Raw genomic sequence first — 56,310 nt, 5'->3', positions numbered from 1 at the left:
GGGGAGGTGGTCCAGACGGATCGCAGTGTCTTCGATGGTCTCTTCATCCTGGATCAGCTGCCGCCGGGAGGGTATCTGGTGCGCGCTTCGGAGGAGCAGGCAGAGCGCCTGGATGTCCCGCAGACCGCCACGGCGCAGCGCATCAGCGTTGAGGGGGATGGTGATCTGGTGAGTCATCAGGATCTCACGATCCATGACGGTGGTGAGATCGTCCGGGTCGCTTCGCCGGCAGAGGCGGTCGAGCAGATCACCTTCAGCTACGACTCGAGCCACACCCTCCGCGATCACCTGGCGCAACTCCTTGATCGCCTGGGTGCGGAGCAAGTCGAAGGTGGCCTGGAGTCGCTCTACGAGGAGGTGGTGATCCTCAACGGCGAGGTCGAAGACGGTGATCGTGTGATGGTCCCGGCGGATCGTTCGCCGCTGGACGAGATCACCCACTGGCAGCATCAGGAAGAATTGGAACTGGCGGAAGAGGGTGACTGATGTCGGTTGCAGGCTGCTCTTGCAGCGTGTTTTGAGGAGGGCCTTATGGGGGCGGTCAGTTCAGCCAGGGAGTGGGGCACGGATCGCGCGACAGGCGTGCGGCGCAAGGCAGTGGCCTTGGGCGCTGCGCTTCTGGGCGTCTCGGTGATGGCCTTCGCGGAGCCCGAATCGGCTCGGGATACATTTACGACGGAGCTCACCGTGGCCCAACCTATTGATATGCAGGAGAGCTGCGCCAACAGGGTCGTCCATCTGGGCCCCTTCGTGGCTGGGCAGCAGGATCTGTCTATGGGGGAGAGGCAGGATCCGCCCATCTGCCTGGATTTCACCGGTGAGCCAGGGGCAGACTTCAAGGTGAGCTTTGACGGTGCCCATGACGCTGAGGGTGCGTGCAACGACCGAGGACAGGATGATGGTCAATATGAAGTCTACCCGTTGACCTCCGATCAGCATGGTGTCGATTCGATCGACCTCTGCGTGGCGCCGGAGTCCAACTCGAACTCTCACCGGTTCAACATGAATGATGGGGAAAAGCGGGTGCCGGTTGAGGCCTTCCTCAAGAAGGACCATATCCCCGAAGGAGCTTCCGGAGACTACTCTACAACCATCACGGCGACCGCGGAGTACGACCTCTGAATGGGGCGGGCGTCTATGCGCTAGGCCTCAGTAATCGGGGGAGCCGCTTCCCGCGGCTTGGTTTCTAGGCCGCCTCGCCGGTCTCTGTCCGCATCGACTCCGCAGTCAGCAGTCCAGGGGAAGGGCGAGGTCGGGGGCAGTCCACCGACGTGGGGATCACCAGTCGTAGGCTGCCGTGATCGTCACTTCCCACTGGTAGCCGCCGGACGGTGCCTCTTCCTCGGTCTCGGCGGTGACCTCGCCCGTGTCTTTGTGGAGCAGTTTGACGAACTCGTGCCGATCGTCCGGGACCTCTAGATTCGCATGCTCGCTGCCGCCGTCGGGGGCCTCCTGCAGCGTTCCATCGAACGAGATCTCCATGGTGCCGAGCCCCACAACGAGGTACTTGAACGCCCCGGAAGCACTCTCGCCTGCGGTGACGGGCGCGCCACCGTTCAGCTCGAGGTGGGGGTTCGGTTCCTTGATCTCGGCGCTGGCGGCCTCCACTACCTCCACTTCTTGGGTGAAGTCGGCCTGGTCTGACCCAGGGGTTTCGGCGCCCGCCGAGCCGGCGGTAAGGAGCGATACGCCGAGCGTTGAACCGGCGAAGGCTAGCGTCCAGTGCCTGTTCGCGCGCCTCATCATTCCTCCCGAAGCGCAGGGTTTAAATGGAAGATAGCTCGCGCGTGTGTCGAGGGTCAATCGGTTGCGGGCTCGCCTTGCTTGACCTCCAGCCCACCTGCCAGTATTTTCCCGCATTTACTCCGCACGCTGCGGTCCCGGGGGAGAGCTACATGCGGCACATCATCTCGATGCTGGTGGAGAACGAATCCGGAGCGCTGTCGCGCATCTCCGGGATGTTCACGGCCCGTGGCTACAACATCGAGTGCCTGACGGTGGCTCCCACCGACGACCCGAGCATCTCGCGGCTGACCCTGGTCACCATCGGCGACGATCAGATCATCGAGCAGATCATCAAGCAGCTGAACAAGCTGCTCGATGTGATCAAGGTCGTCGACATGACCGAGGGCAAGCACATCGAGCGCGAGATGATGCTGATCAAGGTCACCGCCGGCGTTGCCGAGCAGCGCGAGGAGTTCAAGCGCCTGACGGACATCTTCCGTGGCCGCATCCTCGACGTCACCGAGAAGATCTATACCATCGAGATGACCGGCACGAGTGACAAGCTCGACGCCTTCATCGAGGCCATCGGCCCGAGCAACATCCTGGAGGTGGTCCGCTCCGGTGTCATCGGCATCAGCCGCGGCGAGCGCCATCTGCGCGTCTAGCGCCGTCCCGTCTCATCCCCGCCCGTCCGGTGGCGGGCGGACTCGCGAATCCGTTCAGGGGGAAACATGAAGGTCTATTACGATCAGGACGCCGATCTTTCGCGGATCACCAGCCGTCGCGTGGCGATCATCGGCTACGGCTCCCAGGGCCATGCGCACGCCAACAACCTCAAGGAGTCCGGCGTCAACGTGGTCGTGGGCCTGCGCCCGGGCTCGAGCTCGGCGGCGAAGGCGCAGGAGGCCGGCCTGGAGGTCGCCTCGGTGGAGGAGGCCACCCAGGGCGCCGATGTGGTCATGATGCTCGTCCCCGACGAGGCGGCCCCGGATATCTACAACCAGCAGGTGGCGCCGAACCTCAAGGATGGTGCGGCGATCGCCTTCGCCCACGGCTTCAACATTCACTACGGGCAGATCCAGCCGGCGGCCGATCACGACGTGATCATGATCGCCCCCAAGGGCCCCGGCCACACCGTGCGCTCGACCTACGTCGCCGGCGCCGGCGTGCCCTCGCTGATCGCCATCGAGCAGGACGCCAGCGGTCAGGCCAAGGAGATCGCCCTGGCCTACGCCGTGGCCAACGGCGGCGGCCGCTCCGGGATCATCGAGACCTCCTTCCGCGAGGAGACCGAGACCGACCTCTTCGGGGAGCAGACCGTGCTCTGCGGCGGCATCGCCGCGCTCATCGAGGCCGGCTTCGAGACCCTGGTGGAGGCCGGTTACGCCCCCGAGATGGCGTACTTCGAGTGCCTGCACGAGACCAAGCTGATCGTCGACCTGCTCTACGAGGGCGGCCTGGCGAACATGCGCTACTCGGTCTCCAACACCGCCGAGTACGGCGACTTCACCCGCGGCCCCCGGGTCATCAACGAGGAGTCCCGCGAGGCGATGCGCGAGATCCTCGAGGAGATCCAGAACGGCGACTTCGCCAAGGAGTACGTGCTGGAGAACAAGGCCGGCGCGCCGACCCTGCACGCCCGCCGCCGTCTGGCCGCCGAGCACCCCATCGAGGAGGTGGGCGAGCGTCTGCGCGGCATGATGCCGTGGATCGCCGCCAACAAGCTCGTCGACCGCGACTGAACCAGCGTGCGCCGGCGGTGCGGCCCCCCGGGGTTCGCCCGCCGGCGGCGCCGGGAGCCCCATGACCGAGCTGCTGCACTGGATCGAGGAAGACCCCGTCCGCTTCGTGGCGCTGGCCGCCGTGGCGATTCTCGGCGGGCGTTTGCTCTGGCGCCGGCTGACCCGGCGTTATCGACCGATCCCCGTGACCGAGGCGGTGTGCTGGGTCAACGACGGCGAGACGCTGTTCCTCGATGTGCGGACCACGCCCGAGACCCGCGGCGGTGTCCTCCCTGGTGCCGTGCATATCCCCAAGCACCAGCTGCGCCGGCGCCTGCAGGAGCTGCGCAGCCACTCCGCGGCGGGCGGCCCGGTGGTCGTCTACTGCCACAGCGGCATGCGCTCGGCCGGCGCTGCCCACCTGCTGACCCGCCACGGCTTCGAGCCGGTCTACAACCTCCAGGGTGGGGTCATGGCCTGGCACGCCCAGGGGCTTCCGTTCGAGTCGGGGCCGGGAGCGCGTGATGAATAAGAAGGTCCGTCGCCGCGGCATCTTCCTGCTCCCCAACCTGTTCACCACGGGCTGCCTCTTCTTCGGCTTCCTGGCGGTGATCTCCGCCATCGACGGCGAGTTCGGGCGGGCCGCCGTGGCCATCCTGGTGGCCATGGTCTTCGATGGCCTCGACGGCCGGGTGGCCCGGCTGACCGGCACCCAGAGTGACTTCGGGGTGCAGTACGACTCCCTGGCCGACATGGTCAGCTTCGGCCTCGCCCCGGCGGCGGTGGCGTTCCTCTGGGCGCTGGGCAACACCGGGGCCGGTGCCCCCTGGGACAACGTCGGCTGGCTGGTGGCCTTCCTCTTCGTCGCCGGGGCGGCGCTGCGTCTGGCGCGGTTCAACACCCAGAGTGGCGTGGACGACAAACGCTACTTCCAGGGGCTGCCCAGTCCGGCGGCCGCTGGCGCGGTGGTCGGCCTGGTCTGGTTCGGTGATCGGGTGGGGCTGACCGGGCTTGAGGCCGCCATCCCGGTAGGGGTGGTGGTGGTGCTCGGTGCCGTGCTGATGGTCAGCAACGTCCGCTACGAGAGCTTCAAGGAGCTCGACTTCCGCTACCGGGTGCGCTTCACCTCCGTGGCGGGGGTGGTGCTGGCCATGGCGCTGGTGGCCCTGCACCCGCCCACGGCCATCTGCCTCGGCTTCCTGATCTACATGTTCTCGGGGCCGGTGCTCACGGTGCTGCGGCTGCGCGACCGGCGCCGGCATCGGCGCGCCTGAACGCTTGCCGAGGCGGCGCTGCGGCGATATATTCGAAAGCATCATGAAGACCTGCCCGTCCAACCCCGCGCCCCACGCCCGCTGGCTTCGCTGCAGCGGTGCCGGGGGCGTGCGGCTGCTTAGCAACGCCCGCCTGCGCGGCGGGGGTCGACTGCCGGCCTGAGCGGCCGGCCGAACATCCCACCCCACCGCTTCTGCACGGGCGCCCCGGCGGCGCCGTGGACGACTTCCATTCGGCGGTGCTGACCGCCACGACACAGGGCTGAGCAGCCATGGGTGCAAGCGACCATCTCTACATCTTCGATACCACGCTGCGCGACGGGGAGCAGAGCCCCGGCGCCTCCATGACCCGCGAGGAGAAGGTGCGCATCGCCAAGGGGCTCGAGCGCATGCGCGTCGACGTCCTCGAGGCCGGCTTCCCGGCGGCGAGCACGGGCGACTTCGAGAGCGTCCGCGCCGTCGCCGAGGCCATCAAGGAGAGCCGGGTCTGCGCCCTGGCGCGGGCGCGGGATCCGGATATCCACGCCGCCGGCGAGGCCCTGGCCCAGGCCGAGGCCGGGCGCATCCACACCTTCATCGCCACCTCGCCGATCCACATGCAGAACAAGCTGCACATGACACCGGATCAGGTGGTGGATGCGGCGGTGCATGCGGTGAGTCTGGCGCGGCAGCTCTGCGACGACGTGGAGTTCTCGCCGGAGGACGCCGGGCGCTCCGAGCACGACTTCCTCTGCCGGATCATCGAGGCGGCCATCGACGCCGGGGCGCGGACCATCAACATCCCGGATACGGTGGGCTACAACCTGCCGGAGCAGTTCGGTGGGCTGATCCGCACCCTGCGCGAGCGCATCCCCAACTCGGACAAGGCGGTGTTCTCGGTGCACTGCCACAACGACCTGGGCGTGGCGGTGGCCAACTCCCTGGCCGCGGTCCAGGCCGGGGCGCGGCAGGTGGAGTGCACCATCAACGGCCTAGGCGAGCGGGCCGGTAACGCCGCCCTCGAGGAGGTGGTCATGGCGGTGAAGACCCGCCAGGACGTCTTCTCCTGCTCGACGCGGATCAACGCCCGCGAGATCGTGCCCACCTCCAAGCTGGTGGCCAACATCACCGGCTTCCACGTCCAGCCGAACAAGGCCATCGTCGGCGTCAACGCCTTCGCCCACGAGTCGGGCATCCACCAGGACGGGGTGCTCAAGCACCGCGAGACCTACGAGATCATGCGCGCCGAGGACGTCGGCTGGCACACCAACCGCATGGTCCTGGGCAAGCACTCCGGGCGGAACGCCTTCCGCTCGCGGCTCGAGGAGCTGGATATCCACCTCGACTCCGAGGAGCAGCTCAACGAGGCCTTCGCCCGCTTCAAGACCCTGGCCGACAAGAAGCACGAGATCTTCGACGAGGACCTGCAGGCGCTGGTCACCGAGGCCGGTGCGGCGCTGGAGAACGAGCGCATCCGGCTGCTCGCGCTGCACGTCTGCTCGGAGACCGGGGAGCAGCCGGAGGCCACCGTGTCGCTGCTGATCGACGGCGAGGAACGTCAGGCGGTGGCCCCGGGCAGCGGCGCGGTGGATGCGGCGTTCATGGCGGTGGACTCGCTGGTGCAGTCGGGCACCGAGCTGTTGCTCTACTCGGTGAACAACATCACCTCCGGGACCGACTCCCAGGGCGAGGTCACCGTGCGTCTGGAGCGCGGCGGCCGGGTGGCCAACGGGCAGGGCGCCGATGTGGACATCGTCATCGCCTCGGCGAAGGCGTATATCAACGCCCTGAACAAGATCCTCGCCTCGCCGGATCGGCGCCACCCGCAGGCCGGAGACGTCTAAGGCGTGGATACCCGGCGGCTCAGCTACCTGCGCCAACTGGGGGTGGACTGCTACATCCCCCGCGACGCCGCCGTGCTGGAGCCGGCGGCGCCCCGGCAGGCGCCCTCCGCCGATGCCGCCGGGGCCGTCTCGACGCCGCCTGGGCCTGCGGCGCCCGCCGGTCCCCGGCAGGAGCCGGTAGCCCCGGGGGCGGGGGCCCAGACCGGGTCGGGGCGCGCCGGGATGGAGGCCGGATCGGCGGGCGGTGCGGAGCCGGCGTCGGCGCCGACGACGGCCCCGGAACCGGGCGGGGCCCCGCAAGCGGCGGCCCCGGAGGCGGGCTGCGAGGACCTGGACTGGGACGCCCTCGAGGCCCGGGTGGCCGGCTGTCACGCCTGCAAGCTCTGCGAGGGGCGGACCCAGACGGTCTTCGGCGTCGGCGACCGGCAGGCGGATCTGGTGATCATCGGCGAGGGCCCGGGGGCCGAGGAAGACCGCCAGGGCGAACCCTTCGTCGGGCGGGCCGGGCAACTGCTCGACGCCATGCTCGCCGCCATCGATCGTGGCCGCGACCGCGGCGGGGTCTACATCGGCAACATCGTCAAGTGCCGCCCCCCCGGCAACCGGGACCCGCGGCCCGACGAGGTCGCCGCCTGCACACCGTATCTGCGCCGGCAGCTCGAGCTCCTCGAGCCGAAGGCGATCGTTGCCCTGGGGCGGGTGGCGGCACAGCAGCTGCTGGAGACCAAGTCGCCGCTGGCCAAGCTGCGCGGGCGCGTCCACCACTACGGGGCGCAGTCGATCCCGGTCTGGGTGACCTACCACCCGGCCTACCTTTTGCGCTCGCCCGGCGAGAAGGCCAAGGTGTGGCAGGATCTCAAGCGGATCCGCGGGCTGGTCGAGGAATGACAGCGCGGCGCCCCCGCGTTGCCGTGCTCCCTCGGTGGTGCTAGCGTCGTTCCCATGACTTCCGTTGTCGAACTCTACGAGCAGCTGGCCTCTGCGCCCGACGATAAGACGCGTGCGCGTCTGATCGCGGAGGCGTTCGAGCGCATGGAGGAGCGCTACCCGGAGGTCAAGGACCTGGCGACGCAGACGCACCTGCGCGAGACGGAACTGCGCCTGCAAAAGGAGATTGAGCAGCTACGGGGGGATCTGACGAGAGAGATCAAGCAGCTGCGCTCCGGCGTCGTGCGCTGGGTGGTGGGCCTGCTTGCCGGGCAGACGGCCGTGATCCTGGCCGCGTTCTTTGCGGTCGCCTGGCTGTAGCAGCGCCGGGGCTGAACAACCACAAGAAAGACACAGCCATGGCGGATTCGATCGGCAGAGCCCGGCCGATGACCTACGAAGACCTCCCCACCGTGCTCGCCATCGAGCAGCGCTCGGTGGCCTACCCCTGGAGTGGGCACATCTTCCGTGACTGCATGTCGGCGGGCTACGGCTGCTTCGTCCAGCAGCAGGGGCGGGAGATCCTCGGTTATCTGGTGGTCAGCTGCGCCGCCGGCGAGGGCACCATCCTCAACATCTGCGTCGACCCGGACTGGCGCCGGCACGGTATCGCGAGCCACTTGATCGCCGTGGCCGTCGAGCGGGCCGAGGTCATGCAGGCCGAGAATCTCTTCCTTGAGGTGCGCCCGTCCAATACGGCCGCCATCGCCCTCTACGAGCGCCACGGCTTCCACGAGGTGGGCCGGCGGCCGGACTACTATCCGGCCGCCTCCGGTCGTGAGGATGCGCTGATCATGGCAAGGGTCATTCTGCCTGGCTGGAATACGCCTTGAGGCCTTGCCGGCTTCGGCTCGTGACAGGATGATGGGTCGATGAACCGCTGAGGACGCGGCTATGGATCGAGACGAAGTATTGTTCCTGCTTGGTCGCAGTTTGCCGGAGTTGCGGGAGCGATTTGGTGTCGAGCGGTTAGCGCTGTTCGGCTCCACGGCGAGGGGAACGGCTACTGAGGGGAGCGACGTTGACGTGCTTGTCGCGTTCAACGGACCTGCCACCTCCCGGCGCTACTTCGGGGTGCAATTCTACCTCGAGGATTTGCTGGGATGCCCGGTGGACTTGGTGACTGAGCAGGCTTTGCGCCGGGAGCTGCGCCCTTACATCGAGCAGGAGCGCATCAATGTCTGAACCCGGTGCAAGGCAATGGTCATTTTACTTGGATGACATGATCCGGTTTGCCAATAAGGTGCAGGCTTACACGGATGGCCTAGATTTCGCTAGTTTCGTGGCGAACGAACTGGTCTATGATGCCACCCTCCGTAACCTGGAGCTGATCGGCGAGGCGGCCACGCATATCCCGGAGCAGGTTCGGTCTTCATCGCCAAAGATCCCTTGGCGCATGATCATTGCGACGCGGAACAGGCTGATCCACGGTTACCTTGGCATTGACCAGGAAACGGTCTGGAGCATTGTCCGGGAGGAGATCCCCGAGTTGCTGAGGGAGCTTGAGGCCTTGAGAGAGCAGTGCCGCACCCTGTGATGGCAGGGCACGGCACGGCGATCCGCAATTGATTACTTAGAGCGCCTCCACCCGCCGCTCTTGTTCGGCGACCTTCTCCAGGGCCTGCTGCGCCTCGTTGAGCTTCGCGCGCTCCTTGTCCACCACCTCGGCCGGGGCCTTGGCGACGAAGCTCTCGTTGCCGAGTTTCTTCTCGGCGCGCTCGATCTCGCCCTCGAGCCGCGTCCGCTCCTTGGCCAGGCGGGCGAGCTCGGCCTCCTTGTCGACCAGGCCGGCCATGGGCACCAGGACCTCCATCTCGCCGGCCAGGGCGAGGGCCGACTCCGGCGGCTGCTCGTCGGCCTCCAGCACCCGGATCGACTCCAGCCGGGCGAGGGTGGTGACGAAGCCCTGGTGCTCGGCGAGTCGCGCCCGGTCCTGTTCGCCGGCGTGGCGCAGCAGCACCGGCACCGGCTGGCTCGGCGAGATGTCCATCTCGCCGCGGATGCGCCGCACGCCGAGGATGACCCGCTGGACCCAGTCGATCTCGGCCTCGGCGGTGGCGTCGCGCCGCTGCGCATCCGCCGCCGGGAAGGGCTGGCGCATGATCGTCTCGCCCTGGGCACCGGCGACCGGGGCGACGCGCTGCCAGATCGCCTCGGTGATGAACGGCATCAGCGGGTGGGTCAGGCGCAGCAGCTCCTCGAGGACCTGGATCAGCGTCTGCCGGGTGCCGCGGGCCTGGGCCGCGGTGCCCTCGCGCAGGGCCGGCTTGGAGAGCTCCAGGTACCAGTCGCAGTACTCGTCCCAGGTGAACTCGTAGATGGCCTGCGCCGCCTGGTCCAGGCGGTAGTCGGCGAAGGCCTGGCGGACCTCGGCGACGGTGCGATCCAGTCGCGAGCGGATCCAGCGCTCGGCGGCGCCCAGCTCCACCGGCCCGCCGCTGCCGCAGTCGGCGCCCTCGGTGTTCATCAGCACGTAGCGGGCGGCGTTCCAGAGCTTGTTGCAGAAGTTGCGGTAGCCCTCGACCCGGCCGAGGTCGAAGACCACGTCCCGCCCGGTGGTCGCCAGCGAGGCGAAGGTAAAGCGCAGGGCGTCGGTGCCGTGGGCCTTGATGCCGTCCGGGTAGTGGCGGCGGGTCATGGCCTCGATGCGCTCAGCCAGCTGCGGCTGCATCATATCGGCGGTGCGTTTGGTGACGAGGGATTCCAGATCGATGCCGTCGACGATGTCCAGCGGGTCGAGGACGTTGCCCTTGGATTTGGACATCTTCTGCCCTTCGGGGTCGCGCACCAGGCCGTGGATGTAGATCTCGCGGAACGGTACCTCGCCCATGAAGTGCAGCCCGAACATGATCATCCGGGCGACCCAGAAGAAGATGATGTCGAAGCCGGTGACCAGCACCGAGGTCGGGTAGAAGGTGCGCAGGGCATCGGTCTGCTCGGGCCAGCCCAGGGTGGAGAAGGGCCACAGGGCCGACGAGAACCAGGTGTCGAGGACATCGTCGTCGCGGGTCAGCGGCGCGTCGCCCAGGCCGTGGCGCTCGCGGACCTCGGCCTCGGAGCGGCCCACGTAGACGTGGCCCTGCTCGTCGTACCAGGCCGGGATGCGGTGGCCCCACCAGATCTGCCGCGAGATGCACCAGTCCTCGATGTTGCGCAGCCACTCGTAGTAGGTCTTGTCCCAGTTGCCGGGGATGAAGCGGATGCGCCCGTCCTCGACGGCCTCGATGGCCGGGCGGGCCAGCGGCTCGGCGCGCACGAACCACTGCCAGGTCAGGTACGGCTCAATGACGGCGCCGCTGCGGTCGCCGCGCGGGACCATCAGTTTGTGGTCCTCGACCTGCTGCAGAAGGCCCTCGGTGCGCAGGTCCTCGACGATCTGCTTGCGGGCCTCGTAGCGGTCCAGCCCCTGGTAGCGCTCCGGGGCGTTGGTGTTGATGCGGGCGTCCTCGGTGAGGACGTTGATCCGCGGCAGGTCGTGGCGCTCGCCGACGGCGAAGTCGTTGAAGTCGTGGGCCGGGGTGATCTTCAGGCAGCCGCTGCCGAAGCTCGGGTCGACGTAGTCGTCGCCGATGATCGGGATCTCGCGGCCGACCAGGGGCAGGCGCACGCTCTTGCCGATCAGATGGGTGTAGCGCTCGTCCTCCGGGTTAACGGCCACGGCGGTGTCGCCGAGCATGGTCTCCGGCCGGGTGGTGGCCACCACCACCGAGCCGCTGCCGTCGGCCAGCGGGTAGACCATGTGCCAGATGTGGCCCTGCTCCTCGGCGGAGACCACCTCCAGGTCCGAGACGGCGGTGTGCAGCACCGGATCCCAGTTGACCAGGCGCTCGCCGCGGTAGAGCAGATCCTCCTCGTAGAGGCGTACGAAGACCTCGGTAACCGCCTCGGAGAGGCCCTCGTCCATGGTGAAGCGCTCGCGGCGCCAGTCCACCGAGGCGCCCATGCGCCGCAGCTGGTTCTGGATGGTGCCGCCGGATTCGGCCTTCCACTGCCAGACTCGCTCCAGGAAGCGCTCGCGGCCCAGGTCGTGGCGGCTCAGCCCCTCGGCCTCGAGCTGGCGCTCGACGACCATCTGCGTGGCGATCCCGGCGTGGTCGGTGCCCGGCTGCCAGAGGGTGTTGTGGCCGTCCATGCGGTGGTAGCGCACCAGGGCGTCCATCACCGTGTCCTGGAAGGCGTGCCCCATGTGCAGGGTGCCGGTGACGTTCGGCGGCGGGATCATGATGCAGTACGGGCTGCCCTCGCCGGAGGGGGCGAAGTGGCCGCCCTGCTCCCAGAGCTCGTAGAGTCGGGACTCGATTGCGCTCGGGTCGTACGTCTTCTCCATCAGGGCCTCGTTCTTAACGATTCGGTGCGGGTTGGTTCGTGTGGGTGTCCGCCCCGGGGGCGTTGTCGGGTGTGCCGGGGGTGTCGGTCGTCTCCGGCGTCTGCTGACGGCGGCTGGCCGCCACGGCGTCGATCAGGGCGTCATCCACCGCTTTGCGGATGGGCGCCTCGGCCTCGCGCAAGGCCTCGGGCAGGCGGCGCTCGAGCTCGCTGCGCAGGTGTCGGGCCAGGGCCCGGGTGGCCTCGCGTTCGATCTCGGCGCGCTGGGCCGCGTCGGCGTCTGCGGCGGGGCGGCCTGAACCGGTCTCGCCGGGTTGCGCCGCCGGGCCGGCGGGTGTCGACGCCTCTTTGGTGAAGGGCGGCTGCGGCGGGTCCGGGGCGTCCCCGCCGTCGCCCTCGGGGCGCAGCCACGGGCCGCCGTCGGCGCGCACTTGCTCGCCGGGGATGACGACGTCGTAGAGCAGCGGCGGTTGCGGCTGGTCGTCGGGCGAGTTCATCGGCGCCCCTCCTCGATGCGGTGGGTGTGCGGCTCGCAGCCGGCCTCTTTGTAGATGCGGTAGCGCTGGCGGCTGGCGCGCAGCACCGCCTCGCGCTGGTCGACTACCTCGGCGATCCGCTGGCGGGCCTGCCAGGTGGCCGGGGTGCGGTCGGTGAGGTTGATCAGTACGGCGTCGTCGGCGGCGTGCTCGTCGCCGCCCACCGCCACCGGCTCGCCGTCCCGGGCGGCGAGGGTGGCGTGGGGGACGAAGCTGCCCTGGCGGAAGGTCCAGAGCAGGGCGTCGAGGCGCTCGGTCTGTTCATCGTCCTCGGTCAGAAGCAGCACGCCGTAGCCGTTCTCGTACGCCTTCTCGGCCAGCCGGCAGGCGAAACGCTCCCGTGGCGCCTCGCCGGGGCCGTCGAGGATGTAGAAATCCACCCGGCTCACAGCGTCCAGCCGGCGCGGCCGGCGAGGAAGTGGGTGAGCAGGGGAACCGGCCGCCCGGTGGCGCCCTTGTGCTCGCCGCTCTTCCAGGCGGTGCCGGCGATGTCCAGGTGCGCCCAGCGCAGCCCGCGGGCGAAGCGCTGCAGGAAGCAGCCAGCGGTGATGGTGCCCGCCGGCTGTCCGCCGATATTGGCCACGTCGGCGAAGGGCGAGCGCAGCTGCTCATCGTACTCTTCGTCCAGGGGCAGCTCCCAGCCGCGGTCGGCGGCGCGCTCGCCGGCCTGGAGCAGGTCGCGCACCAGCCCCGGGGCGTTGCCCATCACCGCGTGGCGGTGGTGGCCGAGGCCGATGATGGCCGCGCCGGTCAGGGTGGCTACGTCGACCACCTCGCTCGGCTCCAGGCGGCGGGCGTAGGCGAGGCCGTCGGCCAGCACCAGGCGGCCTTCGGCGTCGGTGTTGAGGACCTCGATGCGCTGCCCGTCGAGGCTGTCGATGATGTCCCCGGGGCGGGTGGCGCGGCCATCGGGCATGTTCTCGGTGGCCGGGATGACGGCCACCAGGTTCAGCGGCAGCTGCGCCTCGGCGGCGGCGTGGACGGCGCCGAAGACCGCGGCGGCGCCGGACATGTCGTACTTCATCTCGTCCATGCTCGCCGACGGCTTGATGGAGATGCCGCCGCTGTCGAAGGTGATGCCCTTGCCCACCAGGGCCACCGGGGCCTGGTCGTCGTCGGCGCCGCGGTAGTGCAGCACCACCAGCCGGGGCGGCGCCTCGGCGCCGCGGGCCACGGCCAGCAGGGCCGCCAGGCCCTGCTCTTCGAGTTCCGCCGGACCGAGGATCTCGGCGCGCACGCCGTCGAAGCGCTGGGCCAGGGCCTCGGCCTGTTCCCCCAGGTAGCCGGGGGTGCAGATGTTGGCCGGGGTGTTGCCCAGGTCGCGGGAGAAGTTGGCGCCGCGGCCGGCGGCCTGGCCCAGGGTGAGCGCCGGCTGGGCGCGGCGCAGGTCGGCACGCCGCGGGACGGCCAGGGTGGCCTGGCGCAGCGGGCGGCGCGGCGGGCGCGGGTCGCTCTTGTAGGTGTCGAAGCGGTAGAGCGTGGTCTCGAGGATCTCGGCGGTGGCGGCCACGCGCCAGGCCACGTCGCGGCCGCGGACGGGTAGCTCGGGCAGGAACAGGATCGCCTCGCCGGTGCCCGCCTGCTCCAGCGCGCGGGCCGCCGCGGTGACGGCCTTGCGGTAGGTGCGCTCGTTGAAGTCGCGCTCGCGCCCGCAGCCGACGAGCAGTACGCGATCGGTGCGCACCCCGGGGCAGTCGGGCAGTAGCAGGGTCTGCCCGGCCTCGCCTTCAAGGTCGCCCCGGCGCAGCAGATGGCTCAGGTAACCGTCACTGGCGGCGTCGACGGCCCGCGCCGCCTCGCTCATCCGTCGGCGCTCGTAGACGCCCACCACGACACAGGCGGTGCGCTGCCGCGCCGGATCCCCGCTTTTGGTCTTGAGCTCCATGGAAGCCTCCCGTGCCCTCGTCACCGCGCGCTGGCTCGGTTATGCTCGGCCGCGCTGCGTCGGTTGTCTTGCGCAGGCGCACAGTCTACGGAAATGCGGCGCTTTTTTGCAGCGCACGCCGGGGATGGGGCCGTCACCCTTGGGTCTGAGCATCATCGATCGCTATCTGGTCCGCGAGGCGGCCGGGGCGGCCCTGGCCGTGCTCGCCGTGCTCTTTGCGGTCCTGTCGGCGAACCAGCTCATCGACTACCTGGCCGATGCCGCCGGCGGGGATCTGCCCGGCGAGGCGGTGGCCGCGCTCATGGGGCTGCAGATCCTGCGCTATCTGGGGGTGGTGATCCCGGCCGCGCTGTTCCTCGGCATCGTCCTGGCCCTGGGGCGGCTCTACCGCGACAGCGAGCTGCCCGTGCTCGCCGCCTGCGGCGTCGGTCCCGCGCGGCAGATGCGCGGTCTGCTGCTGCTGGCGCTGCCGGTGGCGGTGGGCGTGGGGGCGCTGTCCACCGTGGCCGCGCCGTGGGCCTCGCACACCGCCGACGTCTACGCCGAGCAGGCGGCGCGCACCGCCGATCTCGGTGCCCTGCAGGCGGGGCGGTTCATCGGTGGCGGGGACGCCGGCACCGTCTACGCCAGCCGCACCGACGGTGACGGCGTGCTGCGCGAGGTCTTCGCCCACGCCCGCGACGGGGAGCTGGAGACCGTGATCCGCGCCGACCGCGGCCGGCAGCTGATCGATCCGGAGACCGGGCAGCGCTTCTTCGTCTTCGAGGACGGGCACCGCTACGACGGCCATCCGGGGCAGCTGGACTGGCGGGTGACCGACTTCGACCGCCACGGCCTGTTGATCGACACCCGGGAGCCGCGGGAGGTCAGTCGCGACCGCGAGGGCACGCCGACGGCGGAGCTGTGGGCCGCCGGTGGTTTGCAGGATCGGGCCGAGATCGAGTGGCGGCTGTCCATGCCGGTGATGGTGGTGGTGCTGAGCCTGCTGGCGGTGCCGCTGGCCAAGGCCGAGCCCCGGGATGGCCGCTACGGCAAGCTGCTCAGCGCGGTGCTGGTCTTCGTGGCCTACTTCCAGCTGCTGAGCAGCGGTCGTGAGTGGCTGGAGGCGGGCATCGTGCCGGCGCCCCTGGGGCTGTGGTGGGTCCACCTCCTGGCCGGGGTGGCCGTGGTGCTGTGGACCCGCCGGCGCTTCGGGGTGGTGCCGGGGTGGTGGCGGCGGCCTGCCGGCCGGAGGGCCGGCTGATGCGCATCCTCACCGGCTACCTGGCGCGGACGGTCATCGCGGCGTCGCTGGTGGCGCTGGCCGCGATCCTCGCCCTGGATTTCGTCTTCAGCATGGTCGACGGCGTTGCCGACGACGGCCTGGACACCACCACGATGCTGCTCAAGGCGCTGCTCGGCGCCCCGGCGCTGGCCTACGAGGCCTTCCCCTTCGCCACGCTCATCGGCGCGCTGATGGGGCTCGGCGGTCTGGCCGCGCGGCAGGAGCTGACCGCCATGCGCGCCGCCGGGGTGTCGGTGGTGCAGATCGCCGGCGCGGTGCTGGTCGGCGGGGTGATCCTCGCCCTGCTGGCCACGGCGGTGGGCGAGCTGGTGGTGCCCCCGGCAGAGCGCCAGGCCGCCGCGGTGCGCGGCCTGTCCGAGGCCGACGAGCTGCGCACCGGCCCGGATGGCGCCCTGTGGGCCCGCGACGGCCGGGACTTCCTGCGCGCCGAGCGCCCCCGCTCGGCCTCCCATCTGGAGTCGGTGACGCTCTACCGCTTTGTCGAGGGCCAGCTGACCGAGCGCATCGACGCCGACGGGGCCCACTACGAGGATGGCCAGTGGCGGCTCGAGGGGGTGGTCAAGACGGTCTACGCCGATCACCGGCTGGAGCGCCGGGAGCTGGAGGCGTGGGCGTGGCAGGGGGCGCTGAGCCCGGATGTGCTGGCGGTGGTGGTGGCGGATCCATCGACGCTGCCGGTTCCGGAGCTGTGGACGTATATCCAGTATCTCGATGCCAATGAGCTCGACAGCGGGCCGTATCGGTTGGCCCTGTGGGAGAAGGTGGCGACGCCGTTGGCGACGCTGGCGATGCTGTTGGTGACGATCCCGTTGGTGTTCACGGCGGTCCGTTCGTCGGGGGCCGGGCAGCGGATCGTGATCGGGGTGCTGGTGGGGGTGGCGTTTTTCTTGCTCAATCGGGCGCTGGGGCAGGCGGGGGTGGTCTATGGGGTGCCGCCGTCGCTGTCGGCGCTGTTGCCGGTGGTGGCGTTTGCGGCGTTGGGGCTGTGGGGGACGCTGCGCGTTCGGTAGCGGGTTGCTGTCGGGTATTGGCGCCGCTGGGTCTGCCGGCGCCTTTGGGCGGTTGGGGGCCCGGGCGCCGCTGTGCGCGCCGCTTCGCGGTCCCCTGCGCGGCTCGCCGGAGCGGGTCGCTCGCTTAACTCGCTCCGCTGACGCTTCGCTCGGACAAAACCTCGCTAAAAGCGCCGACGCCTGGCGTCGGCGCTTTTCCCCGCTCGGGCTGCGCCGCTCGGCGCGCCCAGAAGGGCGCCCGGACCCCCACCCGCCCAAAGGCGCGGGCACCAACCGAGGGTCGTCAGCCCCAGCTCCGCCTCAACCCTCGTCGGGCTCGCGGATCAGCCAGGTCCCTGCCAGGCGGTCGTGCAGCGCCCGATGCTCGGCATCGAACAGCGCCCACACAAACCCCAGGCCCAACAACGCCCAGGAGAGCCCCGCCGCCGCAAAACGCACACTGGCCTGCCCGAGTGTCGGTGGCGTACCCCCGGCATTGACCACCCGCAGCCGCCACGCCAGCATCCCCAATGTCCGGCCGCCGCGCGTCCAGAAGAGCACAAAAAAGAGATAGACCAGCGCCAGCAGATAGAGCTGATAGGCCACCGAGGTCCACGTCCCCGGCGCCGGCGCCTCACCGCCGGAAACCGGCAGAAAGACCGCGCTGCCAATGAAGACGATGGACACCACCAGCAGCAGATCGTAGAGGATCGCCCCGATCCGCAGGGCAAAGCTCGAGAAGACACGGCCGCCGCGAAGGACTCGGCTCAGGGCATCGGGGGGCGTTTGGCTCACGTCGGGATCCCAGGTAGCATCTCGGCGCGTGCGGTCCGGAGGCGGCCGCTGCGCGGCTCGGAGGAGGAAGAGGAAAGGTGGCGCTCCCAAGGGGATTCGAACCCCTGTTTCCGCCTTGAGAGGGCGGCGTCCTAACCGCTAGACGATGGGAGCGCTGTGTCGTCCTGGACGGCTCAACCGTCAGCAACGAGGGTGGTATTATAACGATCTTCGTCACTCAGACAAGGGTGGTTAGCCATTACGTCCGACAATGGTCTCCAACTTCAACGGCTGGCCGAAGCCGAGCCAACCATCATCCCCCGGGATGCTCACAGCATCTCGCGCGCGGACATCAGCGATAACGCCCTGAAGGTCCTCTACCGTCTGCGCAACGCCGGCTACCAGGCCTACATGGTGGGCGGCGGGGTGCGCGACCTCTCGCTCGGGCGGGAGCCGAAGGACTTCGACGTGGCCACGGATGCCCGGCCCGAGGAGGTGCGTAAGCTCTTTCGCAACTGCCGGCTCATTGGCCGGCGCTTCCGCCTCGCCCACGTCCACTTCGGGGCCGAGATCATCGAGGTGGCCACCTTCCGTGCGCTGCATCCGCCGGAAGACAGCGAGGGCGACGACGCCGACGGCGAGCGGGTGATCGAGAACGGCCGCATCGTCCGCGACAACGTCTACGGCACGCTGGCCGAGGACGCCCTGCGCCGCGATTTCACCGTCAACGCTCTGTACTACAACATCGATGATTTCTCCGTGGTCGACCACGCCGGCGGCATGGACGACCTGGAGGACGGCATCATCCGTCTGATCGGTGATCCGCACGAACGCTACCAGGAAGACCCGGTGCGCATGCTGCGCGCCGTGCGCTTCGCCCTGAAGCTCGGCTTCCGCATCCATCCGCAGACGGCGGCGCCGATGCACGATATGGCCGACAGCGTCGCCGACATGCCCCCGGCGCGGCTCTTCGATGAGGCCCTGAAGCTGTTCATGTCCGGCGATGCGCTGGACGCCTTCGAGATGCTGCGCCACTACGGGCTGTTCGAGTCGCTGCTGCCGCTGACCGCCGAAGCGCTGGAGGAAGAGGGCAGTGAGCAGTGGGTGCCCTTCATCGCCGCAGCGCTGCGTAATACCGACGAGCGCATCGGCGCCGACAAGCCGGTGACCCCGGCCTTCCTCTTCGCCGCGCTGCTCTGGCCGGCGGTCCGTCAGCGCGAGGCCGAGCTGGTCGAGGACGGCGAGGCGCCGATCCCGGCGCTGCAGCAGGCGGCTGCCGAGGTGCAGACCCTGCAGCAGTCCCGCATCGCACTGCCCAAGCGCTTCAGTATCCCCATGCGCGAGATCTGGACCCTGCAGCCGCGCTTCGCGCGCCGCGGGGGCAAGCGGGCGCAGCGGCTGCTCGGGCATCCGCGCTTCCGCGCCGCCTACGACTTCCTCGAGCTGCGCGCCGGGGCCGGTGACGCCCCCGCCGAGCTGGCGCAGTGGTGGCGCGAGTTCCAGGAGCAGCCCGAGCGGCCGCCGTCCCAGAAGAAGAGCAGCCGTGGCGGCCGGCGCCGGCGCGGTGGTCGGGGGCGTGGCAAAGGGAGCGAAGATGGCGATCGCGCCGATACGGCGGCGTCGAGCCCGGAGTCCTCGGCGGAATGAGCACGGCGATCACCGCCTATGTGGGACTCGGCAGCAACCTCGATCAGCCGCGGCGGCAGATCGAGCGGGCCGTGGTGCGCCTGGATCTGCTCCCCGGTTGCCGGGTGCGGGCCGTCTCCAGCCTCTACCGCAACCCGGCCCTGCAGGCGCCGGGCGTGCCGCCGCAGCCGGATTTCATCAACGCGGTGGCGGCGGTGGAGACCCGGCAGGGGCCGTTGGCCCTGCTCGACGCCCTGCTCGGCATCGAGGCCGAACACCAGCGCCGGCGCGACGGCGTGCGCTGGGGGCCGCGGACCCTGGATCTGGACCTGCTGCTCTACGGCCAGATGCAGGTCGAGGAGCCGCGCCTGCAGGTCCCGCACCCGGAGCTGAGCCAGCGGCCGTTCGTCGTCCATCCGCTGCTGGAGATCGCCCCGGGGGTGCGCCTGCCCGGGGCCGGGGCCCTGGCCGATGCCGCCGCGGCGGTGGCCGCTGATACCCTCGAACGGATCGGGGCGGTGGCCGGTTTTGAGCACGTGTCGGTGCAGGAGCTGGCCTGAGGACTGGACGCGGCGCGGCCATGGGTACTTCAATCGGACGCCAGTGGCGCTGTACTCTGTCCCACCTTTCTCAAGCCGAGGTTGACCCCCATGTCGAGCGGTGATCGCAAGCACGCCTCCGGCGGGGCCGTGACGGTCTCCCGCATGCGCGCGATGAAGCGCGAGGGCCGGCCCCTGGCCTGCCTGACGGCCTACGACTACGGCTTTGCCGCGGCCTGTGAGCGCGCCGGCGTCGACCTGCTGCTCATCGGCGACTCTCTCGGTATGGTGGTCCAGGGTCATGAGACCACCCTGCCGGTGACGGTGGACGACATGGTCTACCACACCCGCTGCGTGGCCCGGGCCTGTCGCCGGGCACTGGTGGTGGCTGATCTGCCGTTCATGAGCCACACCGGTGTGGAGCAGGGCCTGCACAACGCCGGGCGGTTGATGAAGGAGGGCGGGGCGCAGATGGTCAAGCTCGAGGGCGGCGCCGAGCAGGCGGCGCTGGTCGAGCGCCTGGCCCAGAACGGCATCCCGGTCTGCGGCCACCTCGGGCTGAAGCCACAGCAGGTGCACAAGATCGGCGGCTACCGGGTGCAGGGCCGCGAGCAGGCCGACGCCGAGCGCATGGAGGCAGACGCGTTGGCGCTGGAGGCGGCCGGGGCCGATCTGCTCATCCTCGAGTGCGTGCCCGCCGTCCTGGCGCAACAGCTGAGTGAGCGGCTGACTGTCCCGGTGGTGGGCATCGGCGCCGGCGGCGGTTGCGACGGACAGATCCTGGTACTCCACGACGTGCTCGGGGTGACCGAGCAGCCGCCGCGCTTTGCGCGGGCCTTCGGGGCCGAGGGCGGCGGTGTGCACGCGGCGCTGGAGGCCTACGTGGCGGCGGTACGGGCCGGAACCTTCCCAGGACCAGAGCACGGGTTCGAGGCTTGAGGCAGGTCACCGAGCGCAACGCCATGCGGGAGCTGTCGCGCGCCTGGCGGGCGCGCGGCGAGCGCATCGGGCTGGTGCCGACGATGGGCAACCTCCACCGCGGCCACCTGGAACTGGTCGAGCGTCTGGCCCGGCGGGTGGATCGGCTGGTGGTGTCGATCTTCGTCAACCCGCTGCAGTTCGGCCCGGGGGAGGACTACGACGCCTATCCGCGCACGCTGGAGGCCGATCTGAACGCCCTGGAGGGGCGCGGTGTCGATGCGGTCTTCGCCCCCAACGCCCGCGAGATGTACCCCGGCGTCGAGCCGCCCTGGACCGGGGTGGACGTGCCGGCGCTGACCCAGACCCTGTGCGGTGCGGCGCGGCCGGGCCACTTCGCCGGGGTGGCGGTGGTGGTGATCAAGCTGCTCAATATCGTCGAGCCGGATGTCGCGGCGTTCGGGCGCAAGGATTACCAGCAGCTGCAGGTGATCCGCCGGGTGGTGGGCGACCTTGACCTGTCGGTGGAGATCGTCGAGGTGCCCATCGTGCGTGAGGCCGACGGCCTGGCGCTGAGTTCGCGCAACGGCTACATGGACGGCGAGCAGCGCCGGCGGGCCCCGGCGCTCTACGCCACCCTCTGCGAAGTGGCCGCGGCGCTGGAGGCCGGGCGGCGGGATTGGTCGCAGCTCGAGGCCCAGGCCTGCCGGCGCTTGGAGGCGGCCGGGTTCGACGCCGCGGAGTACGTGGCGGTACGCCGTTGCGACGATCTCGCCGAACCGCAGGGCGACGAGCCGCGGCTAGTGTGCCTGGGCGCGGCGCGGCTCGGCGCCGCGCGGCTGATCGACAATGTCGAGGCGCGATTGAAGCGCTGAGCAAGGGTGTGCATAATCGCTGAGCTGCCGATTGTGCAGGTGCACATGGCCGGTTCTTCAATAATCGGATCGGCATGTGATTTCGCGGCATAGAGGTTTGAGCCATGCAACTGAACATGCTCAAGGGCAAGCTGCACCAGGCCCGCGTGACGCAGACGGAACTCGAGTACGAGGGCTCCTGCGCCATCGATCTGGACCTGTTGGAAGCAGTCGGCATCCACGAGTACGAGCAGATCCACGTCTACAACATCGAGAACGGCGAGCGCTTCGTGACCTACGCCATCATCGGCGAGCGGGGCTCGCGCATGATCTCGATGAACGGGGCGGCGGCGCACAAGTGCAATGAAGGCGATCGGGTGATCATCTGCGCCTACGCCGGTGTCCCGGAGTCGGAGCTGGGCGAATTCCAGCCGCGGCTCGCCTACCTCGATGCGGACAACCGCATCACCCAGCGGCGCGGCAGCATCCCGCTGCAGGTCGCCTAGTCGCCGGTCCGCTCTGGTGCGGCGCCGTGCCGTGCCAGGGCCCAGCGGACGTGTTCCCGGACCAGGGCCGAAGGGTGGTCGAGTCGCTCCCCGAGTGCGGCGACCACCTCCCGCGTGGACGCGGCATTGCCCAGCGCCACCGCCAGGTTGCGCAGCCACCGTTCATGACCGATACGCCGGATGGCGGAGCCCGCCGTGCGCTCCAGATAGGTGGCCTCATCCCAGCCGAATAACGCCACCAGTGCCGCGTCGTCCAGACCGTGGCGGGGCTGGAAGTCGGCCTCGGCGGTGGGGTGGGCGTAGCGGTTCCAGGGGCAGACCAGTTGGCAGTCGTCGCAGCCGAAGATGCGGTTGCCCATGGCCGGACGCAGCGCTTCGGGGATCGGCCCCGGGTGCTCGATGGTGAGATAAGAGATGCAGCGGCGCGCATCGAGCTGGTAGGGGCCGACGAAGGCGTCCGTGGGGCAGGCGTGCAGGCAACGCCGGCAGCTGCCGCAGTGGGTGCGCACCGGGGTGTCGGTGGGCAGCGGCAGGTCGGTGAACAGCTCGCCGAGGAAGAAGTAGGACCCGGCGTGGCGGTTGAGCAGCATGGTGTTCTTGCCGATCCAGCCCAGCCCGGCGTCCCGGGCCAGGGCGCGCTCGAGCACCGGGGCGCTGTCGACGAAGGCGCGGTAGCCGAAGGGGCCGATGGCGGCCTGGATGCGCTCGGCGAGCTTCTGCAGGCGGCGGCGGACCAGCTTGTGGTAGTCCCGGCCCAGGCTGTAACGGGTGATGAAGGCGCGCTGCGGGTCGTCGAGGACCGCGCGGGGGTCGGCGGCCTGGTCCGGGGTGTAGTCCATGCGCACCACCACCACCGAGCGGGTTCCGGGGACGAGTTGCCGGGGGCGCGCCCGCTTGCGCCCGTGGCGGCCCATGAAGCCCATCGCCCCCTGGTGGCCGGCCTGCAGCCAGCGGATCAGGTGCGCCTCGTCGCCGGGCAGCTCGGTGCTGGCGATGCCGCAGGCCGAGAAGCCGAGTTCGGCCGCCCAGGTGCGGATGGATGGGGTGAGGTCGGAAGGGTCCATGCGACTCAGGCTTCGGTGGCTGGTGGTCGGGTTGTGCGGTGGTGCGCTCGGTGTCGGGGTTCAGGGTGGGCGTTTTAAGATGCAGACTGATCCCTCCATACGGAACCCTGAACCCGCTCCCATGACGGAACTCTACACCCCCGATCAAGTGGCGCGCCTCGATCAGGCGGCCATCCGTGCCGGCCTCCCCGGCGAGGTGCTCATGGACCGCGCCGGGCGGCGGCTGTGGCGGGAGATCCGTCGGCGCTGGCCCGAGGCGCGGCGGCTGGTGGTCGTCTGTGGCGGCGGCAACAACGGCGGCGACGGCTACGTGGTGGCGCGCCTGGCGGCGCGGGCCGGGCTGGCGGTGGAGGTGCTCCACCGGGTCCCGCCCGAGCGCCTGGGCGGGGATGCGGCCCGTCACGCCCAGCGGTATCTCGAGGGCGGCGGCGTCTGCCGCCCCTTCGACGCGGCCGCCCTGGCCGAGGCGGATGTGATCGTCGATGCCCTGCTCGGCACCGGGCTGGATCGGCCGGTGAGCGGGGCCTTCGCCGAGGCGGTGGCGGCCATCAATGCCGCGCCGGCGCCGGTGGCCGCCGTGGATATCCCCTCGGGGATCCACGGGCGGACCGGTGCCGAGATGGGGGTGGCCGTGCGCGCGCAGGTAACCGCGACCTTCGTCGCCCGCAAGAGCGGGCTGTTCACCGGCCGCGGTCCAGCGTGCAGCGGGGCGGTGGTCTTCGACGATCTGGGCACCGGGGCGCTGGTCGCCGGCAGCGAGTCGCCCCATACACGGCAGGTGACGGCGGCGGATCGGGCCGCGCTGCTGCCGCCGCGGCCGCGGGATGCCCACAAGGGGCACTATGGGCACGTGCTGGTGGTCGGCGGCGATGCCGGCATGGCCGGTGCGGTGCGCCTGGCCGCGGAGGCGGCGGCGCGCTGCGGCGCCGGTCTGGTCAGCGTGGCGACCCGCCCGGAGCACGTCCCCGTGGTGGTGGGGGCCTGTCCGGCGGTCATGGCCCACGGCGTGACCGACGCCCAGGAGCTGGCGCCGCTGCTGGAGCGGGCCAGTGTGGTGGCCATCGGCCCCGGCCTGGGGCAGGACCCCTGGGGGCAGGCGATGTGGGCGGCCTGCCGGGACGTGGTGCGCCCCCGGGTGGTGGACGCCGACGGCCTCAACCTGCTTGCTGTCGACGGGCAGCCGGTGACCGACGCCGTGCTCACCCCGCACCCTGGCGAGGCGGTGCGGCTCCTGGGTCCGGGTTGGGACACGGCGGCGATCGCCGCGGATCGCTTCGCAGCCGTGCGGGCGCTGGCCACGCAGTGGCAGGCGGTGGCCCTGCTCAAGGGGGCGGGCAGCCTGGTGGATGACGGCGCCTCTCGCTACCTGGCCGGCACCGGTACGCCGGGGATGGCCAGCGGCGGTATGGGCGATGTGCTCACCGGGGTGGTGGCGGGCCTGCGCGCCCAGCGACCGGACGCGGACCCGGCCTGGCTGGCGGCGGTGGCCGCCGAGGTCCACGGCCGCGCGGGGGAGCGGGCCGCCGAGGCCCTGGGCGGCGAGCGCGGGCTGCTCGCCAGCGATCTGCTCGGCTGGTTGCCGGCGGTGCTGGCGGAGGAGCCGGCGTGACCGAGTGGCAGCGGAACCTCGCCGACGCCGCGGCCACCGAGGCCTTCGGGGCGGCCCTGGCCGAGGCCCTCCCGGAGGGGGTGGTCTACCTGCACGGCGACCTGGGGGCGGGCAAGACCACCCTGGCCCGGGGGTTGTTGCGCGCCCGCGGTGTCGCCGGCCCGGTGCGCAGCCCGACCTATACGCTGCTCGAGCCCTACGCCACGGCGGCGGGGACGATCCTGCACCTGGACCTCTACCGCCTGTCCGATCCCGAGGAGCTCTACTTCCTGGGCATCGAGGAGATCGAGGCGCCGGGGACGCTGGCGCTGGTGGAGTGGCCGGAGCGCGGCACCGGTGTCCTGCCTCCTGCCGACCTGACCGTGAGCCTGGGATATGCGGGTGCCGCTCGGCGCGCGGCGGTGGGCGCAGGCACCGAGCGGGGGCGAAAGGCCCTGGCGGCGCTAGGTTCAGGTGCTGCTTGAGTTTTGCTGCTTATCTCCCCGTTGAGTGGGCAAAAACTCTTGCAGCGGGTCGTGCGCCCGACATAGCCTTGAGGGTGCGTAGAAGCCACCGCACGGTGGGAGGAGGATCTTTGAGGTGGGGCTATGGCCTGGCTTGGATCGGGGTGCTGATCGGCCTGTTGGTGGCCGGCGTGGCGTCGGCCGCGTCCCTCGATGATGTGCGCCTTTCCGACGCGGACGACCGCACACGGGTGGTCTTCGACCTGGACCGGGTGCCCGAGCACCGGGTCTTCAGCCTGCCGGATCCGCACCGGGTGGTCATCGATTTCGAGGGGGTGGAGCTCAACGCTGCAGACCTCCCCCGAGGCGGCGTTCTCCAGGAGATCCGCACTGGCCGGCAGGAAGACGGCGGGCTGCGGGTCGTCCTCGATGTCAGCCGCGAGGTGGAGGCGCGCAGCTTCGTCATCGGCGGCGAGGACGGCGGTCAGCGTCTGGTGGTGGATCTCGGCGGCCAGCAGGGGGGGCGCCGTCAGGCGGTGCGCTCGGCCTCTGAGCGCGAGGCGCGGGATGTGATCGTGGCCATCGACGCCGGCCACGGCGGAGTCGATCCCGGCGCCATCGGTCCCGAGGGGACCTTCGAGAAAGACGTGGCGTTGAGTGTTGCGCGCAAGCTCTACGACCTGATGACCGAGGCGCCTGGGCTGAAGCCGCTGTTGGTGCGCGAGGGTGACTACTACATGAACCTGCGCGATCGCACCCGGGTGGCCCGCGAAGGCAATGCCGATATCTTCCTGTCCATCCATGCCGATGGCGCCGAAAATCCCAATGTTAAAGGCGCATCGGTCTACGCCCTGTCGGTGGACGGTGCCACCTCGGAGCAGGCGCGGGTGCTGGCGCGCCGGGAGAACGCGGCCGACTTTATCGGCGGGGTGTCGCTGGAGGACAAGGACGACACGGTGGCCTCGGTATTGGTGGACCTCTCCCGGGGGCATACCATCGAGGCAAGCCTGGAGATGGGCGAACACCTCCTGCCCAAGCTCGATCGCCACGCCGATCTGCTGCGCAACCGCGTCGATCAGGCCGGCTTTGCCGTGCTCAAGTCCCTGGACATGCCCTCGCTGTTGATCGAGCTGGGCTTTCTCACCAACCCCGAGGAGGAGCGCCGGCTCAATACCCTCAGCTACCAGCGCGACCTCGCCGAGGGCATCGTCGCTGGTGTGCGCGAGTACGCCGAGCGCAACATCCTCCCCGAGCTGCGGATGGCCGACGCCGGCCAGAACGGGCAGCGCGAGCACGAGGTTCAGCGGGGCGAGAATCTCTCGGTGATCGCCCAGCAGTACCAGGTCAGCACCGAGCGTCTGCGCGAGGTCAATGACCTCTCCGGGGATGGCATCCGTGCTGGCAGCACCCTGATCATCCCTTAGAATGCGCGCATGACGACGCGCGGTATTCGTCCCCTGCCGGATAACCTGATCGACCAGATCGCCGCTGGCGAGGTGGTCGAGCGCCCCGGTTCGGTGGTCAAGGAACTGGTGGAGAATAGCCTCGACGCTGGCGCCGGGCGTGTCGAGGTGCAGATTGAGCGCGGCGGCAAGCAGCGTATCCGCATCGCCGATGACGGCGACGGCATCCCGCCCGAGGAGCTGGAGTTGGCGCTGCGCCGGCACGCCACCAGCAAGCTCACCGGCCTCGAGGAGCTGGAGCGCATCGCCAGTCTGGGGTTCCGGGGGGAGGCCCTGCCGAGCATCGCTGCCGTTTCGCGGCTGACGCTGGCCTCGCGCACCGCCGAGGCGGAGCTGGGCCATCAGCTGCGCTGTGACGGCGGCGCACTGGGTGCGCCGGAACCGGTGGCTCACCCCCCGGGGACCACGGTCACCGTCGACGACCTGTTCTACAACACGCCAGGGCGTCGCAAGTTCCTGCGCACCGAGCGCACCGAGCTCTACCACGTCCAGGAGGCGTTGCGCCGGCTGGCGCTGAGCCGCTTCGACGTCGGTTTCTCGCTCGTCCATCAGGGGCGGCGGCTCTGGTCGGTGCCCCGGGCGGAGAGCGAGACGGAGCGGCACGAGCGTCTGGCGGAGCTGCTCGGTCGTGCCTTTGCCGATCACGCCCTGGCGGTGGAGTTGGAGGGGGCCGGGCTGCAGCTGCGGGGCTGGCTGGGGCTGCCTACGGCGGCGCGGCGCCAGGGGGATCTTCAGTACTTGTTCGTCAACGGCCGGCTGGTGCGCGACCGGGGGGCGGCCCACGGCATCCGCCAGGCTTACAGCGACTGCCTCTACCGCGATCACTACCCGGCCTACGTCCTCTTTCTGGAGATGGATCCGGCTCGGGTGGATGTCAACGTCCACCCCATGAAGCATGAGGTGCGTTTTCGCGACGGGCGGACGGTGCACGACTTCCTCGCCCGGCGCATCGCCGACGCCCTGGCCACCGCCGAGCCGGCCGGTGCCGCGGCACCGCCTGCGGCGGAGCGGCCGCCGTCGGGCGCGCCGACCGGCCCCGGGCAACCGGCGGCGGCCGAGCGGACGGGGCCGGCCTCCGAAGGGCTCGGCGGCACGGCGGAGCTGGGGCTGCCGCTGGCCGAGGCGCGGCAGCTCTATGGGGGCGCCGACGCCGCTGCCGAGGGCCCTGGCGGCGCGGCTGAAGGGGCGTCGTCGGCCATTGCCGGATCCCCCGGGCCGTCGCAGACCCGGGACCGGGAGAGTGAGGCGACCCCGGAGCTCGGCTACGCCGTCGGGCAGATCCGCGACGCCTATATTCTGGCCGAGTCGCAGCGGGGGCTGGTGGTGGTGGACATGCACGCCGCCCACGAGCGGGTGGTCTACGAGCGGATGAAGGCGCAGCTGGTGGCGTCGGGGATCGCCACGCAGTCGTTGCTGGTGCCGGTGAGTGTGCCGGTGACCCCGGCGGAGGCCGAGCGGGTGGAGCTGCACGCGGCTACGCTGGCCCGGGCGGGTCTGGAGGTGGACCGCGCCGGCCCCGAGTCGGTGCGTGTTCACCGAGTACCGGCGCTGCTCGCCGAGGCCGACGCCGCGGCCCTGGTCCGCGACGCGGTGGCGGCGCTGGAGTCCGAGGGGACCGGTGGGCGGGTCGAGGACCGGGTCCACGCGCTGCTGGCGCAGATGGCCTGCCACGGGTCGGTCCGCGCCGGACGGCGTCTGGAGCGCGCCGAGATGGACGCCCTGCTGCGGGATATCGAGCGCACCCCGCGGGCGGCGCAGTGCAACCACGGGCGGCCGACCTACACCGTGCTCGACGACGAGGCGCTGGCCCGGCTGTTCATGCGGGGGCGGTGATGACGGCGCCGGTGCTCTGCATCATGGGGCCCACCGCGGTGGGCAAGAGCGAACTGGCCCTGTCCCTGGCCGAGCGGCTGGGCGGTGAGATCGTCAGCGTCGACTCGGCGCAGATCTATCGCGGCCTGGATATCGGCACCGCCAAGCCGTCCCCGGCGGTGCGTGCCCGCTGTCCCCACCACCTGATCGATATCCGCGATCCGGCCGAGCGCTACTCAGCAGCCGAGTTTGCCCGGGACGCCCAGGCGGCCATCGCCGCCATCCGCAGCCGGGGGCGGCTGCCGGTGCTCGTCGGTGGCACCGGGCTCTACTTCCAGGCGCTGCAGCACGGCCTCTCGCCGATGCCGGCGGCGGACGCGCAGGTCCGTGCCGAGTTGGAGGCGGAGGAGGCGGCCTACGGCGTTCAGGCGCTGCACCGCCGGCTGCAGGCGGTGGACCCGGAGAGTGCTGCGCGGCTGCATCCCAACGACAGTCAGCGCATTCAGCGGGCGCTGGAGGTGCACCGGCTGACCGGGCGGCCACTGAGCCAGGTCCAGCGTGAGCCCGGGCAGCCGGGACTGACCGAGATGCCGTTGAAGATCATCCTCGAGCCGCCGGAGCGTGCCTGGCTGCACCGGCGTATCGAGGCGCGCTTTCGGGCCATGCTGGCCGCCGGCCTGGTGGGCGAGGTGGTGGCGCTGCACCGCCGAGGCGATCTCAGCGAGGAACTCCCGGCGGTGCGAGCGGTCGGATACAGACAGATCTGGCACTACCTCGAAGGCGCCTGCGATTACCGCACCATGATCCGTCGCGGCCTGCGCGCCACGCGGCAGTACGCCAAGCGGCAGATCACCTGGCTGCGCGGGCAGACCGACGGGGTCCGGTTCACGGCGGACGACCGGCTGGAGGCGCAGGTTCACAGTTACGTCACCGGGGCCCTCGGGGGCGTGTGATACACTCGTAGGCGTCGAGTAGCGCCCCTCCGGCGGGGTTCGCGGGTCCATAACAACAACAATCTTGGGGGCGATGCGCCATGGCGAAGGGGCAGTCACTGCAGGAACCCTTTCTCAATACGTTGCGCAAAGAGAAGGTCCCGGTCTCGATCTACCTGGTCAACGGCATCAAGCTCCAGGGACAGATCGAATCCTTCGACCAGTTCGTGGTGCTGCTGCGCAACAACGTGAACCAGATGGTGTACAAGCACGCCATCTCGACCATCGTCCCGGCACGGCGCGTGCGCCTGCCGCAGCAGGGCGAAGAGGCATCCGCCGAATCGATTGTCGGCGAGGAGGAGAGCAATAACTGAACAGCGCATCGGTAGCGGTCCGGCGGACCTGTTCGCCCGGCCATCCGGCGGTGAGCGGGCCGTGGTTCTGCATGTCCGGCTTCCCGGCGACGCCCTCGACGCCGCGGAAGAGTTTGAGGCGCTGGGTGACTCGGCCGGGGCCGAGGTGGTGGGCCGCTTCCGGCATCGTCGCGACACCCCGGACCCGCGCACCTTCATCGGCCGCGGCAAGGTGGCCGAACTGGCCGATTGGGTGCGCGAGCTGGAGGCTGCCCTGGTGCTGGTGGATCAGCCCCTGTCCGCCGCTCAGGAGCGCAACCTGGAGACCGACCTGGGCTGCCGGGTCCTCGACCGCACCGGTCTGATCTTGGATATCTTCGCCCAGCGGGCGCGGACCTTCGAAGGCCGGCTCCAGGTGGAACTGGCCCAGCTCAAGCACGTTGCCAGCCGCCTGGTGCGTGGCTGGTCCCACCTGGAGCGGCAGAAGGGCGGCATCGGTCTGCGCGGCCCGGGCGAGAAGCAGCTGGAGATGGACCGCCGGCTGATCGGCGGACGCATCCAGCAGATTGAGCGGCGCCTGGCCAAGGTGCGCCGCACGCGCGAACAGGGCCGCAAGGCGCGGCGCAAGCGCGAGCTGCCCGTGGTCTCGCTGGTCGGCTACACCAACGCCGGCAAGTCCACGTTGTTCAACCACGTCACCGGCTCGCAGCGCCGGGCCGAGGATCGGCTGTTCGCCACCCTCGACCCGTCCTGGCGCCGCGTGGATCTGGCCCGCGGCTCAGCGGCGGTGGTCTCGGATACCGTGGGCTTCATCAGCCGGTTGCCCCACGACCTCGTGGCCGCCTTTCGTTCCACCCTCGAAGAGGTGACCGACGCCGATCTGCTCCTGCACGTCATCGATGCCGGGGCCGAGGAGCGTGAGCACCAGATCGAGCAGGTGGAGGCGGTCCTCGCCGAACTCGGCGCTGACGCAGTGCCCACCCTGCGCGTCTACAACAAGGTGGATACCTGCGCCCTTGCGCCGGGACGGATCGAGGATGACGAGGGCCTGGTGACCGGCGTCCGGATCTCCGCGGCGACCGGCGAAGGGGTCGAGACCCTGCTGGAGGCCGTGGCCGAGCGACTCGGCCCGGAGCGCATCCGTCGCCGAGTGCACCTGCGGCCGGACCAGGGGCGCTTGCGCGCCCAGCTGTTCCGGCTGGGGTGTGTCATCGAAGAGCACTGCGCCGAGGATGGCCAGCTTGCCCTGGAGGTGGAGCTCCCCGTACACGAGCTGGAACGGCTCCATGTACGCGAGGGGCTCCCGCGTGGAGAGGTTGTCCCGGCCTGACTTCGGTTGCGGTTGGCGGGGCAGCTCCCTAGAATCGGACCGTTCGATCGACGGCAGATCGTCTTAGTCACATACGGAGTCCTGAATGGCGTGGAATGAGCCCGGCGGCGGCAGCCGCGACCCCTGGGGCGGTGGCCCCAAAGGAGGCGGCAGTGGGGGGCCGCCCGATCTGGATGAGGTCTTCCGTAAGCTGCGTGCGCAGGTGCAGGGCCTGTTCGGTGGGCGCATGCCCAGTGGGCCCTCCCGCGGCCCCGGGGCGACCGGCATCAGCCTCTTGGCCCTGGGTGCCTTCGTGGTCTGGATGCTCTCCGGGATCTACATCGTCGACCAGGGCTGGCGCGGGGTGGAGCTGACCTTCGGTCGCCACTCGGATACCACGGAGCCCGGGCCGCACTGGCACTGGCCGCGGCCCATCGGCCAGGTCGAGCGGGTCAACGTCGAGCAGCGGCGCATCGCCGAGGTCGGCTACGAGTCGATGCAGAATCGTGCCCGGCCGGTTTCTGCCGAGGCGTTGATGATTACCCGCGACGAGAACATCGTCGATGTGCGGATCGCGGCGCAGTACGAGGTCAGCGATCCGTTCCTCTACCTGTTCAACTTCCGCATGCCGGAGCAGACCCTCAAGCAGGTCACCGAGAGCGCGGTGCGCGAGATCATCGGCAAGCGCGAGCTTCAGTACGTGCTGACCGAGGGGCGGACCGAGGTGGCCCAGGAAACCGGACGGCTGCTCCAGGAAGTGATGGATGACTACCGCACGGGTCTGTCGGTGGTGCAGGTGGCGGTCCAGGATATCCAGCCCCCGGAGCCGGTACAGCCGGCCTTCGAGGATGCCATCCGCGCCCGCGAGGACGAGCAGCGCACCATCAACCGGGCCCAGGCCTACGCCAACGAGTTGATCCCGCGGGCCCAGGGCCAGGCGGCGCGCATTCTCGAGGAAGCAGACGGTTACCGCGAGCAGGTCATCGCCCAGGCCGAGGGTGACGCCGCCCGCTTCGAGGCGCTGGTGCCGCAGTACCGGGCCGACCCGCAGCTGATGCGTCAGCGCATCTACCTGGAGACTATGGAGGAGATCCTGGGCCGGGTGCCCAAGGTGATGCTCGACTCGGAGTCCAGCCAGTCGCTGATGTACCTGCCGCTCGACAAGCTCATGGATCGTCGGGGGAGCACCACGGCGCTCTCTGGCGAGACCAATATCGATGTACCGCAGGAACGGGACGCCATCTCGCCGACCCAGCGAGCACGAGAGGCGCTCCGTGATAGGGGGACGCGCTGATGCGAATCCTGAAGAACGTCGTGTTGCCCCTGCTGGTGGTGGCCGCGATTCTCGGCTACTTCTCGGTGTTCACCGTCTCCGAAAAGGAGGTGGCACTGAAGTTCCGGCTCGGTGAGATCATTAAGGCGGATTTCGATCCGGGGCTGCACTTCAAGACGCCGTTCGTCAACAACGTCCGCAAGTTCGACGCTCGGGTGCAGAACCTGGACGAGGAGCCGGAGCGTTTCCTGACGGTCGAGCAGAAGAACCTCATCGTCGACTCCTTCGTAAAGTGGCGGGTGGACGACGCCGAGCGTTACTACACCACGGTCCGCGGTGAGCCGGAGCGGGCTAACCAGCGTCTGCGCGAGATCATCCGCGACGCCCTGCGCGCCGAGTTCGGTAAGCGTACGGTGCAGGACATCATCTCCGGTGAGCGCGTGCAGATCATGGACATCCTGCGGGTGACCACCGCCGAGGCGGCGCAGAGCCTGGGCCTGGAGGTGCTCGATGTGCGCCTCAAGCGCATCGATCTGCCCGAAGACGTCACCGACTCCATCTTCGATCGCATGGTGGCGGATCGTGAGCGGGTCGCCCGCGAGATCCGTGCCCGCGGTGAGGAGGCCGGTGAGCGCATCCGCGCCGATGCCGACCGTCAGCGCACGGTCCTCCTCGCCGAGGCGTACCGGGACGGTGAGTCCCTGCGTGGTGAGGGTGATGCCACGGCGGCGGAGATCTACGCCAGCGCCTACGGGCAGGAGTCGGACTTCTTCGCCTTCCAGCGCAGCCTGAGGGCCTACCGCGAGTCCTTCCAGGGTGACGACGACCTGTTCGTCCTGTCGCCGGATTCGCAGTTCTTCCGCTTCTTCGACGGCGGTGAGCAGCTGCCGGGGCTCAACGGCGAGGTCGGTTCCCCCGATCAGGACTAACCGACAGAGGGGGGGGGGATCCTCGTGGAGATGGGTGACCTGCTCACCGCGATCGCCCTCCTGCTGGTGATCGAGGGTGTACTACCTGCAGCGAACCCCGGCGCTCTGCGCCGGGTTTTCCTGCAGGCCGCCGAGATGGATGATCGAAGCCTGCGGACCGTCGGTCTCCTGTCCATGGGGATCGGCGTTCTGCTGCTCTATTGGGTGCGAGGTTAATGGATCGCAAGGCACGGTGGATGCTGCCCGACGGCGTCGACGAGTTGTTGCCGCCGGAGGCTGCACAGGCCGAGGCGTTGCGCCGTCGGCTGCTGGATCTGTTCGATTCCTGGGGGTATGAGCTGATCATGCCCCCTTTCATTGAGTATCTGGAGGCTCTGCTGACCGGCACCGGCCGGGATCTGGATGTGCAGACCTTCAAGGTCACCGATCAGCTCTCCGGGCGGACCCTGGGGGTGCGCCCGGACATCACCCCGCAGGCGGCGCGCGTCGACGCCCATCAGCTGCGTCGCAAGGGCATTACCCGGTTGTGTTACATCGGCAGCACGCTGCAGGCCCGGGCCGAGGGGCCGGCCGGCAGCCGCAACGCCGTGCAGCTGGGCGCGGAACTCTACGGCCACGCCGGGGTGGAGAGTGATCTCGAGGTCATCTCGCTGATGCTCGCCACCCTGCGTGCCGCCGGGGTGGAGCGGCTGCACCTGGATGTGGGCCACGTGGGGATCTTCGAGGCGCTGCTCGAGGACCTCGGCCTGGGGCCCGCAGCGGAAGAGGCGCTACTCGACGCCCTGCAGCGCAAGGCGGGTGATGAGATCGCCGCGGTGCTGGCCGAGGCCGGCGTGGAGACCGCGCAGGCCGAGCGGCTCTCGGCGTTGGCCGGACTGCACGGCGGGGTGGAGATCCTCGACCGGGCGCAGACCGTCCTCGGCTGGGCCGGGCCAGCGGTGGCCGAGGCGCTGGAGCAGCTTCGGACGGTGGCCGACAGCCTGGCCCGTCGCGAGCCGGAGCTGCCGCTGCACCTGGATCTGGGCGAGCTGCGCGGCTACCGCTACCACACCGGCCTGGTGTTCGCGGCCTACACCCCGGGCTACGGGCAGGAGCTGGCCCGCGGCGGGCGCTACGACGGCATCGGCCAGGCGTTCGGGCGCCCGCGGCCGGCCACCGGCTATAGCGCTGACCTCAAGGCGCTGCTGACCCTTGGGCACGGCGTCGAGGGCCCGGCGGCCGGCGGGGTGCTGGCCCCGTGGCGTGACGACCCGGCGCTGCATGCGCGCGTGGCCGAGCTGCGCCGCGCCGGCGAGCGGGTGGTCTGGCAGCTGCCGGGGGATGAGCAGGACAACCACGGTTGCGATCGGCGCCTGGTCGAGCGCAACGGCACCTGGGAACTGGATACGGAGTGAGTATGGGCACCAATGTGGTCGTAGTCGGTACGCAGTGGGGCGACGAAGGCAAGGGCAAGATCGTCGACTGGCTGACCGAGAACGCCGGGGTGGTGGCGCGCTTTCAGGGCGGGCACAACGCGGGGCATACCCTGGTCATCGACGGCGAGCAGACGGTGCTGCACCTGATCCCGTCCGGCATCCTGCGCGAGGACGCCACCTGCGTGATCGGCAACGGCGTGGTCCTCTCCGCCGAGGCGCTGCTCGAGGAGATCCGTGAGCTGGAGGCCCGCGGCGTTCCGGCCCGGGAGCGGCTGCGCATCAGTCCCTCCTGCCCGCTGATCCTGCCCTGCCACGTGGCGCTGGATCACGCCCGGGAAAAGGCCAAGGGCAAGGCGGCCATCGGCACCACCGGTCGCGGCATCGGCCCGGCCTATGAGGACAAGGTGGCCCGGCGCGGCGTCCGGCTCTCGGACCTGTTCCACCGTGAGCGTCTGGCGCAGAAGCTCGGCGAGCTGCTCGACTACCACAACTTCGTGCTCAAGCACTACTTCGGTGCCCCGACCATGGACTTCCAGGAAGTCCTCGATCAGGCGCTGGCCCACGGCGAGGAACTGCGGCCGCTGACCGCCGACGTCGGCGCGCTGCTGACCGCCGAGATGCGCACCGGGCGCAACATCCTCTTCGAGGGGGCGCAGGGGACGCTGCTCGACATCGATCACGGCACCTATCCGTTCGTGACCTCTTCGAACACCTGCGCCGGGGCGGCGGCCGCCGGTACCGGGGTTGGGCCGCGCACTCTGGACTACATCCTGGGGATCACCAAGGCGTACACCACGCGGGTGGGGCAGGGGCCGTTCCCGACCGAGCTCGATTTCGACGACGAGATGGGCATGCACTTGGGCGAGCGGGGCCACGAGTTCGGGGCCACCACCGGCCGGCAGCGGCGCTGCGGGTGGTTCGACGCCGTGGCCACGCGCCGGGCGGCGCAGATCAACAGCCTCAGCGGGCTGTGCATCACCAAGCTGGACGTGCTCGACGGCCTGGAGACCCTGCGCCTGTGCGTCGGCTACCGCTGCCAGGGCGAGCTCTGCGAGACCCTGCCGTCGGAGGTCGAGACCCTGTCCGAGTGCGAGCCGGTCTACGAGGACATGCCTGGCTGGGCAGAGAGCACCTCGGGCATCGAGCGCTACGAGGATCTGCCGGAGAACGCCCGCGCCTATTTGGGTCGTATCGAGGAGTTGGTGGGCGTGCCGGTCGCCATGATCTCTACTGGGCCCGACCGCAACGAGACCATCGTCCGCCAGAGCCCCTTTTAAAAGGAAGGCGGCGTCCGCCGCTGCCGGCTCCCGCCCCGCCGGCTGGCCCCGCGCCGGTCGGCGGTGGCGGGGTGTCTTGATCCGTATCCAAAAGAGAGAGGCGAACCGTCGCCCATAAAAAAACCCCCGAGAGGAGGCCTCCCGGGGGTTTTCGCTTCCGAGCCGTAGGCCCAGAAGACTGGGGAAATTGGTGCCGAGGAGAGGACTCGAACCTCCACGGGGTTTCCCCCACTAGCACCTGAAGCTAGCGCGTCTACCAATTTCGCCACCTCGGCATGCCCGCTGAATGCCTCGTCAGCGAGTGCGCGAAACTCTAACGGGGCCCCGGGGCAGGTGTCAACAGGGGGGTGGCATCGCCAAGCGTCCGGAATCCTTTGTGGAGGCCCTCTCCGCTGGCGTATCCTCTGGGCACGAATCTAAGGAAGTCACAATGGCGAAGCAAACCAAGAAAAGTCCCCCGAAACGCGATCCTTATCAGGAGCGCGAACAAGCGAAGTACGACAACCCCATCCCCAGCCGGGAGTATCTGCTGGAACTCCTCGCTGCCCATCGGCGCCCGCTGGGCCGGCGCGAGATCGCCGACGCCCTGGGGCTGGAGAGCCCGGAGCATCACGAGGCGCTGCGTCGCCGGCTGCGCGCCATGGAGCGCGACGGGCAGCTGGTGCGCAACCGCCGCCGCGGGTACCTGGTCGTCGATCACAGCGAACTGGTCCGCGGTCGAGTCATGGGCCGCCCGGACGGCTCCGGCTTCCTTCTGCCCGATGGCACGGGCGACCGGTTGGCCCTGTCGCCGCGTCAGATGCGCTGCCTGCTCCACGGCGATCGCGCTGTAGCACGCATCACCGGCCGCGACGAGCACGGTACCCCGCAGGGTGAGCTGGTCGAGATCCTCGAGCGCGGCAACCGGCAGATCACCGGGCGGTTCTTTGAGGAGCACGGGGTCGGGTTCCTGGTGCCGGAGAACAAGCGGCTGCAGCAGGACGTCCTGCTTGCGCCGGACGGGCGCGGCGGTGCCGAGGACGGTGAGCTGGCGGTGGCCGAGATCCTCGCCCAGCCCAACGAGCGTCGCCAGCCCATCGGCCGGATCATCCAGGTGCTCGGGCGCACGATCCATGTCGGCGAAGAGGACATGGTGGCGGCGCGGATCCACGGCATCCCCATGGATTGGCCCGCTGAGGTGGAGAAAGAGGTTGCGGCCTTCGGTGAGGAGGTCCCGGAGGCCGACAAGGAAGGGCGCACCGATCTGCGCCGGCTGCCGCTGGTGACCATCGACGGTGCCGACGCCAAGGACTTCGACGACGCGCTCTATTGCGAGCCCACCGCCAAGGGCTGGCGCCTGGTGGTGGCCATCGCCGACGTCTCGCACTACGTGCGCCCCGGCACGGCGCTGGATCAGGAGGCGCGCCTGCGGGGCAACTCGGTCTACTTCCCGCGTTCGGTGGTGCCGATGCTGCCCGAGGCCCTGTCCAACGGGCTGTGCTCGCTGAACCCCAAGGTCGATCGACTGGCCATGGTCTGCGACATGCTCTTGCAGGGCAACGGCAAGGTGCTGCGCTCGCGCTTCTACCGCGCGGTGATCCAGTCGGCGGCGCGGCTGACCTACGAACAGGCCGCGGCGGCCGTGGTCGACGGCGACCGCAAGGTGCGATCGGCCATCGGCGACGAGGTGGTGCGCCACCTGGAGAACCTGCACGGCCTCTACAAGACGCTGCGCAAGGCCCGCGACGAGCGGGGGGCCATCGACTTCGACACCACCGAGACCGAGATGCGCTTCGATGACGAGGGGCGTGTGGTGGCCGTCGAGCCCACCGAGCGCAACGACTTCCACAAGGTCGTGGAAGAATGCATGATCGCTGCCAACGTCTGCACGGCCAAGTTCCTGCTCAAGAACAAGGTGCCGTCGCTCTATCGGGTCCACGAGCGCCCCGGTGAGCAGAAGCTCGAGCAGCTCAAGGAGTTCCTCGCCCAGGCCGGGCTGGAACTCGGCGGCGGTGATGAGCCCACCGGCAAGGATTATGGCCGGATCATGGAGCAGGCCCGCGAGCGCCCGGATCGCCACCTGATTGAGACGGTGCTGCTGCGCTCGATGCAGGCGGCCGAGTATCGCCCCGATAATGCGGGTCACTTCGGGCTGGCGCTGGAGGCGTATACCCACTTCACCTCGCCCATCCGTCGTTATCCGGATCTGGTGATCCACCGAGGGATCGGCCACGTGATTGATGGCCACCGGGGGCGTAGCTTCCCGATGACCCACAACGACCTGGTCACCCTCGGCGAGCACTGCTCGATGGCGGAGCGCCGGGCCGACGAGGCGACTCGCGATGCCGAGATGACGCTCAAGTGCGAGTACCTCTCGGACCACCTGGGGGATGAGTTCACCGGGGTGATCGCGGCGGTGACCTCCTTCGGGCTGTTCGTCTCGCTGGAGGGGGTCTACGTGGACGGCCTGGTGCACATCACTAACCTGGAGAGTGACTTCTTCCACTTCGATTCGGTGGGGCATCGGCTGGTCGGCGACCGCACCGGCAAGGAGTACCGGCTCAGTGACCGGGTCCGGGTCCGCGTGGGGCGCGTCGACAAGGACGATCGCAAGATCGACCTCGAGGTGGTCGCCCATCCGGTGGATGCCGACGGTGAACCGCTGGACGGCAGCCGCAAGCGTGGCAAGGGTGGCAAGAGCGGTCAGGGCGGCAAGGCCCGTTCGGAGCGCTCCGGCGGCAAGCAGTCTGCGGCGCGCCAAGGGGCCTCCGGGGGGCGCGCGAAAAGCGGCCGGGGCAAGGCCGCTCCATCCGGATCCGGCCCCTCCGGTGACGGCAAGGGCAAGCCGGCCGAAGCAGCCGAGGAGTCGGCGGAGCCGACGGCCGAAGCGCAGGATGGCGGCGCCAGCAAGGGGCGGCGCCGAAGCCGGCGCTCCGGTCGTCGGCGCAGCAGCAGTAGCGCCGGCGGCGACAGCAGCTAACGACCATGGCGCAGAACAAGCGACGCCGGGGGCGGGGCGCCAGGCCGGCTCCCGCCGACCCCGCGGATCCCGCCGCGCTGGTCTACGGTCAGCACGCTGCGCGTGAGGCCGCCGCCTACGACCCGGCCGGCGTGGAGGCGGTCTGGGTGGAGCACGGCCGGCGGGACGCCCGGCTGGAGCGCCTGCTCGACAAACTCGGTCGTCAGGGCGTGACCGTCGAACGGGTCCATCGGCGGGTTCTCGATCAGATGGCCGAGGGCGGTAACCACCAGGGCATCGTCCTGCGCTACAGCGGGACCCCGGCCCGCGGCGAGGGCGAGCTGGCGGACCTGGTGGACGCTGAGCCCGAACCGCTGCTGCTGGTCCTGGATCGGGTGCAGGATCCGCACAACCTCGGTGCGTGCATGCGCAGTGCCGCCGCGGCCGGTGCCCACGGGGTGGTGGCCCCCCGGGATCGGGCGGCAGCGCTGAGTCCGGCGGTTCACAAGACAGCTGCCGGGGCGGTGCAACGCATCCCGTTCTTCCAGGTGACGAATCTCGCCCGCACCCTGCAGCAGCTGCGCGACGCCGGGGTCCACGTGGTGGGCGCCGCCGGCGAGGCCGAGAAGAGCTGCTACGAGGTGGATCTGCGCGGGCCGCTGGCCCTGGTCCTCGGCGGCGAGGGTGAGGGCCTGCGGCGGTTGACCCGGGAGCGCTGCGACGAACGGGTCGCGATCCCGATGCCGGGGTCGATGGAGAGCCTCAATGTCTCCGTGGCGGCCGGCGTTCTGCTGTTCGAGGCGGTCCGCCAGCGCTTTCCACAGGGTGGCGATCTCGGGTAGACTTGCCCGCTTAACCCAAGGTGCAACCTTGCCTCACATCCGTGGGGGTGGAGGCTGTTTGAGCCTGTGGCTCGAATAACCGTAAGGAGTAACGGATGCGACACTACGAGATTGTCTTCATGGTCCACCCGGACCAGAGCGACCAGGTTCCCGCCATGGTCGAGCGCTACCGCAGCATCGTCGAGTCCAGCGGCGGCACCGTGCACCGCCTCGAGGACTGGGGTCGTCGGCAGCTGGCCTACCCGATCAACAAGCTGATCAAGGCCCACTACGTGCTGATGAACGTCGAGTGCGGCAAGGACGAGCTGGACGAGCTCACCTCGGCCTTCCGCTTCAATGACGCGGTCATCCGCAACATGGTGCTGAGCCGCGACGAGGCGGTCACTGAGCCGTCGCCGCTGGCCAAGGGCAACGAGAAGCGCGAGGACCGCAAGGAGTCCGAAGACGCGGAGTAACCCGCGCCGCGCGTCTACCGACATCGACGATCAACGAGGAGCTTGACCATGGGACGTTTCTTCCGGCGCCGTAAGTACTGCAAGTTCACCGCCGAGGGCGTGAAGGAGATCGATTACAAGGATCTCAACACGCTGAAGAACTACATCACCGATACCGGCAAGATCGTGCCGAGCCGGATCACCGGCACGAGTGCGCGCTACCAGCGGCAGCTGGCGCGGGCGATCAAGCGCGCCCGCTACCTGGCGCTCCTGCCGTACACGGACCGCCACTAAGTCGGGGCCGTGAAGGCGTTCGCCGCCTTCATCCTGCGCGGGCCGTTCCAGGCCGCGACGGTCATGGTGGCGGCGGCCCTGCTGCCGCTGCTCTCCGTGCTGGCCGCCGGCGCCCTGGCGCTGGTGACCCTGCGCGACGGGCTTCGGCAGGGCGTGGTGGTCGGCGCCATGGCGGGGGCGGCGCTGTTCGCCCTGATGTTCGCGGCGCTGGGCACCGGTGAGCCGGCGTTGCGGCTCATCCTCGAGCAGTGGGTGCCGGTGCTTCTGCTGGCCGAGGTGCTGCGCCGCAGTGTCTCGCTGCCGTTGACGCTGCTGCTGTGGATGGCCCTGGGCGCAGCGACAGTGGTGGGGTTCCACCTGGTGGTGCCCGATCCGGCGGCCTACTGGCAGTCGGTGGTCGAGGCCTTCCTGGCCGTGACCGGGGCCGAGGGCGAACTCGGCGCCGAGGGCGGCACGCTCCTGCAGGAGGAGCTGCTGCCGGTGATGACCGGGCTGTGGGCGATGAACCTGATGCTCGTCGTCCTCGCCGGGCTGCTGATCGGCCGGGGGCTGCAGGCGCTGATGTACAATCCGGGCGGTCTGCGCGCGGAGTTTCACAGCCTGGACCTGGGGCGCGAGGCGGCGCTGGTCGCCCTGGTGCTCTGGCTCGGTGGGCTGTTCGCCGGTCCGGGCCTGATCACCGATCTGGCGCTGGTGACCGGCGTGGCCTTCGTGGTCCAGGCCATCGCCTTTAGCCACGCCATGGTCGCGGCGCGGGGGCTGAGCGTTGGCTGGCTGGTGCCGGTGTACCTGCTGGCACCGCTGCTGTTCCGCCCCCTGGCGCTGGTGGGCATCGGCGATGCGCTGTTTCAGTGGCGGCGACGACTTGGCGGCGGGGCGTCCTCGCAGTAGCGCCGCCGCAACCGTATACGAAAGATCGAGGTGCAAGGCATGGAACTGATTCTGTTGGAAAAGGTGTCGAACCTGGGGAACCTGGGTGATCGCGTCCGGGTGCGTCCGGGCTACGGCCGCAACTACCTGCTGCCCTACGGCAAGGCCAAGATGGCCACCGAGGAGAACATCCGCTACTTCGAAGAGCGTCGTGCCGAGCTCGAGAAGGCCGCCCGCGAGGCCGAGCAGGCCGCCCAGGCCCGCCTGGAGCAGCTGCAGGAGCTGACCCTGACCATCAAGGCGAAGGTCGGCGAGCAGGGCAAGCTGTTCGGCTCGGTGGGGCCGGCGGACATCGCCGAGGCCGCCGAGCAGGCCGGTGTCGAGCTGGCCCGCCGCGAGGTGCGCATGCCCGAGGGGCCGATCCGGGTGGCCGGCGAGTACGACGTGCAGGTGTCCCTCTACACCGATGTCGAGGGCACGGTGAAGGTCGTGGTCGAGGGCGACGCGTCCTGATCACTAGCCGGGGCTGACCCGGGGAGGAGACGGTGCAGGGTGACGGATCCGCCTCGGACTCCGAGGCCCTGAAGGTCCCGCCGCACGACCTGGAGGCCGAACAGGCGGTGCTGGGCGGGCTGATGCTCGACAACGCCGCCTGGGACCAGGTTGCCGACCGTCTCCATGAGGAGGATTTCTACCGCCGCGAGCATCGCCTGGTCTATCGGGCCATGGGCGAGCTCGCGGAGGGGAATCACCCGATGGATGTGGTCACCCTCTCCGGGTGGCTGCGCCAGCAGGGCAAGCTTGAGGAGGCCGGTGGCCTCAGTTACCTCGGCGGGATCGCCCGCGAGACCCCATCGGCGGCTAACATCCGCGCCTATGCGGACATCGTCCGCGAGCGCTCGGTTCTCCGGCAGCTGATCCGGGCCGGCTCGGATGTCGCCGAGGCGGCTTTCCGACCCCAGGGCCGTAACAGCGAGGACCTGCTCGACTACGCCGAGCAGACCATCTTCCAGATCGCCGAGCAGACCGGCCGGAATCGGCAGGGCTTTGTCGGCATGCGGCAGCTCATGCCGCAGGTCATCGACCGCATCGACACCCTCTACCACACCCAGGAGGCCGTCACCGGGCTGGCGACCGGTTTCGACGACCTCGACCACATGACCTCCGGCCTGCAGGACGGCGATCTCGTCATCGTCGCCGGGCGTCCGTCCATGGGGAAGTGCCTCGCGTACGACGCCGAGATTGTCCAGGCCGATGGTGGCGTGAAGACCATCGAGCAGATTGTCCGTGAGCGGCGAGCCCACCTGGCGACGGTGGGGGCCGACTGGCGACTGACCTGGACCGAGCCCTGTGATTATGTCGATGACGGCCACAAGCCGGTGTTCGAGGTGACGACACGGCTCGGGCGGCGGATCGAGACCACCCTGACCCACCCGTTTCTGACGGTCCACGGCTGGCAGCGGCTCGAGGATCTTGCCGAGGGCGACGCCATCGGTGTGCCCCGTCAACTGCCCGTCTTTGGGCAGGAGCCGATACGCGACTGCGAGGTCCGGCTGCTTGGGCACCTGATTGGCGATGGCGGGTTGACCGGTTCTCCGCCCCGGTTGACCAGTGGTCAAGAGGCGATGACCGCCGACTTCCTGGAAGCCGTGGACGCCTTTGGCGGCGTTGAGGCGAAGCCGATCCGGGCCAGTCGCCGGACGCAGAGTTGGGTCGTGGTCGGTGCCGCGCAGGCACGCGCAGCGGCCCGGTCCAGCTTTGCGTCGCTTGTCGACGCCCTGATTCGACGGTCGCCGCTCACGGGTCGGGCTATCGCCCGAAACCTCGGGGTCGCCCCGGCAACACTGACGTACTGGCGGCAGGGCGTGAATGTGCCGGATGCCGCGATGGTCGGGCTGCTTGCTGGAGAACTCGGCGTCGATGTCGGGGAACTGCGGCCAGAGCCCGTGGCCCGGCGCAACGATCGGAATCCGCTTCAGGCCTGGCTTGATCGGCTTGGGTTGGCGGGCAAGTCGGCTCATGAAAAGACCGTCCCGGACTGCGTATTCCGGTTGCCGCGTGAGCAGCTGGCCCGTTTCCTCAATCGGCTGTTTTCATCGGATGGGTGGGTTACGCACCTAGCCAGCGGCCAGGGGCAGATCGGATACACCACCGTTAGTGAGGCGCTGGCGCGACAGATCCAGCATCTGCTGCTGCGCTTCGGGGTGCTGGCCAAACTGCGGCATCGCTCCGTGCGCTACCAAGACGGCCGACGGCCAGCCTGGCAACTGGATATTACCCACGCCGAATCGATCCTCACGTTCGCGGAGCAGATCGGCATCCTGGGTAAGGAACAGCGCCTGGCTTCTGTGGCGGCCTCGGTGCGCGGCCGGCGCCGGCAGAGTCATACCGATCATATCCCGTGCGAGATCTGGCAGTTCATTGATCGAGCCCGGGGCGAATGGACCTGGGCTGAATTGGCCCGGCGAGCCGGGGTGGCGTCGTCGAATATCCATGCGTATCGGCGCGGCATGAGTCGCCAGCGTCTGGCAGCGTTCGCCGATGCACTGGGTTCTCGTGAGTTGAGGCAACTGGCTAGCAGCGATCTCTACTGGGATCGCATTGCTTCTATTCGGCCGCTGGGTCACAAACAGGTCTACGACCTGACCATTCCCGAGACCCACAACTTCATCGCCAATGACGTGTGCGTGCACAACACGACCGTGGCGATGAACATGGTCGAGCACGTGGCGATGCAGCTGAAGAAGCCGGTGGCCGTGTTCTCCATGGAGATGCCAGCGGACGCCTTGGCGATGCGCATGCTGGCCTCGCTTGGGCGCGTGCACCTGCAGCGGGTGCGCTCGGGCAAGCTGCAGGACGACGACTGGCCCCGGTTGACCTCGACCATGAGCCTGCTCGCCGAGGCACCACTTTTTATCGACGATTCACCGGGGCTGACCCCGACGGAGATCCGTGCACGTGCGCGGCGCCTGCAGCGCGAGCACGACGAGCTCGGGTTGATTGTCATCGACTACCTGCAGCTCATGCAGATCCCCGGCTTCCGCGAGAACCGCGCCGGCGAGCTCTCGGAGATCTCCCGCGGGCTCAAGGCGCTGGCCAAGGAGCTGAACACGCCGGTGATCGCCCTTTCGCAGCTCAACCGCTCGCTGGAACAGCGGCCGAACAAGCGGCCGATTATGTCGGATCTGCGTGAGTGCGTGACCGGGGACACGCTGGTACTCCTCGCTGATGGACAGCGGAGACCCATTTCAGAGTTGGTCGGGAGCGCGCCAGAAGTTATCGCTATTGATGATCGCCACCGCTTGGTGCCCGCGCAGGCCGAGCGGGTCTGGCGAGTCGGTCGGCGCCCGGTGTATCGCGTACAACTGGCGAGCGGCAGGTTGCTGCGTGCAACGGCGCGGCACCGTCTTCTAACGGGGAGTGGCTGGAAACGCGTTGATGAGCTCCGTGATGAAGACCGCATCGCGATTGCTCGGACGGTGCCCGAGCCCGGAAGTGTAATGGAGTCCGAAAGCGATGTATTTTGGGACCATCTAGTCGCTGTCGAACCAGATGGGGAAGAGGACGTCTACGACCTGACGGTTCCGGGGCCTGCATCTTGGGTGGCAGACAGTATTATCAGTCACAACTCTGGCGCCATCGAACAGGACGCGGACCTGATCGCGTTCATCTACCGCGATGAGGTCTACAACGAGGACACCCCCGACAAGGGCGTGGCCGAGCTGATCATCGCCAAGCAGCGGCAGGGGCCGATCGGGACGGTCAAGCTCACCTTCCTGGGTGAATACACCCGGTTCGAGAACTACATCGAAGACGTCTACGGCGGAGGGATCCCGGGGTGAGTCGGGCGGCGCGGGCCACGGTGAACCTCAGCGCGCTGCGTGCCAATCTCCGGACCGCCCGTGCGGCGGCCCCGCAGCAGCGGATCATGGCGGTCATCAAGTCCGACGGCTACGGCCACGGCCTGGCCGTCGTGGCCGGGGCGTTGACCGGCCACGCCGAGGCCTTCGCCGTCACCGACGCCGATGAGGCCGAAGCCCTCCGGGCCGCCGGGTTCCGGGAGCGGATCGTCTTGCTCCAGGGACCGTTCGCGGTCGACGACCTGGCCCGGGCGGCAGCCGCGGATCTGGAACTGGTCATTCATGCCCACTGGCAGGTGGAGGCGCTGGCACAGGCGCAGCTGGCCTCGCCGGTGACGGTCTGGCTGAAGGTCGATAGCGGCATGCACCGGCTCGGCTTTCCGCCGGAGGAGGTTCAGGATGCCTGGCGTCGCCTCACGGAGGCCTCCTGCGTTCGGGCCGATATCGGCTTCCTGACCCACCTGGCCTGCGCTGATGATCGCGACGATCCCGCCACCGAGCGCCAGCTGGAGACCTTCCAGGCGGCCTGTGACGGTTTGCCGGGGCCGCGGTCGGCGGCCAACTCGGCCGGTGTGCTCGGTTGGCCGGCGAGCCATTACGACTGGGTGCGCCCAGGGATCATGCTCTACGGGGCCTCGCCCTTCGTGGACGGTCGCGACGAGCAGCCGGCGCTCCAGCCGGCCATGGCCTTCCAGGGGCGAGTGGTGGCGGTGCGCCATCTGCGCGCCGGGGATCCGGTCGGCTACGGGGCGACCTGGTCGTGTCCGGAGGCGATGCCGGTTGGGGTGGTGTCCATCGGCTACGGAGACGGGTACCCCCGCCACGCGCCGAGCGGCACGCCGGTGGAGGTGGCCGGCCAGCGGACCCGGCTGGTCGGGCGGATCTCCATGGATATGTTGGCGGTGGATCTGCGTGGCCTCGATCCGGTGGCGGAGGGGGACCCGGCCATCCTCTGGGGAGGAGCAGTGCGCGCCGAAGAGGTGGCGGGTGCCTGCGGGACCATCGCCTACGAGCTGTTCTGTCGGATGCCGCCGCGGGTCCGGCGGGAGCCGGTGGACGGGGAGACGCTCTGATGGCCCGGGCCCGGCGACGGTTTGTCTGCTCGGCCTGTGGCGCAGAGCAACCGCAGTGGGCTGGGCAGTGCCCGGAGTGCGGCGCCTGGAACACGCTGGAAGAGATCGCCCAGCCGGCTGCGGCGGCCAGCACGACCACGGGTCGGGGCGCCGAGGTGACCACGCTCGCCGAGGTCTCGACGGCGCCGGAGCCGCGGCTGGCGACCGGCGTCGCGGAGCTGGATCGGGTGCTCGGCGGCGGACTTGTCCCCGGGTCTGTGGTGCTCATCGGGGGCGAGCCGGGGATCGGTAAGTCCACCCTGCTGTTGCAGACGCTGGCGACGCTGTCGCGGGATCACGCGGCGCTCTACGCCACCGGCGAGGAGTCGCTGCAGCAGGTGGCGCTGCGGGGCCACCGGCTGGGGGTGGCGGACGATGCCATGAAGCTGATGGCGGAGACGGCGGTCGAGGAGGTCGTCGCTGCTGCCGAGCGGATCCGGCCGCGGGCGCTGGTGCTCGATTCGGTGCAGACCTTCCACACCTCGGCCCTCGGCTCGGCGCCGGGGTCGGTCTCCCAGGTGCGGGAGAGTGCGGCGCAGCTGGTGCGCCTGGCCAAGACCACCGGGACCGCCGTGATCCTGGTCGGACACGTCACCAAGGAGGGCCACCTGGCCGGGCCACGGGTGCTCGAACACATGGTGGACACGGTGCTCTATTTCGAGAGCGATCAGGGCAGCCGTTACCGCGTGGTGCGGGCGGTCAAGAACCGTTTCGGTGCCGCCAACGAGCTCGGTGTCTTTGCCATGGCCGAGGACGGCCTGCGCCAGGTGCGCAACCCGTCCTCGATCTTCCTGTCACGCCACGATCAGGACGTGCCGGGCAGCGCGGTGTTGGTGACCCGAGAGGGGAGTCGGCCCCTGCTCCTGGAGGTGCAGGCGCTGGTGGCCGACTCGGCCGGGAGTCAGCCGCGCCGCGTGGCGGTGGGCCTGGACGGCAGTCGGTTGGCGCTGCTGCTGGCGGTGCTGCAGCGCCACGGCGGAATCAGCACGGCCGGCGAGGATGTCTTCCTCAATGTGGTTGGCGGTGTGCGGGTCCAGGAGACGGCCGGTGATCTGCCGGCGCTGGCCGCGGTGCTCTCGAGCCTGCGCAACCGGCCGCTGCCGCGGGATTCGGTGGTCTTCGGGGAGCTCGGCTTGGCCGGCGAGGTGCGTCCCGTGCCCGGCGGCGAGGAGCGCCTGGCCGAGGCGGCGAAGCACGGATTCACGCGGGCCGTGGTCCCGGCCAAGAACGCCCCGCGCCACGGGGTGGCGGGCATGGAGATCCACCCGGTGCGCCGTCTGGAGGAGGCGATCACGGCGTTGATGGGCTAGAGGCCTAGGCGCCCGCTCACGCGCCGTCGGCCTTTGCGCGCTCCTCGACCGCGACTGCGCGACCGGGCCCGGACGGGGCCCGCACCCAGATCCACCCCTCCTGCCTGAGCTGTTCGTCCACGGTGGGCGGAGGCATGGCCTCACCGTTCAGGAAGTCCCGGGCCGCGAGCAGGCAGAGCACGGCATCGAGGCCGTCGGAGCGGGTTGCGAGCTGCGGGACCTCGAAGCCTCCGCCCAGGACCTCGGCGACCGCCGTAGCCACCCGCTCGCGCGCCGCGGCCCCCTCGGCGTCACGCCCCTTGTAACCCTTGGCGGGGATGGCGTGGGCCTGCAGGGTCGCGGCGGGGTAGACCTCGACGAGGCCGCCCGCATCGGCGTCGCTTCGCTGCAGCTCTCCCGGGCTCCAGCGCATCGGCAGAGACCAGCCGCGCTGGTGCCTGAGCGCGTCGACGAATGTCAGAGCGGCGTGGGCGGTTCGCGCGATGCGATCGGCGCCGACGTCCAAGGGTTTCTTGCCGATGTGCTGGTGGACGAAGCGGTCCGTCGTCCGGTTGAAGAGTTCGCTGGCGTCCGCGCTCAGCGCGTCGCCGGCCCGGTGCTGCGTCAGCTGCTGACCGAGGGCATGCGGCCACCCGAGGGGTGCATCCAGAGCGAGCAGCGGTGCGTCCGCGCAATCGGCGAGCCACTCCTGTGCGATCTCCGCGGCACTGCGCGACCCGCTACCCAGGGTGACCCGGTCGACGCACAGCCGTGCGCCGTCCCAGCGCCCCAGGGCCATTCCGACGTGTTTCGCCTGCACGGCGCAGTCCACGCCGAGGACAGTCAGGGGGCGCTGCGCTGCCTGGTCGTGTGTCATCGGACGGTGGCTCTCCTGCGGAGCGTCAGGGCAGCGTCAGCACCAACTTGCCGGTCAGGCCGCCCACCGTGTCGAGCACCACGTCCACGCCGGCGGCCGTCGCAGCCGAGGATTGCCGGCGGTTGCGCGTCGGGGTTGAAGAGGCCGTTGGCCCGCACCTTGGCGTCGACCGGGTTGATCCTGGCGGCGGCCAGGCGTACCCGCACCTGTCCGGGGCCCGGCTCCGGGGTGGGTACCTCGGCGGGTTGCAGTACGTCCGCGTCGCCAACGGCGGTCATCTGGATGCAGCGCATGGTCCCATCCGCTTCCTGAACCCGTGAGTGCTTGGTTGGTGCCGGTGCGTGCTCATGGCCGCCACCACCGGCACCGGTCATGTCATGATGCCGGATGGCCGGGCGGTGGGGCTAATCCCGCCTGAGTATGCTGCGTGTCCGTTCGAGTTGTTGAGGTGGAAAGACCCTGTGATCTCAAGCTCGCGCTACTGGTCTTGTTGGGGTGGGCCGATGCACTACCTAAAGATGCTGGTCCTGGCCGCCTTGTTGCCCCTGGCCTGTGCTGTGGGGGTGGAGGGGTTTCCGCAGGCATCGATCCTCGTCGATGGAGAACCCGTCGACGTTCGGCTCGCTGCAACCCCCGAGACCCGGGCTCAGGGGTTCCAGTCCGCGACCCCGGAGCAGATCCGATCGGAGCGGATCCTGTTCACATGGCCGGATGAGCTCGAGCCGGTCTTCCACATGAACAATGTGGCCGCACCGCTGGTGATCGCTTGGATTGCCGAGCAGGAGGTGGTGGCGGTTGAGCGCATGACTCCGGGGCAGGGCGGGTATCGACCGCCCGAGCCAGTGGATGCTGCTCTGGAACTCGCCCCCGAGGAGGCCGAGGCCCTCGGCATCGTGCCCGGAGCGACGATTCGGATGCCGGAGTGACGGTGCGCCGGGGCTCGGATCGAGGCCTCTACGGGGGCGCCTCGATGGTCAGGCAGCCGCAGCGACTTCCTCGAGGGCTTGGTCGGCGTCCCGGAGGGCCTGCTCGAGCGCATCGATCAGCGCCTCATCGACTCCTTCGCCCCGCCGCAGGGTGCTTTCGATCTGCTCGGCCAGGGCACCAATCTCCTCGGCGCATACACTTACGGCGCCGCCTTTGAGAGTGTGGGCGGTGCGTCGCAGTTCCTCCCCATCAGCGACGGTACCGCTGCGCAGCGGCTGGATGAGAGATGTGTGGTAGTCGGGCAGCTCGCTCTTGAAAAGCGCCAGGATGTCGGCGTAGTTGCGTTCATCACCGCCAAATTTCTGAAGCCCGCGTGCAAGATCAAAGCCGGGCAGATCGGCGGGCAGGGTGCTCGCACCGGTGGCGGCGCCGGGCTGCGTTTGCGTCGATGCCGCCCGGGGCTCGGCGGGCTGCCGCAGGACCGCTGCGGAGGGCCTCAACTCGGCTGCCAGGGCGCCGTAGAGCACCTCCTGCTGGATCGGTTTTTTGATCAAGCCACGCATCCCAGCGGCCTCGGCGCGGTGGCGGTCTTCTTCCAGGACCGCCGCCGACAGGGCGATGATCGGTCCGGAATAGCCGGTCTCGAGCAGCCGTCGGGTGGTTTCGAAGCCGTCCATCACCGGCATCTGCAGATCCATCAGGATGAGGTCGGGTTCCCGGGCATCGACCGCTTCCAGGGCCGCGTGCCCGTTTTCCGCCGCCTGCACCTGAGCCCCGGTCTTCTCAAGCAGCTGTAGGGCAACCTCCTGATTGATCCGGTTGTCCTCCACCAGGAGGATCCGCGCGCCGGATAGATCGGGCGCGATCACCCTGAAAAGGGTCTGGTCATGGGCCCGCTCTTCGCTCGGTTCGGCAGGCAAGGACCCTCGGTTCGAAACCGGGGCCGCGATCGATCCCGGCCCACGGCCCTGCGGCTCCTCGGACCCGGTGTGCGGACTCGGGTGGTAGGCGCCGACGTAGTGCCCCGGATCATCGATGGGCAGCCGAAGGGTGAAGAAGAAGCGACTGCCCTGTCCGGGCCGTGATGTGACCTCCAGGCGTCCTCCCATGTTTGTGACCAGGCGGCGGCCGATCTCGAGCCCCAGACCGGTGCCCCCATACTGGCGGGTCGTCGAGGCGTCGGCCTGCTCAAAGGGCTGGAAGATCCGTTTGAGCTGCTCTGCATCCATGCCGATACCGCTATCACGGACCTGGAAGCGGACATGCGCGGCGTCATCGTCTGCCTCCCCCACCTCATGGAGGTTCAGTTCGACGGTGCCGCCGCGGGGCGTGAACTTGATGGCGTTGCTGAGCAGGTTGCTCAGGACCTGAGTCAGGCGCAGCGAATCACCGATCAGCATCCGCGGTAGGTCCGGCTGAATGTCGTAGGTCACATCCAGCCCTTTCTCAGAGGCTGCGGCCGAGAATAATGTGTCAACCTGGTCGATCACTTCGCGAAGGTCGAAGCGGTGGGGCTCGATCTCCAGCTTGCCCGACTCGATCTTCGAGATGTCGAGGATGTCGTTGATGATGCCGAGCAGCATCTTGGAAGAATTGTGGATCTTTCCCAGGTGATCGAGCTGTTGGGCGTCCAGGTCGGTGTCGAGCAGGAGCTGCGTTCGGCCGAGCACCGCATTCATCGGCGTGCGGATCTCGTGGTTCATGTTGGCCAGGAACTCGCTCTTGGCGCGGTTGGCCCGCTCCGCTTCTGCCCGCGCCCGCTCCGATTCCTGCTGCGCTCGCAAATTGGCGGCCATGGCCAGGCCGTAGGTCCAACCCAACGTCCAGGGGATGCTAGCGAGGATGATCGGTCCGGTCGCCGGGTTCACCCGATCGTCGACCCCGATAACACCCGTTGCCGCTAGCCCCCAGCGGTAGGCGAGGACCGCTGCCATCATCACGAAGACCACCGCTGTGGCGCCGTAGATGAAACGTTCAAGCCCCTCGGAGCTGCGCCAGACCAGGAAGAACGCGGTGAGTGCGAGCACGCCAAACAGGTTGGCATCCAGGATCAGGTAGCGCAGCTGATGGTGATCGAGAGCGAAGAAGATGAGGTTGAGCACCACCGCTAGGTACAGCCCGTGCCAGGGCAGTCTGCGGTGCTGATCGCCGATCCCCTTGAACCGCAGGACCCCTTCGAGCAGGAGCAGGCCGGCGATGAATGCACCGGTGTTGTTGATGAAGACCACTGCACTGCCCAGGCCCTCGGTGAACCACAGTGGGGTCCAGCAGGCCGCCAGAACGACGCTACTTCCGGCCCACAGCCCCGGGCCCGACTCGTGGCGATTGATTCGCCAGACAATGACCATCACCGCAGCGGCGATGAGGCTGACGATCCACAGGGCGATGCCCATGGTTGGGTAGTCGATGATCGTTTCCATCTCGAATCGGTTCCGGCCGTTTTCCGGGGTATTGTCGTGGTGGCCGGCGTGTCTTGGCTAGCCGACGTGCGGGGCTGGGGCGGAGAGGGGCCTCTCCGCTGAACGGGGCGTATACGCGGGCGGTGTCGAGCGGGGATCCTTCCTTCAGCGGGTAAGGCGGGCTACTGCACGGGCAACCCCTGCGCCTTCCACTCCGGGAAGCCCCGAGCAAGGCGGTAGGCCTGACGGCCCCGGGTGCGCAGCTGACGGACGGCGTCGATGGAGAGGGCGCAGTAGGGGCCCCGGCAATAGGCGACGATCTCCCGTCCGGCGGGTAGCTCGTCGAGGTGGGCCTCGAGTTCCTCGGCCGGGATATTGATGGCCCCGGGCAGGTGACCAGCGGCGAACTCCTCCGGCGGGCGGACGTCGATCAGGGTGACCATGCCGGCGCGCAGCCGCTCGAGCAGTTCCTCGGAGCCAATGGCATCCAGCGCCTCGCTGTCGTGGGAGTACTGCTCGGTCATGCGTCGCACCTCGGCGATGTTGCGCTCAGCGACCTCGCGCAGCATCCCGAGCAGGGCGGTGACCTGCTCGTCGGCCAGCGTGTAGTAGACCCGCGTCCCCTCTTTGCGTGCCGAGATCATCCCCGTGCGCCGGAGCTGCTGCAGGTGCTGGGAGACACTGGCCAACGGGATGCCGGTTAGGCGCGTGAGCTCATCCACATTGCGCTCGCGTTGGGCCAGCAACTCCAGGAGTTCGAGCCGGTAGGCGTGGCCCAGGGCCTTGCCGATCCCGGCGAGTTGCTCGAGCAGCTTGCGTTGATTGATGGGTTCGGCCATGGCGATCACGCTCTCATCTTGTGCTTCAGGTCGTGGAGGGCGTTGCGGATGCCCGTCTCCAGGACCGGGTGGTAGTAGGGCAGGTCGAGCATGCGGTCAACGGTCATGGCGGCATCGGTGGCCCAGGCGAGTAGGTGTCCGAGGTGCTCGGCGCGCGGGCCCAGGACCTCGCCGCCGAGGAAGGTGCCGTCCGACGGCCGGCCGTAGAGGCGTATGAGACCGTGGTTCTCGCGCATCACGATGGCCCGGGGCTGCCCGGAGAAGTCGAATTCCCCGATAGCGTAATCATCCTTGGGCAGATCGGCGTAGCGGGTCCCGACCAGGGCCATCTGCGGTTCGGTGAACACAATGCTCATGGAGCAGTGGCGCCGCCCGGGCTGGACGTCCGGGTAGCGGCCGGCGTTGGTGCCGGCGATCTCCCCCTCATCGAAGGCGTCCGGCATGACCGGGGATTCGTTGTTGGCGTCCCCGGCGATGAAGATCGGCTGATCGCCGCACTGCATGGTGGAGTGGTCGAAGACGGGCACCCCAGTGTCGTCGATGGTGATCCCCGTGGTCTCCAGGCCGAGGTTATCGACGTTGGGCCGCCGGCCGGTGGCGGCGAGCAGGTACTCGAAGCGCTCCTCTACAAGCGCGCCGCTCTGATCGCGGAAGCGGACCACCACCTCATTGCCCTCGCGCTCCAGGGATTCGACCTGGGCGTCGGTGTCGAGAGCCAGCTCGTCGCCGAAGATCTCCTCCGCGGCGTCCTTGACGCGCGGGTCGGTGAGCGGTCCAAGGAAGCCGCCGATGCCGAAAATGCGCACCCGGACACCGAGCCGGTGGAGGGCCTGGCCGAGCTCCATGCCGATCACCCCGGGGCCGAAGACGACCACCGATTCGGGCAGATCCGTCCAGCGGAAGAGGTCGTCGTTGACCACCGCGCGGTCCCCGAGGCCGTCGAACATCGGCAGGACGTTGGGGCGGGAGCCGGTGGCAATCACGGTACGCTGGGCGCGGATCCGGCGGCCGTCGTCGAGGCGGAGGGTCCGGGCATCCTCGAATCGGGCGTAGCCGTGGATCCGTCGCTCGGCGGGGATCTTCTCGGTGTTGGCGACGACACCGCTGACGAACTTATCGCGCAGGCTTCGGACCCGCTCCATGACCTCGGCGCCGTTGACCTCGACCGAGCCGGCGTGGATGCCGAAGCCAGCGGCGTCATGGGCCCTGTGGGCGGCGTCGGCGGCGGCAATGAGCAGCTTGCTGGGCATGCAACCGACGCTGGCGCAGGTGGTCCCGTACTGACCGCCTTCAATCAGCAGCACGCGGTTGGTATGGGCGGCGGCGCTGCGGTAGGCGCGCAATCCGGCGCTCCCCGCGCCGATGATGGCAACATCGGTGTCGAGATCGGTCATGGGTTACCCCTTTGAGTCGCTCCAATATAACAAGATTCAAATCAATAGATATGTTGAGCATAGTCGCGCTGGCTCGCGGTGTCAAAAGGCGGTAGGTTGGCCGCCCTGGTTGCGCAGCTGACAGACGGCGTCGACGGATTGGGCGCATTAGCGGCCCCGGCAGTAGGCGACGGTCTCCTGTCCGGCGGGCAGCTCGTCGAGTTGGGCAAAGTGCCTGTCACGCAAGGAACAAGTCACCAATCGATGGGTGGAGGGAGCGTGGTGAGGCCGATTCACGGCGTCAAAATGGGCGGATTCTGTTGCTGGACCCACCGCTCGGGCTGACGCACCCGGGTACCCTTCGTATAATCCGCAGCCTATCCGTGGGCTTCGATGTCGGCGTGCGCCGGGGTACGCACGCCCTTACGGTCCTTGGTGGCGATAGAGATGGAGCGGGTTCCATGACCAACAATGCAGAGCAGGCCCACCTCGACGCGGTCCAGGATCGACTTCAGCGGGCCCTGCAGGTCATTGAGGCCCGGCTGTCTTCCTACGCCCGAGAGATCCAGCAGCAGAAGAGCTATCTCTGGGAAAGCCGCGCCGAGATGGACCACGCCGAAAAGGTCTCGACCCGCCAGGCGATTAATCAGTCGGCCATGGTTGGCGAGGCGACACTGGAGCGCCGGGACAATCTGCTCAAGGTACAGCGGTCCCCCGGTCCCCCTATTTCGGCCGTATCGATTTCCATCCGGCGAGCGCCGAAGCGCCGGAAGCCATCTACATCGGTATCCGCAATTTCTACGACGATCACGCCCAGGAGCAGGTCGTCCACGACTGGCGCGCGCCGATCGCCGGATTGTTCTACGACTATGAAACCGGGGCGGCGCGCTACGAGGCGCCCGAGGGTGAGATTACAGGCGAGATTGCCCTCAAGCGCCAGTTCCGGATCCGCTACCGCTCGATCGAGCTGATGATCGACAGCTCGGTCAATATCGTCGACGACGTCCTCCAGGAAGAACTCGCTCGTTCGGCCGATGAGGGCATGCGCAATATCGTTGCCACAATCCAGCGGGATCAGAACGCGGTCATCCGCAACGACGACGCGCATATCCTGGTGATTCAGGGTGTGGCCGGCTCCGGGAAGACGTCTATCGCCCTGCACCGGATCGCCTACCTGCTCTATCGCTACCGCGATAGCCTCTCGTCCGACGATATCCTGATCCTCTCGCCGAACCGGGTCTTCTCGGACTATATCGCCGACGTCCTCCCGGAACTCGGCGAGGAGGCGGTGCACCAGATCGGCATGGAGAGCCTCGCCGACGAGCTCCTAGAGGGGAAGTATCGCTTCCAGAGTTTCCTTGAGCAGACCACGGAACTCCTGGAGCGGGGCGACGAGGCGATGCGAGAGCGGTTGGCCTTCAAGGCCTCGGATGCGTTCCTCGAACAGCTCGACACCTATGCGGCTGAACTAGAGCGTGCCTAGTTCCAGCCCGAGGCGATCCGGATCGGGGGGTGCTGGGTGCGAGCTGAAGAGTTAGAGCGGGCCTACCGCAAACACCCCGATAAGGGTACGACGGAGCGGGTGCGCCAAGTGGCCCGCGAAATGGAGCAGCGCCTCGGCATCGATTACAACTACGATCTGCGCCCCGATGAGCGCCGCGAGCTGCGCGAGCGCATCAAGGGCATGGTTCATCGCTCCACGCCCCGGCAGGCTTACCAGGCGTTCTTTGACTGGCTGGGTCGGCCGGAACTCTTCCGCACGGCCAAGCGCGGACGGCTGGAGTACGCCGACGTCTTTCCGCTGATCTACCTCAAGATGCGGCTTGAGGGCGTGCCCCGGTACTATCGAGGCATCAAGCACCTGCTCATCGACGAGATGCAGGACTACACCCCGGTGCAGTATGCCGTGCTCGCCCGCTTGTTCCGCTGCCCGAAAACGGTCCTCGGGGACGTCAACCAGATGGTCAACCCGTACAACAGCTCAAGCGCTGCGGAGATCCAGGCGACGCTCCGCCAGGCCCTGCGGGTGACGCTGACCAAGAGCTACCGTTCCACCTACGAGATCATGCAGTTCGCCCAGCGGATCCAGCCCGATCCGGATCTCGAGGCCATGGAGCGCCACGGAGAACCCCCGCAGACCATCCGTTGCCGCAGCCATAAGGAAGAGGTGGCGAAAGTCGCCGAATTCATAGAGGCGTTCCGAGTTTCGGAGCACAACGCGTTGGCCATCCTGACCAAGACTCCGAAGCAGGCGCGCGCCATTTTCCGGGCCTTGCCCGAGTCGATGACCGACGTACGCCTCCTCGATGAGGCCAGCGAGGTCTTCTCCACGGGCATCGTGGTCTGCACGGTCCCCTTGTCCAAGGGGCTGGAGTTCGACCGTGTGATTGTCCCGCACGCCAGCGCGCAGAACTACGCCAGCGAGATGGATCGCAAGCTCCTCTATGTGGCGTGCACGCGGGCTATGCACCGCCTGGCGTTGACGTATCGGGGCGAGCCGAGTCCGTTCATCGACGGCTAAAGGGCGAACGCACCTTCGAATCAAGACGCGAGCGCAGGATCAGCAGCGCTGTGCTCGAACGTATGATCATGTGCGTCGTGGTACGGCCGCCGACAAAGAACCGGCGCAGCCAGGAGCTGGGGGGCGAGGAGGTGCTATATCGGCGAGT

At 69.1% G+C, this 56,310-nt stretch carries 57 protein-coding genes and 2 tRNA genes (2 of these 59 cut by a window edge); 45 read left to right on the top strand and 14 right to left on the bottom strand.

Annotation, left to right across the window (positions count from 1 at the left end):
• Positions 1–486, top strand: the final stretch of a protein-coding gene (locus HHAL_RS03585) for a fimbria/pilus outer membrane usher protein (protein ID WP_041595037.1). 2,340 nt of this gene lie to the left of the window's left edge; the window shows 486 of its 2,826 coding nt (coding positions 2,341–2,826); its start codon lies beyond the left edge, outside the window; it ends in the stop codon at positions 484–486.
• Positions 487–531: 45 nt separating this feature from the next.
• Entirely contained in the window at positions 532–1,122 is a 591-nt protein-coding gene (locus HHAL_RS03580) for a hypothetical protein (RefSeq protein ID WP_011813501.1), read from the top strand.
• A 156-nt stretch (positions 1,123–1,278) separates the two neighbouring features.
• Here HHAL_RS03580 and HHAL_RS03575 read toward each other — a convergent pair whose 3' ends face one another.
• A complete protein-coding gene (locus HHAL_RS03575; RefSeq protein WP_144446080.1) occupies positions 1,279–1,746 on the bottom strand; it encodes a hypothetical protein in 468 nt (155 codons plus the stop codon).
• A gap of 149 nt (positions 1,747–1,895) precedes the next feature.
• Between HHAL_RS03575 and ilvN the strand changes: the two genes are divergently transcribed.
• From ilvN to HHAL_RS03525, 10 genes are all read left to right on the top strand, one after another.
• Entirely contained in the window at positions 1,896–2,390 is a 495-nt protein-coding gene (ilvN, locus tag HHAL_RS03570; RefSeq protein WP_011813499.1) for an acetolactate synthase small subunit, read from the top strand.
• A gap of 66 nt (positions 2,391–2,456) precedes the next feature.
• Positions 2,457–3,467 (top strand): ketol-acid reductoisomerase, encoded by a 1,011-nt coding sequence (gene ilvC / locus HHAL_RS03565; protein WP_011813498.1) that lies wholly within the window; start codon positions 2,457–2,459, stop codon positions 3,465–3,467.
• 61 nt (positions 3,468–3,528) lie between these two features.
• Positions 3,529–3,978, top strand: a complete 450-nt coding sequence (locus HHAL_RS03560; protein ID WP_011813497.1) for a rhodanese-like domain-containing protein — start codon at positions 3,529–3,531, stop codon at positions 3,976–3,978.
• A complete protein-coding gene (gene pssA, locus HHAL_RS03555) occupies positions 3,971–4,720 on the top strand; it encodes a CDP-diacylglycerol--serine O-phosphatidyltransferase (protein WP_011813496.1) in 750 nt (249 codons plus the stop codon). Before HHAL_RS03560 ends, pssA begins: the two co-directional genes overlap by 8 nt.
• A gap of 272 nt (positions 4,721–4,992) precedes the next feature.
• The gene (locus HHAL_RS03550) at positions 4,993–6,543 is read left to right on the top strand and encodes a 2-isopropylmalate synthase (RefSeq protein WP_011813495.1); all 1,551 of its coding nucleotides are present in this window, start codon (positions 4,993–4,995) and stop codon (positions 6,541–6,543) included.
• 3 nt (positions 6,544–6,546) lie between these two features.
• Positions 6,547–7,431 (top strand): uracil-DNA glycosylase, encoded by an 885-nt coding sequence (locus tag HHAL_RS03545; protein WP_011813494.1) that lies wholly within the window; start codon positions 6,547–6,549, stop codon positions 7,429–7,431.
• 54 nt (positions 7,432–7,485) lie between these two features.
• Positions 7,486–7,791 (top strand): hypothetical protein, encoded by a 306-nt coding sequence (locus HHAL_RS03540; RefSeq protein ID WP_011813493.1) that lies wholly within the window; start codon positions 7,486–7,488, stop codon positions 7,789–7,791.
• A gap of 38 nt (positions 7,792–7,829) precedes the next feature.
• Positions 7,830–8,303 (top strand): ribosomal protein S18-alanine N-acetyltransferase, encoded by a 474-nt coding sequence (gene rimI, locus HHAL_RS03535; protein WP_011813492.1) that lies wholly within the window; start codon positions 7,830–7,832, stop codon positions 8,301–8,303.
• 61 nt (positions 8,304–8,364) lie between these two features.
• Positions 8,365–8,655, top strand: coding sequence for a nucleotidyltransferase family protein (locus HHAL_RS03530; protein WP_011813491.1), 291 nt, complete (start codon positions 8,365–8,367; stop codon positions 8,653–8,655).
• The gene (locus HHAL_RS03525; RefSeq protein WP_011813490.1) at positions 8,648–9,007 is read left to right on the top strand and encodes a HepT-like ribonuclease domain-containing protein; all 360 of its coding nucleotides are present in this window, start codon (positions 8,648–8,650) and stop codon (positions 9,005–9,007) included. Before HHAL_RS03530 ends, HHAL_RS03525 begins: the two co-directional genes overlap by 8 nt.
• 36 nt (positions 9,008–9,043) lie before the next feature.
• On the opposite strand, the gene HHAL_RS03520 is transcribed toward HHAL_RS03525, so the two are convergent.
• The 4 genes from HHAL_RS03520 to HHAL_RS03505 are packed head-to-tail and all read right to left on the bottom strand — an operon-like array spanning position 9,044 to position 14,217.
• Complete coding sequence (locus tag HHAL_RS03520; RefSeq protein WP_011813489.1) at positions 9,044–11,797, bottom strand: valine--tRNA ligase; 2,754 nt, start codon at positions 11,795–11,797, stop codon at positions 9,044–9,046.
• 13 nt (positions 11,798–11,810) lie between these two features.
• Positions 11,811–12,293: a hypothetical protein gene (locus HHAL_RS13225; protein WP_011813488.1), complete on the bottom strand. Its 483-nt coding sequence runs from the start codon at positions 12,291–12,293 to the stop codon at positions 11,811–11,813.
• Positions 12,290–12,721: a DNA polymerase III subunit chi gene (locus HHAL_RS03510; RefSeq protein ID WP_041595035.1), complete on the bottom strand. Its 432-nt coding sequence runs from the start codon at positions 12,719–12,721 to the stop codon at positions 12,290–12,292. The genes HHAL_RS13225 and HHAL_RS03510 overlap by 4 nt, the downstream gene beginning before the upstream one ends.
• Positions 12,718–14,217, bottom strand: coding sequence for a leucyl aminopeptidase (locus HHAL_RS03505; protein WP_011813486.1), 1,500 nt, complete (start codon positions 14,215–14,217; stop codon positions 12,718–12,720). Before HHAL_RS03505 ends, HHAL_RS03510 begins: the two co-directional genes overlap by 4 nt.
• A 139-nt stretch (positions 14,218–14,356) precedes the next feature.
• Here HHAL_RS03505 and lptF point away from each other — a divergent pair, with 139 nt between their 5' ends.
• Both lptF and lptG read left to right on the top strand, forming a co-directional pair.
• Positions 14,357–15,460, top strand: a complete 1,104-nt coding sequence (gene lptF / locus HHAL_RS03500; protein WP_242463992.1) for an LPS export ABC transporter permease LptF — start codon at positions 14,357–14,359, stop codon at positions 15,458–15,460.
• Positions 15,460–16,512, top strand: coding sequence for an LPS export ABC transporter permease LptG (gene lptG, locus HHAL_RS03495; RefSeq protein ID WP_011813484.1), 1,053 nt, complete (start codon positions 15,460–15,462; stop codon positions 16,510–16,512). Before lptF ends, lptG begins: the two co-directional genes overlap by 1 nt.
• Before the next feature lie 300 nt (positions 16,513–16,812).
• On the opposite strand, the gene HHAL_RS03490 is transcribed toward lptG, so the two are convergent.
• Entirely contained in the window at positions 16,813–17,286 is a 474-nt protein-coding gene (locus tag HHAL_RS03490) for an RDD family protein (RefSeq protein WP_011813483.1), read from the bottom strand.
• A 78-nt stretch (positions 17,287–17,364) separates the two neighbouring features.
• A tRNA-Glu gene (locus tag HHAL_RS03485) sits at positions 17,365–17,439 on the bottom strand.
• A gap of 84 nt (positions 17,440–17,523) precedes the next feature.
• Here HHAL_RS03485 and pcnB point away from each other — a divergent pair.
• The 5 genes from pcnB to panD all read left to right on the top strand — a co-directional run bounded on the left by pcnB (position 17,524) and on the right by panD (position 21,708).
• Positions 17,524–18,912 (top strand): polynucleotide adenylyltransferase PcnB, encoded by a 1,389-nt coding sequence (pcnB, locus tag HHAL_RS03480; protein ID WP_144446078.1) that lies wholly within the window; start codon positions 17,524–17,526, stop codon positions 18,910–18,912.
• Positions 18,909–19,451 carry a 2-amino-4-hydroxy-6-hydroxymethyldihydropteridine diphosphokinase gene (gene folK, locus HHAL_RS03475; RefSeq protein ID WP_011813481.1) on the top strand — a complete coding sequence of 181 codons (543 nt, stop codon included), beginning with the start codon at positions 18,909–18,911 and terminating at the stop codon, positions 19,449–19,451. Before pcnB ends, folK begins: the two co-directional genes overlap by 4 nt.
• Before the next feature lie 90 nt (positions 19,452–19,541).
• Complete coding sequence (gene panB / locus HHAL_RS03470; RefSeq protein WP_011813480.1) at positions 19,542–20,369, top strand: 3-methyl-2-oxobutanoate hydroxymethyltransferase; 828 nt, start codon at positions 19,542–19,544, stop codon at positions 20,367–20,369.
• Positions 20,366–21,223, top strand: coding sequence for a pantoate--beta-alanine ligase (gene panC, locus HHAL_RS03465; protein WP_011813479.1), 858 nt, complete (start codon positions 20,366–20,368; stop codon positions 21,221–21,223). Before panB ends, panC begins: the two co-directional genes overlap by 4 nt.
• A gap of 104 nt (positions 21,224–21,327) precedes the next feature.
• Positions 21,328–21,708 carry an aspartate 1-decarboxylase gene (gene panD / locus HHAL_RS03460; protein WP_011813478.1) on the top strand — a complete coding sequence of 127 codons (381 nt, stop codon included), beginning with the start codon at positions 21,328–21,330 and terminating at the stop codon, positions 21,706–21,708.
• Here the strand turns inward: panD and queG are convergent.
• Positions 21,705–22,772, bottom strand: a complete 1,068-nt coding sequence (queG, locus tag HHAL_RS03455; RefSeq protein WP_011813477.1) for a tRNA epoxyqueuosine(34) reductase QueG — start codon at positions 22,770–22,772, stop codon at positions 21,705–21,707. The genes panD and queG overlap by 4 nt on opposite strands.
• Positions 22,773–22,893: 121 nt before the next feature.
• On the opposite strand from queG, the gene HHAL_RS03450 reads away from it, so the two are divergent.
• The 12 genes from HHAL_RS03450 (at position 22,894) to HHAL_RS03395 (ending at position 35,587) form a co-directional block, all read left to right on the top strand.
• Positions 22,894–24,381 (top strand): bifunctional ADP-dependent NAD(P)H-hydrate dehydratase/NAD(P)H-hydrate epimerase, encoded by a 1,488-nt coding sequence (locus HHAL_RS03450; RefSeq protein WP_041595034.1) that lies wholly within the window; start codon positions 22,894–22,896, stop codon positions 24,379–24,381.
• Positions 24,378–24,845, top strand: coding sequence for a tRNA (adenosine(37)-N6)-threonylcarbamoyltransferase complex ATPase subunit type 1 TsaE (tsaE, locus tag HHAL_RS03445; protein ID WP_011813475.1), 468 nt, complete (start codon positions 24,378–24,380; stop codon positions 24,843–24,845). The genes HHAL_RS03450 and tsaE overlap by 4 nt, the downstream gene beginning before the upstream one ends.
• Before the next feature lie 110 nt (positions 24,846–24,955).
• Positions 24,956–26,248: an N-acetylmuramoyl-L-alanine amidase gene (locus HHAL_RS03440; RefSeq protein ID WP_011813474.1), complete on the top strand. Its 1,293-nt coding sequence runs from the start codon at positions 24,956–24,958 to the stop codon at positions 26,246–26,248.
• A gap of 9 nt (positions 26,249–26,257) precedes the next feature.
• Positions 26,258–28,120 (top strand): DNA mismatch repair endonuclease MutL, encoded by a 1,863-nt coding sequence (gene mutL / locus HHAL_RS03435; protein WP_011813473.1) that lies wholly within the window; start codon positions 26,258–26,260, stop codon positions 28,118–28,120.
• A complete protein-coding gene (gene miaA / locus HHAL_RS03430; protein WP_011813472.1) occupies positions 28,120–29,052 on the top strand; it encodes a tRNA (adenosine(37)-N6)-dimethylallyltransferase MiaA in 933 nt (310 codons plus the stop codon). The genes mutL and miaA overlap by 1 nt, the downstream gene beginning before the upstream one ends.
• Before the next feature lie 80 nt (positions 29,053–29,132).
• A complete protein-coding gene (gene hfq, locus HHAL_RS03425) occupies positions 29,133–29,405 on the top strand; it encodes an RNA chaperone Hfq (RefSeq protein WP_011813471.1) in 273 nt (90 codons plus the stop codon).
• 28 nt (positions 29,406–29,433) lie between these two features.
• On the top strand, positions 29,434–30,714 hold the full coding sequence (gene hflX, locus HHAL_RS03420; RefSeq protein ID WP_144446159.1) for a ribosome rescue GTPase HflX: 1,281 nt from the start codon (positions 29,434–29,436) through the stop codon (positions 30,712–30,714).
• An 85-nt stretch (positions 30,715–30,799) separates the two neighbouring features.
• Entirely contained in the window at positions 30,800–31,987 is a 1,188-nt protein-coding gene (gene hflK / locus HHAL_RS03415) for an FtsH protease activity modulator HflK (RefSeq protein WP_011813469.1), read from the top strand.
• Positions 31,987–32,895: a protease modulator HflC gene (gene hflC, locus HHAL_RS03410; RefSeq protein WP_011813468.1), complete on the top strand. Its 909-nt coding sequence runs from the start codon at positions 31,987–31,989 to the stop codon at positions 32,893–32,895. The genes hflK and hflC overlap by 1 nt, the downstream gene beginning before the upstream one ends.
• Positions 32,896–32,925: 30 nt before the next feature.
• Positions 32,926–33,111 carry a DUF2065 domain-containing protein gene (locus HHAL_RS03405; protein WP_041595033.1) on the top strand — a complete coding sequence of 62 codons (186 nt, stop codon included), beginning with the start codon at positions 32,926–32,928 and terminating at the stop codon, positions 33,109–33,111.
• Entirely contained in the window at positions 33,111–34,289 is a 1,179-nt protein-coding gene (locus tag HHAL_RS03400; RefSeq protein ID WP_011813466.1) for an ATP phosphoribosyltransferase regulatory subunit, read from the top strand. Before HHAL_RS03405 ends, HHAL_RS03400 begins: the two co-directional genes overlap by 1 nt.
• Before the next feature lie 2 nt (positions 34,290–34,291).
• Complete coding sequence (locus HHAL_RS03395; RefSeq protein WP_011813465.1) at positions 34,292–35,587, top strand: adenylosuccinate synthase; 1,296 nt, start codon at positions 34,292–34,294, stop codon at positions 35,585–35,587.
• 188 nt (positions 35,588–35,775) lie between these two features.
• Here the strand turns inward: HHAL_RS03395 and HHAL_RS03390 are convergent.
• A tRNA-Leu gene (locus tag HHAL_RS03390) sits at positions 35,776–35,862 on the bottom strand.
• A 155-nt stretch (positions 35,863–36,017) separates the two neighbouring features.
• On the opposite strand from HHAL_RS03390, the gene rnr reads away from it, so the two are divergent.
• The 9 genes from rnr (at position 36,018) to radA (ending at position 47,247) form a co-directional block, all read left to right on the top strand.
• Positions 36,018–38,546 (top strand): ribonuclease R, encoded by a 2,529-nt coding sequence (gene rnr / locus HHAL_RS03385; RefSeq protein WP_011813464.1) that lies wholly within the window; start codon positions 36,018–36,020, stop codon positions 38,544–38,546.
• Positions 38,547–38,551: 5 nt separating this feature from the next.
• Positions 38,552–39,367 (top strand): 23S rRNA (guanosine(2251)-2'-O)-methyltransferase RlmB, encoded by an 816-nt coding sequence (gene rlmB, locus HHAL_RS03380; RefSeq protein ID WP_011813463.1) that lies wholly within the window; start codon positions 38,552–38,554, stop codon positions 39,365–39,367.
• Between the two features lie 95 nt (positions 39,368–39,462).
• On the top strand, positions 39,463–39,822 hold the full coding sequence (gene rpsF / locus HHAL_RS03375) for a 30S ribosomal protein S6 (protein WP_011813462.1): 360 nt from the start codon (positions 39,463–39,465) through the stop codon (positions 39,820–39,822).
• A gap of 48 nt (positions 39,823–39,870) precedes the next feature.
• Positions 39,871–40,095 carry a 30S ribosomal protein S18 gene (gene rpsR, locus HHAL_RS03370; protein WP_011813461.1) on the top strand — a complete coding sequence of 75 codons (225 nt, stop codon included), beginning with the start codon at positions 39,871–39,873 and terminating at the stop codon, positions 40,093–40,095.
• A gap of 9 nt (positions 40,096–40,104) precedes the next feature.
• A complete protein-coding gene (locus HHAL_RS03365; protein WP_011813460.1) occupies positions 40,105–40,986 on the top strand; it encodes a hypothetical protein in 882 nt (293 codons plus the stop codon).
• Between the two features lie 39 nt (positions 40,987–41,025).
• Complete coding sequence (gene rplI / locus HHAL_RS03360) at positions 41,026–41,478, top strand: 50S ribosomal protein L9 (protein WP_011813459.1); 453 nt, start codon at positions 41,026–41,028, stop codon at positions 41,476–41,478.
• A 32-nt stretch (positions 41,479–41,510) separates the two neighbouring features.
• Entirely contained in the window at positions 41,511–44,807 is a 3,297-nt protein-coding gene (gene dnaB / locus HHAL_RS03355; protein WP_011813458.1) for a replicative DNA helicase, read from the top strand.
• On the top strand, positions 44,804–45,898 hold the full coding sequence (gene alr / locus HHAL_RS03350) for an alanine racemase (protein ID WP_011813457.1): 1,095 nt from the start codon (positions 44,804–44,806) through the stop codon (positions 45,896–45,898). Before dnaB ends, alr begins: the two co-directional genes overlap by 4 nt.
• Positions 45,898–47,247, top strand: coding sequence for a DNA repair protein RadA (gene radA / locus HHAL_RS03345; protein ID WP_011813456.1), 1,350 nt, complete (start codon positions 45,898–45,900; stop codon positions 47,245–47,247). Before alr ends, radA begins: the two co-directional genes overlap by 1 nt.
• 16 nt (positions 47,248–47,263) lie before the next feature.
• Here the strand turns inward: radA and HHAL_RS03340 are convergent, their stop codons facing one another.
• The gene (locus HHAL_RS03340) at positions 47,264–48,103 is read right to left on the bottom strand and encodes a DUF429 domain-containing protein (protein WP_011813455.1); all 840 of its coding nucleotides are present in this window, start codon (positions 48,101–48,103) and stop codon (positions 47,264–47,266) included.
• A gap of 68 nt (positions 48,104–48,171) precedes the next feature.
• On the opposite strand from HHAL_RS03340, the gene HHAL_RS03335 reads away from it, so the two are divergent.
• Entirely contained in the window at positions 48,172–48,423 is a 252-nt protein-coding gene (locus HHAL_RS03335; protein WP_144446077.1) for a hypothetical protein, read from the top strand.
• A gap of 183 nt (positions 48,424–48,606) precedes the next feature.
• A complete protein-coding gene (locus HHAL_RS03330) occupies positions 48,607–49,029 on the top strand; it encodes a DUF192 domain-containing protein (RefSeq protein ID WP_011813454.1) in 423 nt (140 codons plus the stop codon).
• Positions 49,030–49,077: 48 nt separating this feature from the next.
• Here HHAL_RS03330 and HHAL_RS03325 read toward each other — a convergent pair whose 3' ends face one another.
• The 4 genes from HHAL_RS03325 to HHAL_RS13540 all read right to left on the bottom strand — a co-directional run bounded on the left by HHAL_RS03325 (position 49,078) and on the right by HHAL_RS13540 (position 54,255).
• Positions 49,078–51,450, bottom strand: coding sequence for an ATP-binding protein (locus tag HHAL_RS03325; RefSeq protein ID WP_011813453.1), 2,373 nt, complete (start codon positions 51,448–51,450; stop codon positions 49,078–49,080).
• A gap of 161 nt (positions 51,451–51,611) precedes the next feature.
• Positions 51,612–52,268, bottom strand: a complete 657-nt coding sequence (locus tag HHAL_RS03320) for an ArsR/SmtB family transcription factor (protein ID WP_011813452.1) — start codon at positions 52,266–52,268, stop codon at positions 51,612–51,614.
• Between the two features lie 5 nt (positions 52,269–52,273).
• Entirely contained in the window at positions 52,274–53,662 is a 1,389-nt protein-coding gene (locus tag HHAL_RS03315) for a dihydrolipoyl dehydrogenase (protein ID WP_011813451.1), read from the bottom strand.
• A gap of 356 nt (positions 53,663–54,018) precedes the next feature.
• Positions 54,019–54,255, bottom strand: a complete 237-nt coding sequence (locus HHAL_RS13540) for a hypothetical protein (protein WP_242463988.1) — start codon at positions 54,253–54,255, stop codon at positions 54,019–54,021.
• 242 nt (positions 54,256–54,497) lie between these two features.
• Here HHAL_RS13540 and HHAL_RS13535 point away from each other — a divergent pair, with 242 nt between their 5' ends.
• The 3 genes from HHAL_RS13535 to HHAL_RS12885 form a co-directional block, all read left to right on the top strand.
• Positions 54,498–55,124, top strand: coding sequence for a helicase domain-containing protein (locus HHAL_RS13535; RefSeq protein WP_242463985.1), 627 nt, complete (start codon positions 54,498–54,500; stop codon positions 55,122–55,124).
• Between the two features lie 108 nt (positions 55,125–55,232).
• Positions 55,233–56,162, top strand: a complete 930-nt coding sequence (locus HHAL_RS13530; protein WP_244857311.1) for a 3'-5' exonuclease — start codon at positions 55,233–55,235, stop codon at positions 56,160–56,162.
• 62 nt (positions 56,163–56,224) lie between these two features.
• Positions 56,225–56,310, top strand: the 5' end (the start) of a protein-coding gene (locus HHAL_RS12885) for a tyrosine-type recombinase/integrase (protein ID WP_081432151.1). The gene runs 277 nt beyond the window's last position; 86 of the gene's 363 nt are visible here — the first part of the coding sequence; its start codon is at positions 56,225–56,227; its stop codon lies beyond the right edge, outside the window.

Origin of the sequence: Halorhodospira halophila SL1 (genome assembly GCF_000015585.1) — a bacterium.
GTDB classification, from domain to species: domain Bacteria; phylum Pseudomonadota; class Gammaproteobacteria; order Nitrococcales; family Halorhodospiraceae; genus Halorhodospira; species Halorhodospira halophila.
The sequence above is the reverse complement of the archived record's forward strand: the minus strand, read 5'-3'. Positions and strand labels throughout refer to the sequence as shown.

Coding starts and splice junctions, on each gene's coding strand:
- HHAL_RS03330 (WP_011813454.1), top strand. CDS start 48,607: ATGCACTACCTAAAGATGCTGGTCCTGGCCGCCTTGTTGCCCCTGGCC.
- hfq (WP_011813471.1), top strand. CDS start 29,133: ATGGCGAAGGGGCAGTCACTGCAGGAACCCTTTCTCAATACGTTGCGC.
- HHAL_RS03450 (WP_041595034.1), top strand. CDS start 22,894: ATGACGGAACTCTACACCCCCGATCAAGTGGCGCGCCTCGATCAGGCG.
- HHAL_RS03315 (WP_011813451.1), bottom strand. CDS start 53,662: ATGACCGATCTCGACACCGATGTTGCCATCATCGGCGCGGGGAGCGCC.
- HHAL_RS03580 (WP_011813501.1), top strand. CDS start 532: ATGGGGGCGGTCAGTTCAGCCAGGGAGTGGGGCACGGATCGCGCGACA.
- HHAL_RS13225 (WP_011813488.1), bottom strand. CDS start 12,293: ATGAACTCGCCCGACGACCAGCCGCAACCGCCGCTGCTCTACGACGTC.
- rplI (WP_011813459.1), top strand. CDS start 41,026: ATGGAACTGATTCTGTTGGAAAAGGTGTCGAACCTGGGGAACCTGGGT.
- HHAL_RS03560 (WP_011813497.1), top strand. CDS start 3,529: ATGACCGAGCTGCTGCACTGGATCGAGGAAGACCCCGTCCGCTTCGTG.
- ilvC (WP_011813498.1), top strand. CDS start 2,457: ATGAAGGTCTATTACGATCAGGACGCCGATCTTTCGCGGATCACCAGC.
- miaA (WP_011813472.1), top strand. CDS start 28,120: ATGACGGCGCCGGTGCTCTGCATCATGGGGCCCACCGCGGTGGGCAAG.
- rnr (WP_011813464.1), top strand. CDS start 36,018: ATGGCGAAGCAAACCAAGAAAAGTCCCCCGAAACGCGATCCTTATCAG.
- HHAL_RS03520 (WP_011813489.1), bottom strand. CDS start 11,797: ATGGAGAAGACGTACGACCCGAGCGCAATCGAGTCCCGACTCTACGAG.
- pssA (WP_011813496.1), top strand. CDS start 3,971: ATGAATAAGAAGGTCCGTCGCCGCGGCATCTTCCTGCTCCCCAACCTG.
- HHAL_RS03550 (WP_011813495.1), top strand. CDS start 4,993: ATGGGTGCAAGCGACCATCTCTACATCTTCGATACCACGCTGCGCGAC.
- HHAL_RS03540 (WP_011813493.1), top strand. CDS start 7,486: ATGACTTCCGTTGTCGAACTCTACGAGCAGCTGGCCTCTGCGCCCGAC.
- HHAL_RS03530 (WP_011813491.1), top strand. CDS start 8,365: ATGGATCGAGACGAAGTATTGTTCCTGCTTGGTCGCAGTTTGCCGGAG.
- HHAL_RS03320 (WP_011813452.1), bottom strand. CDS start 52,268: ATGGCCGAACCCATCAATCAACGCAAGCTGCTCGAGCAACTCGCCGGG.
- mutL (WP_011813473.1), top strand. CDS start 26,258: ATGACGACGCGCGGTATTCGTCCCCTGCCGGATAACCTGATCGACCAG.
- rpsF (WP_011813462.1), top strand. CDS start 39,463: ATGCGACACTACGAGATTGTCTTCATGGTCCACCCGGACCAGAGCGAC.
- radA (WP_011813456.1), top strand. CDS start 45,898: ATGGCCCGGGCCCGGCGACGGTTTGTCTGCTCGGCCTGTGGCGCAGAG.
- rimI (WP_011813492.1), top strand. CDS start 7,830: ATGGCGGATTCGATCGGCAGAGCCCGGCCGATGACCTACGAAGACCTC.
- rpsR (WP_011813461.1), top strand. CDS start 39,871: ATGGGACGTTTCTTCCGGCGCCGTAAGTACTGCAAGTTCACCGCCGAG.
- queG (WP_011813477.1), bottom strand. CDS start 22,772: ATGGACCCTTCCGACCTCACCCCATCCATCCGCACCTGGGCGGCCGAA.
- HHAL_RS03400 (WP_011813466.1), top strand. CDS start 33,111: ATGGATCGCAAGGCACGGTGGATGCTGCCCGACGGCGTCGACGAGTTG.
- panB (WP_011813480.1), top strand. CDS start 19,542: ATGTCGAGCGGTGATCGCAAGCACGCCTCCGGCGGGGCCGTGACGGTC.
- HHAL_RS03395 (WP_011813465.1), top strand. CDS start 34,292: ATGGGCACCAATGTGGTCGTAGTCGGTACGCAGTGGGGCGACGAAGGC.
- rlmB (WP_011813463.1), top strand. CDS start 38,552: ATGGCGCAGAACAAGCGACGCCGGGGGCGGGGCGCCAGGCCGGCTCCC.
- lptG (WP_011813484.1), top strand. CDS start 15,460: ATGCGCATCCTCACCGGCTACCTGGCGCGGACGGTCATCGCGGCGTCG.
- hflC (WP_011813468.1), top strand. CDS start 31,987: ATGCGAATCCTGAAGAACGTCGTGTTGCCCCTGCTGGTGGTGGCCGCG.
- hflK (WP_011813469.1), top strand. CDS start 30,800: ATGGCGTGGAATGAGCCCGGCGGCGGCAGCCGCGACCCCTGGGGCGGT.
- HHAL_RS03405 (WP_041595033.1), top strand. CDS start 32,926: ATGGGTGACCTGCTCACCGCGATCGCCCTCCTGCTGGTGATCGAGGGT.
- HHAL_RS03525 (WP_011813490.1), top strand. CDS start 8,648: ATGTCTGAACCCGGTGCAAGGCAATGGTCATTTTACTTGGATGACATG.
- ilvN (WP_011813499.1), top strand. CDS start 1,896: ATGCGGCACATCATCTCGATGCTGGTGGAGAACGAATCCGGAGCGCTG.
- panD (WP_011813478.1), top strand. CDS start 21,328: ATGCAACTGAACATGCTCAAGGGCAAGCTGCACCAGGCCCGCGTGACG.
- folK (WP_011813481.1), top strand. CDS start 18,909: ATGAGCACGGCGATCACCGCCTATGTGGGACTCGGCAGCAACCTCGAT.
- HHAL_RS03340 (WP_011813455.1), bottom strand. CDS start 48,103: ATGACACACGACCAGGCAGCGCAGCGCCCCCTGACTGTCCTCGGCGTG.
- HHAL_RS03325 (WP_011813453.1), bottom strand. CDS start 51,450: ATGGAAACGATCATCGACTACCCAACCATGGGCATCGCCCTGTGGATC.
- HHAL_RS03575 (WP_144446080.1), bottom strand. CDS start 1,746: ATGATGAGGCGCGCGAACAGGCACTGGACGCTAGCCTTCGCCGGTTCA.
- HHAL_RS03505 (WP_011813486.1), bottom strand. CDS start 14,217: ATGGAGCTCAAGACCAAAAGCGGGGATCCGGCGCGGCAGCGCACCGCC.